The 56,683-nt window shown below is 70.9% G+C and carries 52 protein-coding genes, 1 tRNA gene, 6 pseudogenes and 1 riboswitch (2 of these 60 cut by a window edge); of the genes and pseudogenes, 15 read left to right on the plus strand and 44 right to left on the minus strand.

Going from position 1 to position 56,683, the window contains the following annotated elements; all coding sequences use genetic code 11:
- The 3 genes from ACQEU6_RS12025 to ACQEU6_RS12035 form a co-directional block, all read right to left on the minus strand.
- Positions 1–918, minus strand: the 5' portion of a protein-coding gene (locus ACQEU6_RS12025; RefSeq protein WP_499331478.1) for an acyl-CoA dehydrogenase family protein. Its footprint begins 261 nt before the window's first position; only the first 918 of its 1,179 coding nucleotides appear in the window; it begins with the start codon at positions 916–918; its stop codon lies beyond the left edge, outside the window.
- Between the two features lie 10 nt (positions 919–928).
- Positions 929–1,729 carry an enoyl-CoA hydratase/isomerase family protein gene (locus ACQEU6_RS12030; protein ID WP_499331480.1) on the minus strand — a complete coding sequence of 267 codons (801 nt, stop codon included), beginning with the start codon at positions 1,727–1,729 and terminating at the stop codon, positions 929–931.
- 67 nt (positions 1,730–1,796) lie between these two features.
- On the minus strand, positions 1,797–2,492 hold the full coding sequence (locus ACQEU6_RS12035) for a GntR family transcriptional regulator (RefSeq protein ID WP_499331482.1): 696 nt from the start codon (positions 2,490–2,492) through the stop codon (positions 1,797–1,799).
- 84 nt (positions 2,493–2,576) lie between these two features.
- Here ACQEU6_RS12035 and ACQEU6_RS12040 point away from each other — a divergent pair, with 84 nt between their 5' ends.
- Positions 2,577–3,728: an acyl-CoA dehydrogenase family protein gene (locus tag ACQEU6_RS12040; protein WP_499331483.1), complete on the plus strand. Its 1,152-nt coding sequence runs from the start codon at positions 2,577–2,579 to the stop codon at positions 3,726–3,728.
- A gap of 30 nt (positions 3,729–3,758) precedes the next feature.
- On the opposite strand, the gene glpK (ACQEU6_RS12045) is transcribed toward ACQEU6_RS12040, so the two are convergent.
- Both glpK (ACQEU6_RS12045) and ACQEU6_RS12050 read right to left on the minus strand, forming a co-directional pair.
- The gene (glpK, locus tag ACQEU6_RS12045; protein WP_499331484.1) at positions 3,759–5,285 is read right to left on the minus strand and encodes a glycerol kinase GlpK; all 1,527 of its coding nucleotides are present in this window, start codon (positions 5,283–5,285) and stop codon (positions 3,759–3,761) included.
- A 66-nt stretch (positions 5,286–5,351) separates the two neighbouring features.
- A complete protein-coding gene (locus ACQEU6_RS12050; protein ID WP_499331486.1) occupies positions 5,352–6,119 on the minus strand; it encodes an IclR family transcriptional regulator in 768 nt (255 codons plus the stop codon).
- A gap of 246 nt (positions 6,120–6,365) precedes the next feature.
- Here ACQEU6_RS12050 and ACQEU6_RS12055 point away from each other — a divergent pair, with 246 nt between their 5' ends.
- From ACQEU6_RS12055 to ACQEU6_RS12065, 3 genes are all read left to right on the plus strand, one after another.
- A complete protein-coding gene (locus ACQEU6_RS12055) occupies positions 6,366–7,193 on the plus strand; it encodes an MIP/aquaporin family protein (protein ID WP_499331487.1) in 828 nt (275 codons plus the stop codon).
- Positions 7,194–7,235: 42 nt separating this feature from the next.
- Positions 7,236–8,756, plus strand: a complete 1,521-nt coding sequence (glpK, locus tag ACQEU6_RS12060) for a glycerol kinase GlpK (protein WP_499331489.1) — start codon at positions 7,236–7,238, stop codon at positions 8,754–8,756.
- A 117-nt stretch (positions 8,757–8,873) separates the two neighbouring features.
- A complete protein-coding gene (locus tag ACQEU6_RS12065) occupies positions 8,874–10,541 on the plus strand; it encodes a glycerol-3-phosphate dehydrogenase/oxidase (protein WP_499331491.1) in 1,668 nt (555 codons plus the stop codon).
- Positions 10,542–10,554: 13 nt separating this feature from the next.
- On the opposite strand, the gene ACQEU6_RS12070 is transcribed toward ACQEU6_RS12065, so the two are convergent.
- The 12 genes from ACQEU6_RS12070 to ACQEU6_RS12125 all read right to left on the minus strand — a co-directional run bounded on the left by ACQEU6_RS12070 (position 10,555) and on the right by ACQEU6_RS12125 (position 26,209).
- Complete coding sequence (locus ACQEU6_RS12070; protein WP_499331492.1) at positions 10,555–11,361, minus strand: HTD2 family dehydratase; 807 nt, start codon at positions 11,359–11,361, stop codon at positions 10,555–10,557.
- 19 nt (positions 11,362–11,380) lie between these two features.
- Positions 11,381–12,358, minus strand: a complete 978-nt coding sequence (locus tag ACQEU6_RS12075; RefSeq protein ID WP_499331494.1) for an SDR family NAD(P)-dependent oxidoreductase — start codon at positions 12,356–12,358, stop codon at positions 11,381–11,383.
- 43 nt (positions 12,359–12,401) lie between these two features.
- Positions 12,402–13,559: an NADH:flavin oxidoreductase gene (locus tag ACQEU6_RS12080; protein WP_499331496.1), complete on the minus strand. Its 1,158-nt coding sequence runs from the start codon at positions 13,557–13,559 to the stop codon at positions 12,402–12,404.
- A 24-nt stretch (positions 13,560–13,583) separates the two neighbouring features.
- Positions 13,584–14,741 (minus strand): acetyl-CoA C-acetyltransferase, encoded by a 1,158-nt coding sequence (locus ACQEU6_RS12085; RefSeq protein WP_499331498.1) that lies wholly within the window; start codon positions 14,739–14,741, stop codon positions 13,584–13,586.
- Positions 14,742–14,766: 25 nt separating this feature from the next.
- Entirely contained in the window at positions 14,767–15,384 is a 618-nt protein-coding gene (locus ACQEU6_RS12090; RefSeq protein WP_499331500.1) for a TetR-type transcription factor C-terminal domain-containing protein, read from the minus strand.
- Between the two features lie 44 nt (positions 15,385–15,428).
- Positions 15,429–16,208 carry an SDR family oxidoreductase gene (locus tag ACQEU6_RS12095; protein ID WP_499331502.1) on the minus strand — a complete coding sequence of 260 codons (780 nt, stop codon included), beginning with the start codon at positions 16,206–16,208 and terminating at the stop codon, positions 15,429–15,431.
- Positions 16,205–17,443: an acyl-CoA dehydrogenase family protein gene (locus ACQEU6_RS12100; protein ID WP_499331504.1), complete on the minus strand. Its 1,239-nt coding sequence runs from the start codon at positions 17,441–17,443 to the stop codon at positions 16,205–16,207. Before ACQEU6_RS12100 ends, ACQEU6_RS12095 begins: the two co-directional genes overlap by 4 nt.
- Before the next feature lie 24 nt (positions 17,444–17,467).
- Positions 17,468–18,742 carry a glycosyltransferase gene (locus ACQEU6_RS12105; RefSeq protein ID WP_499331505.1) on the minus strand — a complete coding sequence of 425 codons (1,275 nt, stop codon included), beginning with the start codon at positions 18,740–18,742 and terminating at the stop codon, positions 17,468–17,470.
- Entirely contained in the window at positions 18,726–21,620 is a 2,895-nt protein-coding gene (locus ACQEU6_RS12110; protein ID WP_499331507.1) for a bifunctional glycosyltransferase/CDP-glycerol:glycerophosphate glycerophosphotransferase, read from the minus strand. The genes ACQEU6_RS12105 and ACQEU6_RS12110 overlap by 17 nt, the downstream gene beginning before the upstream one ends.
- A 202-nt stretch (positions 21,621–21,822) precedes the next feature.
- Positions 21,823–22,620, minus strand: coding sequence for a CHAP domain-containing protein (locus ACQEU6_RS12115; protein ID WP_499331508.1), 798 nt, complete (start codon positions 22,618–22,620; stop codon positions 21,823–21,825).
- Positions 22,621–22,632: 12 nt separating this feature from the next.
- Positions 22,633–22,787, minus strand: a riboswitch (cyclic di-AMP (ydaO/yuaA leader).
- A 470-nt stretch (positions 22,788–23,257) separates the two neighbouring features.
- Entirely contained in the window at positions 23,258–25,141 is a 1,884-nt protein-coding gene (locus ACQEU6_RS12120; protein WP_499340155.1) for a PP2C family protein-serine/threonine phosphatase, read from the minus strand.
- A 192-nt stretch (positions 25,142–25,333) separates the two neighbouring features.
- On the minus strand, positions 25,334–26,209 hold the full coding sequence (locus ACQEU6_RS12125; protein WP_499331510.1) for a hypothetical protein: 876 nt from the start codon (positions 26,207–26,209) through the stop codon (positions 25,334–25,336).
- A gap of 93 nt (positions 26,210–26,302) precedes the next feature.
- Here ACQEU6_RS12125 and ACQEU6_RS12130 point away from each other — a divergent pair.
- Positions 26,303–26,376, plus strand: a tRNA-Pro gene (locus ACQEU6_RS12130).
- 390 nt (positions 26,377–26,766) lie between these two features.
- On the opposite strand, the gene ACQEU6_RS12135 is transcribed toward ACQEU6_RS12130, so the two are convergent.
- A complete protein-coding gene (locus ACQEU6_RS12135) occupies positions 26,767–26,985 on the minus strand; it encodes a helix-turn-helix transcriptional regulator (protein WP_499331512.1) in 219 nt (72 codons plus the stop codon).
- A 245-nt stretch (positions 26,986–27,230) separates the two neighbouring features.
- On the opposite strand from ACQEU6_RS12135, the gene ACQEU6_RS12140 reads away from it, so the two are divergent.
- Positions 27,231–27,935: a phosphotransferase gene (locus tag ACQEU6_RS12140; RefSeq protein WP_499331513.1), complete on the plus strand. Its 705-nt coding sequence runs from the start codon at positions 27,231–27,233 to the stop codon at positions 27,933–27,935.
- Between the two features lie 52 nt (positions 27,936–27,987).
- Here the strand turns inward: ACQEU6_RS12140 and ACQEU6_RS12145 are convergent, their stop codons facing one another.
- Positions 27,988–28,962, minus strand: a complete 975-nt coding sequence (locus ACQEU6_RS12145; protein WP_499331514.1) for a C40 family peptidase — start codon at positions 28,960–28,962, stop codon at positions 27,988–27,990.
- Between the two features lie 33 nt (positions 28,963–28,995).
- Positions 28,996–29,301 carry a helix-turn-helix domain-containing protein gene (locus tag ACQEU6_RS12150; RefSeq protein WP_499331516.1) on the minus strand — a complete coding sequence of 102 codons (306 nt, stop codon included), beginning with the start codon at positions 29,299–29,301 and terminating at the stop codon, positions 28,996–28,998.
- 240 nt (positions 29,302–29,541) lie between these two features.
- Here ACQEU6_RS12150 and ACQEU6_RS12155 point away from each other — a divergent pair, with 240 nt between their 5' ends.
- Positions 29,542–29,976 carry a hypothetical protein gene (locus ACQEU6_RS12155; protein WP_499331517.1) on the plus strand — a complete coding sequence of 145 codons (435 nt, stop codon included), beginning with the start codon at positions 29,542–29,544 and terminating at the stop codon, positions 29,974–29,976.
- On the plus strand, positions 29,973–30,230 hold the full coding sequence (locus ACQEU6_RS12160; RefSeq protein WP_499331519.1) for a hypothetical protein: 258 nt from the start codon (positions 29,973–29,975) through the stop codon (positions 30,228–30,230). Before ACQEU6_RS12155 ends, ACQEU6_RS12160 begins: the two co-directional genes overlap by 4 nt.
- A 23-nt stretch (positions 30,231–30,253) precedes the next feature.
- On the opposite strand, the pseudogene ACQEU6_RS12165 reads toward ACQEU6_RS12160, so the two are convergent.
- From ACQEU6_RS12165 to ACQEU6_RS12225, 13 genes and pseudogenes are all read right to left on the minus strand, one after another.
- Positions 30,254–31,154, minus strand: a pseudogene (locus tag ACQEU6_RS12165) (IS982 family transposase).
- 81 nt (positions 31,155–31,235) lie between these two features.
- Positions 31,236–32,174: pseudogene (locus ACQEU6_RS12170) on the minus strand (IS5 family transposase).
- Positions 32,153–32,413, minus strand: a complete 261-nt coding sequence (locus ACQEU6_RS12175) for a winged helix-turn-helix domain-containing protein (RefSeq protein WP_499331520.1) — start codon at positions 32,411–32,413, stop codon at positions 32,153–32,155. The pseudogene ACQEU6_RS12170 and the gene ACQEU6_RS12175 overlap by 22 nt, the downstream one beginning before the upstream one ends.
- 100 nt (positions 32,414–32,513) lie before the next feature.
- Positions 32,514–32,804: pseudogene (locus tag ACQEU6_RS12180) on the minus strand (response regulator); the annotation flags it as partial.
- Between the two features lie 9 nt (positions 32,805–32,813).
- Positions 32,814–33,311, minus strand: a complete 498-nt coding sequence (locus ACQEU6_RS12185) for a hypothetical protein (protein ID WP_499331522.1) — start codon at positions 33,309–33,311, stop codon at positions 32,814–32,816.
- Between the two features lie 629 nt (positions 33,312–33,940).
- Positions 33,941–34,081, minus strand: coding sequence for a hypothetical protein (locus ACQEU6_RS12190; protein WP_499331523.1), 141 nt, complete (start codon positions 34,079–34,081; stop codon positions 33,941–33,943).
- Positions 34,082–34,222: 141 nt separating this feature from the next.
- On the minus strand, positions 34,223–34,681 hold the full coding sequence (locus tag ACQEU6_RS12195; RefSeq protein WP_499331524.1) for a hypothetical protein: 459 nt from the start codon (positions 34,679–34,681) through the stop codon (positions 34,223–34,225).
- A gap of 243 nt (positions 34,682–34,924) precedes the next feature.
- Positions 34,925–35,065 (minus strand): hypothetical protein, encoded by a 141-nt coding sequence (locus ACQEU6_RS12200; protein ID WP_499331526.1) that lies wholly within the window; start codon positions 35,063–35,065, stop codon positions 34,925–34,927.
- Positions 35,066–35,129: 64 nt separating this feature from the next.
- Positions 35,130–35,387: pseudogene (locus tag ACQEU6_RS12205) on the minus strand (ABC transporter permease); the annotation flags it as partial.
- On the minus strand, positions 35,369–35,602 hold the full coding sequence (locus ACQEU6_RS12210; RefSeq protein ID WP_499331527.1) for a hypothetical protein: 234 nt from the start codon (positions 35,600–35,602) through the stop codon (positions 35,369–35,371). The gene ACQEU6_RS12210 and the pseudogene ACQEU6_RS12205, both read right to left, overlap by 19 nt.
- The gene (locus tag ACQEU6_RS12215; RefSeq protein WP_499331528.1) at positions 35,599–35,763 is read right to left on the minus strand and encodes a hypothetical protein; all 165 of its coding nucleotides are present in this window, start codon (positions 35,761–35,763) and stop codon (positions 35,599–35,601) included. Before ACQEU6_RS12215 ends, ACQEU6_RS12210 begins: the two co-directional genes overlap by 4 nt.
- A 269-nt stretch (positions 35,764–36,032) precedes the next feature.
- Positions 36,033–36,974 (minus strand): DMT family transporter, encoded by a 942-nt coding sequence (locus ACQEU6_RS12220; protein ID WP_499331530.1) that lies wholly within the window; start codon positions 36,972–36,974, stop codon positions 36,033–36,035.
- A gap of 1,070 nt (positions 36,975–38,044) precedes the next feature.
- Positions 38,045–38,209, minus strand: a pseudogene (locus tag ACQEU6_RS12225) (IS5/IS1182 family transposase); the annotation flags it as partial.
- A gap of 50 nt (positions 38,210–38,259) precedes the next feature.
- Here ACQEU6_RS12225 and ACQEU6_RS12230 point away from each other — a divergent pair.
- Complete coding sequence (locus ACQEU6_RS12230) at positions 38,260–38,637, plus strand: nuclear transport factor 2 family protein (RefSeq protein WP_499331531.1); 378 nt, start codon at positions 38,260–38,262, stop codon at positions 38,635–38,637.
- Positions 38,638–38,709: 72 nt separating this feature from the next.
- On the opposite strand, the pseudogene ACQEU6_RS12235 reads toward ACQEU6_RS12230, so the two are convergent.
- The 4 genes and pseudogenes from ACQEU6_RS12235 to ACQEU6_RS12250 all read right to left on the minus strand — a co-directional run.
- Positions 38,710–39,360, minus strand: a pseudogene (locus tag ACQEU6_RS12235) (transposase); the annotation flags it as partial.
- 108 nt (positions 39,361–39,468) lie between these two features.
- Positions 39,469–40,272 (minus strand): IS21-like element helper ATPase IstB, encoded by an 804-nt coding sequence (gene istB, locus ACQEU6_RS12240; protein WP_499331533.1) that lies wholly within the window; start codon positions 40,270–40,272, stop codon positions 39,469–39,471.
- Positions 40,272–41,498, minus strand: coding sequence for an IS21 family transposase (istA, locus tag ACQEU6_RS12245; protein WP_499331536.1), 1,227 nt, complete (start codon positions 41,496–41,498; stop codon positions 40,272–40,274). Before istA ends, istB begins: the two co-directional genes overlap by 1 nt.
- 372 nt (positions 41,499–41,870) lie before the next feature.
- Positions 41,871–42,629 carry a metalloregulator ArsR/SmtB family transcription factor gene (locus ACQEU6_RS12250; RefSeq protein WP_499331538.1) on the minus strand — a complete coding sequence of 253 codons (759 nt, stop codon included), beginning with the start codon at positions 42,627–42,629 and terminating at the stop codon, positions 41,871–41,873.
- Positions 42,630–42,716: 87 nt separating this feature from the next.
- Between ACQEU6_RS12250 and ACQEU6_RS12255 the strand changes: the two genes are divergently transcribed.
- On the plus strand, positions 42,717–43,205 hold the full coding sequence (locus ACQEU6_RS12255; protein ID WP_499331540.1) for a DUF1579 family protein: 489 nt from the start codon (positions 42,717–42,719) through the stop codon (positions 43,203–43,205).
- Positions 43,206–43,532: 327 nt separating this feature from the next.
- On the opposite strand, the gene ACQEU6_RS12260 is transcribed toward ACQEU6_RS12255, so the two are convergent.
- Both ACQEU6_RS12260 and ACQEU6_RS12265 read right to left on the minus strand, forming a co-directional pair.
- Positions 43,533–43,856, minus strand: coding sequence for an ATP-binding protein (locus tag ACQEU6_RS12260; protein ID WP_499340157.1), 324 nt, complete (start codon positions 43,854–43,856; stop codon positions 43,533–43,535).
- A 122-nt stretch (positions 43,857–43,978) separates the two neighbouring features.
- Positions 43,979–45,289, minus strand: a complete 1,311-nt coding sequence (locus ACQEU6_RS12265) for an MFS transporter (protein WP_499331542.1) — start codon at positions 45,287–45,289, stop codon at positions 43,979–43,981.
- An 824-nt stretch (positions 45,290–46,113) separates the two neighbouring features.
- Here ACQEU6_RS12265 and ACQEU6_RS12270 point away from each other — a divergent pair.
- The gene (locus ACQEU6_RS12270; protein WP_499331545.1) at positions 46,114–46,479 is read left to right on the plus strand and encodes a hypothetical protein; all 366 of its coding nucleotides are present in this window, start codon (positions 46,114–46,116) and stop codon (positions 46,477–46,479) included.
- 877 nt (positions 46,480–47,356) lie between these two features.
- Here ACQEU6_RS12270 and ACQEU6_RS12275 read toward each other — a convergent pair.
- The gene (locus tag ACQEU6_RS12275) at positions 47,357–47,803 is read right to left on the minus strand and encodes a hypothetical protein (protein ID WP_499331547.1); all 447 of its coding nucleotides are present in this window, start codon (positions 47,801–47,803) and stop codon (positions 47,357–47,359) included.
- On the minus strand, positions 47,797–48,156 hold the full coding sequence (locus tag ACQEU6_RS12280; protein WP_499331549.1) for a hypothetical protein: 360 nt from the start codon (positions 48,154–48,156) through the stop codon (positions 47,797–47,799). Before ACQEU6_RS12280 ends, ACQEU6_RS12275 begins: the two co-directional genes overlap by 7 nt.
- A gap of 307 nt (positions 48,157–48,463) precedes the next feature.
- Between ACQEU6_RS12280 and ACQEU6_RS12285 the strand changes: the two genes are divergently transcribed.
- Complete coding sequence (locus ACQEU6_RS12285; RefSeq protein WP_499340159.1) at positions 48,464–48,979, plus strand: DUF308 domain-containing protein; 516 nt, start codon at positions 48,464–48,466, stop codon at positions 48,977–48,979.
- Here the strand turns inward: ACQEU6_RS12285 and ACQEU6_RS12290 are convergent.
- A complete protein-coding gene (locus ACQEU6_RS12290) occupies positions 48,876–49,370 on the minus strand; it encodes a DUF1269 domain-containing protein (protein ID WP_499331550.1) in 495 nt (164 codons plus the stop codon). The two genes, ACQEU6_RS12285 and ACQEU6_RS12290, sit on opposite strands and share 104 nt — an antisense overlap.
- A gap of 148 nt (positions 49,371–49,518) precedes the next feature.
- Positions 49,519–49,881, minus strand: a complete 363-nt coding sequence (locus ACQEU6_RS12295; RefSeq protein ID WP_499331551.1) for a hypothetical protein — start codon at positions 49,879–49,881, stop codon at positions 49,519–49,521.
- A gap of 362 nt (positions 49,882–50,243) precedes the next feature.
- On the opposite strand from ACQEU6_RS12295, the gene ACQEU6_RS12300 reads away from it, so the two are divergent.
- The 3 genes from ACQEU6_RS12300 (at position 50,244) to ACQEU6_RS12310 (ending at position 52,967) form a co-directional block, all read left to right on the plus strand.
- Positions 50,244–50,582 carry a hypothetical protein gene (locus tag ACQEU6_RS12300; RefSeq protein WP_499331552.1) on the plus strand — a complete coding sequence of 113 codons (339 nt, stop codon included), beginning with the start codon at positions 50,244–50,246 and terminating at the stop codon, positions 50,580–50,582.
- Between the two features lie 178 nt (positions 50,583–50,760).
- On the plus strand, positions 50,761–50,919 hold the full coding sequence (locus ACQEU6_RS12305; RefSeq protein WP_499331554.1) for a hypothetical protein: 159 nt from the start codon (positions 50,761–50,763) through the stop codon (positions 50,917–50,919).
- A gap of 500 nt (positions 50,920–51,419) precedes the next feature.
- A complete protein-coding gene (locus tag ACQEU6_RS12310) occupies positions 51,420–52,967 on the plus strand; it encodes a M4 family metallopeptidase (protein ID WP_499331556.1) in 1,548 nt (515 codons plus the stop codon).
- A 378-nt stretch (positions 52,968–53,345) separates the two neighbouring features.
- Here ACQEU6_RS12310 and ACQEU6_RS12315 read toward each other — a convergent pair whose 3' ends face one another.
- Positions 53,346–56,683: the 3' portion of an NACHT and WD repeat domain-containing protein gene (locus tag ACQEU6_RS12315; protein ID WP_499331557.1), read on the minus strand. 1,021 nt of this gene lie beyond the right edge of the window; only the last 3,338 of its 4,359 coding nucleotides appear in the window; the start codon falls outside the window, past its right edge — the gene reads right to left on this strand; it ends in the stop codon at positions 53,346–53,348.

Here is a 56,683-nt window from a genome sequence, read left to right on the forward strand (position 1 = left end):
CGCCGCCTCGACCTTGGTCGCCATCTCGGCCAGGCGGAACAGGACGGCCTGGTGCTCGGCGATCGGCTTTCCGAACGTCTCGCGCTGCCGCGCGTAGGCCAGGGCCAGCTCGTAGGCGCGGCGGGCCACGCCGCAGCCGCGCGCCGCCACGTTCACACGGCCGACCTCGACCCCGTCCATCATCTGGTAGAAGCCGCGTCCGGGCGCCCCGCCCAGGACCTGCGCGGACGGGATCCGGTAGGAGTCGAAGAGCAGCTCGGTGGTGTCGACGCCCTTGTACCCCATCTTGTCGATCTTGCCGGGCACGGTGAGGCCGGGCGCGACCTCGCCGAACCCCGGGTCCTTGCCGACCAGGAGCGTCGTCATGCCGCGGTGGCCCGCGGCGGGGTCGGTCCTGACCAGCGTCGCGACCAGGTTGGCCGAGCCGCCGTTGGTCAGCCACATCTTCTGGCCGTCGACGACGTAGTCGTCCCCGTCCGGGACGGCCCGGGTCGTGATGGCCGAGACGTCCGACCCGCAGCCCGGCTCCGACATCGAGAACGCGCCGCGGATCTCGCCGGTCGCCATCCTCGGCAGGTAGCGCGCCTTCTGCTCGGCGGTGCCGTGCTGGGCGATCATCCAGGCGACGATGAAGTGGGTGTTGACGATCCCCGACACGCTCATCCAGCCGCGCGACAGCTCCTCCACCACCAGCGCGTAGGTCAGCAGCGACGCCCCCAGCCCGCCGTGCTCCTCGGCGATCGTGAGGCCGAAGAGCCCGAGCTCCCTCATCCCGTCCACGATCGCCTGCGGGTAGGCGTCGGCGTGCTCCAGCTCGGTCGCGACCGGGAGGATCTCCCTCTCGACGAACGCCCGGACGGTAGCGATGATCTCTCGTTGCTCGTCCGTCAGCCCGTGGGTCTGCTGCAGCCTGCTCACGTCGTCCTCCCTAGCGGCCCTCGAAGCGCGGCGGCCGGCGCTCGGCGAACGCGGCCCGGCCCTCGGCGAAGTCGGCACTGCCGAACAGGGCGGTCTGCTCCTCCAATTCGGCCTCCAGCAGGCGGTCCAGACTCTGGCCGGTCCGGGCGAGGAGCCGCTTGGCGGCGGCGACCGCCAGCGGGGCGAGTGCGGCGGCCTCCTCGGCGCGTTCCAGGGCGGCGTCCAAGGCCGTGCCGGACGGGACGACGGAGTCGGCGAGCCCGATCTCGTAGGCGCGGGGTGCGGGCACGGTCTGGCCGAACACCAGCATCTGCTTGGCGCGGCCCACGCCGACGCGCTGCGGGAGCGTCCAGAGCAGCCCGCCGTCGGCGACGAGGCCGACCTTGCCGAACCCGGCGACGAAACGGGCGTCCTCCGCGGCGACCACGTGGTCGCACACGGCGGCGAGGGACACGCCGAGCCCGGCGGCGGCGCCCTCGACCGCCGCGACGAACGGCGTCCCGCAGGTCGCGATGAGCCTGACGGTCGCGTGCAGGGGGTCGAGCCGGGCCCGGACGGCGTCCGGGCCGGCGCCCTCCATCGAGCGGACGTCGCCGCCCGCCGAGAACGTCCCCGCCGCGCCGGTCAGCACGACGGCCCGGACGCCCGGGTCGTCCGCGGCGCGCCGCACCTCCTCCGCGAGCCGCTCGCGCGTCGGGATGTCGATCGCGTTGCGGGCCTCGGGCCGGTTCAGCGTCAGCACCCGCGTGGCGCCGTGGTCGGCGGCGGTGACCACGGGGCCGCGCGCCGGTGCGGAGTCCCGGTCGTCCATCAACCCTCCTGAAAATTTTTTATACGATAGGTGAGCCCTGAAGCAGGGGGAAGAGAGCCCGGGGCCGTCAGCCGGGTTGCTCGTTCCAGAAGCCCTGCGCCTCCAGGTGCACCACGAGCAGGGCCCCCGCGTGCCGGATGTGGGCGCGCATCGCCTGCCGCGCGGCGTCGCCGTCCCCGGCCCGCAGCGCGGCGAGGACGAGATGGTGGTCGTCGACCGACGCCTGCGTCCAGCCGTCGATGCTGGAGTAGAAGCGGCGCGGAGCGTAGCGCACCACGAGCTGCAGCAGCCAGGACGTCTTGGGCGACCCCGCGCACAGGTTGATGATCCGGTGGAACTGGTGGTTGGCGCGCTCGATGGCGGCGGAGTCGCGTGTCCTGGACGCCTCCTCCAGGAGCGCCTGCGTCTGGTCGAGCGACTCCAGCTCCGCCCCGGTGATCCTCCCGGCGGCGCGGGAGGCCAGCTCGCCGGCGAAGTACGCCTGCGCCTCGAACAGGTCCTGGACGTCCTGCCGGGTCAGCGGCGCCGGCATGAACCCGCGCCGCGGCTCCAGCGTGACGAAGCCCTCGCCGCGCAGCGACAGCAGGGCCTCCCGCACGGGGGTGACGCTGATCCCGAGATCCTCGGCGACGCGCTCCAGCCGGAGGAACTCCCCATGCCTGACCTGGCCCGACATGATGAGTTCGCGGACGTAGGCGGCCACCTCGTCGCTCAACTGGCGGCGCCTGCCGAGGGCCCGGTCACCGGAAAGTGCCACTCTCATCGTCTCCCGTGCGCCTGGTGGGGGTTCACAGCCGGTATTTTCCTATCAAATATATGAAACACGAAGCGGGAGGAGAGCGGAGCCGTGTTCACGCTCAGCGACGAGGAGCGCGCCATCGTCGAGGTCGTCGCGGACTTCGTCGACAGGGAGGTCCTCCCGGTCGCCCGCGACCTGGAGCACGCGGGCACCTATCCCGCCCACCTCATCGACCGGATGAAGCGACTCGGCGTCTTCGGGCTCGCCGTGCCCGAACCGTACGGCGACGCCCGCGTCTCCAAGGCCTGCTACGCGCTCGTCACCGAGGAGCTGGCGCGCGGCTGGATGACGCTCGCGGGCGCGTTCGGCGGGCACACGGTCGTGTCCCACCTGCTCGCCGTCTACGGCACCGAGGAGCAGAAGGCCCGGTACCTGCCCCGGATGGCGACCGGCGAGCTGCGCGCCACGATGGCGCTCACCGAGCCGTCCGGCGGCTCGGACCTGCAGGCCATGGGCACCACCGCGCGCAGGGACGGCGACCGGTACCGCGTCGACGGCGCCAAGATGTGGATCACCAACGCGCGCACGTCCGGGCTCATCGCGCTGCTGTGCAAGACCGACCCCGCCGCGTCGCCCCGGCACCGGGGGATCAGCATCCTGCTGGCCGAGAAGGGCCCCGGCCTGACCGTCTCCGGCGACCTGCCGAAGCTCGGCTACAAGGGCGTCGAGAGCTGCGAGCTGTCCTTCGAGGGCTACGAGGCGCCGCTCGACTCCGTGCTCGGCGGCGAGGAGGGGCGCGGCTTCGCCCAGATGATGCGCGGCCTCGAGGTCGGCCGCATCCAGGTCGCGGCGCGCGCCCTCGGCGTCGGGCGCGCCGCCCTGGAGGACTCCCTGCGCTACGCCCAGCAGCGCGAGGCCTTCGGCAAGCCGATCTGGCGGCACCAGTCCATCGGCAACTACCTCGCCGACATGGCCACCCAGCTGCGCGCGGCGCGGCTGCTCACCCTCGACGCCGCCGAGCGCCTGGACGCGGGAGAGCGCTGCGACATGGAGGCCGGCATGGCCAAGCTGTACGCCTCCGAGGCGGCGATGCAGATCGCGCTCAACGCGGTCCGCATCCACGGCGCGGCCGGCTACTCCACCGAGTTCGACGTCGAGCGCTACTTCCGGGACGCCCCGCTGATGATCGTCGGCGAGGGGACCAACGAGATCCAGCGCAACGTGATCGTCCGGCAGCTCGTCGAGCGGCACCGGATCTAGGGCGGCGCCGGATCTAGAGCGGGACCGGGTCTACGGCGCCGCCGCCGGGTCCTCGCCCGCGCGGATCCAGTCGAACGTGCGCTCCACGGCGCGCTTCCAGTTGTCGTACTCGGCGGCCCTCCGCGCGGGCTCCATCGCCGGGACCCAGCGGGCGGCGCGGTGCCAGTTGCGGCGCAGCCCCTCCAGCCCGGTCCAGTAGCCGACCGCGAGGCCGGCGGCGTAGGCGGCGCCGAGCGACACCGTCTCCACCACCATCGGGCGGGCCACCGGCACGTTCAGCACGTCGGCGACCATCTGCATGACCAGGTTGTCGGACGTCATGCCGCCGTCGGCCTTCAGCTCCCTCAGCGAGAGGCCGGAGTCGGCGTTCATCGCGTCCACGACCTCGCGGGTCTGCCAGGCCGTCGCCTCCAGCACGGCCCGCGCCAGGTGCCCCTTGGTGATGTAGGAGGTCAGCCCGACGATGATGCCCCGGGCCTCGCTGCGCCAGTGCGGGGCGAACAGCCCGGAGAACGCCGGGACGATGTAGCAGCCGCCGTTGTCGTCGACGGTCCGGGCCACGGTCTCGATCTCCGGCGCCGTGGTGATCAGCCCGAGGCCGTCCCGGAGCCACTGGACCAGCGCCCCGGTGATCGCTATGGAGCCCTCCAGCGCGTACACGGCGGGCTCGTCACCGATCTTGTAGCCGACGGTGGTGAGCAGCCCGTTGTCCGACCTCACCGGCGTGGTGCCGGTGTTCATCAGCAGGAACGCGCCCGTCCCGTAGGTGCACTTGGTCTCGCCCGGGGAGAAGCACGCCTGCCCGAACAGCGCGGCCTGCTGGTCGCCGAGGGCGGCGCCGACGCGCACGCCGGGGAACACGCGGCGGGCCGTCCCGTAGGTCTCGGTGGACGACCGGATCTCCGGCAGCATCGCCGTCGGCACCCCGAAGAAGTCGAGCAGGCCGTCGTCCCAGCTGAGCGTGCGCAGGTCCATCAGCAGCGTGCGGCTGGCGTTGGTCACGTCGGTGACGTGCACGCCGCCGTCGACGCCGCCGCTGAGGTTCCAGATCAGCCAGCTCTCCATCGTGCCGAACAGGACCTCGCCCCGCTCGGCGCGCTCCCGCAGGCCGGGCGTGTGGTCCAGCATCCAGCGGACGCGCGGGGCCGAGAAGTAGGTGGCCAGCGGCAGCCCGCTGCGCTCGGTGACCACCGCGGCGCCGGGAGCGCGGGCCAGCTCGTCCACGAGCGGGCCGGTCCGCATGTCCTGCCAGACGATGGCCCGGCCGATCGGGACGCCGGTCAGCCGGTCCCACAGGACGGTCGTCTCCCGCTGGTTCGCGATCCCGACCGCCGCGACCTGGCCGGGCGTCGCGCCCGCCTGGGCGAGCGCCTCCGGGGCGATGCGCTCCAGGTTGCGCCAGATCTCCATCGGGTCGTGCTCGACCCAGCCGGGCCTCGGGAAGTACTGCCGGTGCTCGCGCTGCGCCACCGACACCAGCCGGCCGCCGTGGTCGAACAGGATGCACCGGGTGGACGTGGTGCCCTGGTCGATCGACATCACGTACCGTTCGGTCACGGCCGGACTCCTCCCCCCGGACGCGCCCGCCCGCACCGCCCCGGCGCCGGCGCGGGCGGCGGGGCGTCACCAGCGCGAGCCGCCGAGGTCCCGGGAGACGGCGCGGGCGGCGTCGCGCACGTAGGCCACCAGCCTCGGGTCGGGGACGCGGCGCGAGTCGCAGATCCGCTCGACCGCGCCGGAGATGCCGATGGCCCCGACCACGAGCCCCCCGTGCCCGCGGATCGGGGCGGCGATCCCGGCCTCGCCGATGGACAGCTCCTCGGTCTCGGCGGCCCAGCCGCTCTCCCGGACGCGGGTGGCGGCCCGTGCGAGCTCCCTGGGGTCGGTGATGGTGCGCCGGCAGTAGGACTCCAGGACGGTGTCGCGGATGGACGCGGCCGCGTTGGCGTCGTGCGCGAGCAGCGCCTTGCCGAGCGCGGTCGCGTGCAGGGGCAGCAGCGACCCGACGTCCATGGCCTGGAGCGTGTCGTCCGGGCGGAACACGTGGTGGACGACCAGGACCTTCCCGTCCAGCAGCGTCCCGATCCGGACGGCCTCGCCGCTGCGCGAGGCGAGCGCGTCGGCCCAGTTGATGGCGCGGGAGCGCAGCTCGTTGACGTCCAGGTAGCTGGTGCCGAGGTGCAGCAGCGCGGCGCCGAGCTGGTACTTGCCGGTGCCGCGGTCCTGCTCGACGAAGCCGACGCGCTCCAGGGTGCGCAGGATGCCGTGCGCGGTGCCCCGGGCGAGGCCCAGCGAACTGGCGACCTCGCCGACCCCGAGGCGGCCGGAACCGGCCGCCAGTAGCCGCAGGATCGCGGCCGCCCGCTCGATCGACTGCACAGGTCCGGGCATGGAGCCGATGGTAGGTCGCCCGGCAGGGTGCCGACAATGTCGGCAGCCGCCGTAATCGACGTCCGATGCGCCCCGAGCTGCCCGGATTCTGCGATCTGGTGCACAGGGTGGAGGGTAACCGCCGCCGGGCTACGACGAAAGTGTTCGACATTGTCGGCAGGCTCCCGTTGTCAGAACGTTCGTCCCGGCTTACGTTCCAGCCAGCCTCACGGGGCTCGCGTCCACCCCACCTGCCGAGGAGCGACCATGGCGGAACGCACCCGAATCCCCGCGCTGGCCGGTGAACTCGCCGCCGAGTTCGCCGGCACACTGATCCTCATCCTGTTCGGCGTCGGCGTCGTCGCGCAGGTCGCCGGAGCCGAGATCGGCGACCACGACAGCATCGCCTGGGCCTGGGGCCTCGGCGTCACGCTCGGCGTGTACGTCGCGGCCAGGATCAGCGGCGCCCACCTCAACCCCGCCGTCACCGTCGCGCTGGCCGCGTTCAGGGAGTTCGCCTGGCGCAAGACGGCGCCCTACATCGCCGCGCAGACCGCGGGGGCGTTCGTCGCCGCACTGATCGTCCGCTGGAACTACAGCGAGGTGCTGGCCAAGGTCGATCCCGGCCACACCATCAAGACCCAGGGCGTGTTCTCCACCCTGCCGGGCAACGGCACGCTCCCGGTCGGCACCTGGGGCGCGTTCCGCGACCAGGTGATCGGCACCGCCATCCTGCTCTTCGTGATCAAAGCGCTCACCGACGTGCGCAACTCCCCGCCGCTCGCCAACCTCGCCCCGTTCATGATCGGTCTGCTGGTCGTCGGGATCGGCATGGCATGGGGCACCGACGCCGGCTACGCGATCAACCCGGCCCGCGACTTCGGGCCGCGGCTCGCCTCGTTCCTGACCGGATACGGCAGCGCGTGGCGCGACCAGAACGGCGATCTCTACTTCTGGGTGCCGATCATCGGCCCGCTCGTCGGCGGCGTGCTCGGCGTCGGTCTCTACAAGGCGCTGATCGGACGGTTCCTGCCGCCCGCCGAGGACGACCCGCAGGCGCTCACCGAGCCCGAGCCCGAGTACGAGAAGGCGTGAAGCGCCCCGTCCCGCCCGCCACGACCCCAGGAGAACCCGCGCATGGCTGACTTCGTCGGGGCCCTCGACCAGGGCACGACCAGCACCCGATTCATGATCTTCGACCACGGCGGCAACGAGATCGCCCGCCACCAGCTCGAACACGAGCAGATCCTGCCCCGGGCCGGCTGGGTCGAGCACGATCCCACCGAGATCTGGGAGCGGACGCGCTCGGTCATCCAGTCCGCCCTGAACAAGGCGAACCTGTCCCACGGCGACCTGGCCGCGTTCGGGATCACCAACCAGCGCGAGACGACCGTGGTGTGGAACCGGCGCACCGGGCGCCCCTACTACAACGCGATCGTCTGGCAGGACACCCGCACCGACCGCATCGCCGCGGCCCTGGAGCGGGACGGAAAGGGCGACCTCATCCGGCGCAAGGCCGGCCTCCCCCCGGCCACCTACTTCTCCGGCGGCAAGATCCAGTGGATCCTGGAGAACGTCGACGGCGTCCGCGAGGCCGCCGAGAACGGCGAGGCGATCTTCGGCACGACCGACGCGTGGGTGCTGTGGAACCTCACCGGCGGGACGGACGGCGGCGTGCACGTCACCGACCCGACCAACGCCAGCCGCACCATGCTCATGGACCTGGAGACCCTCGCCTGGGACGACGAACTGCTCGCCCTGTTCGGGATCCCGCGCTCCATGCTGCCGGAGATCAAACCGTCCTCCGCGCCCGACGCCTACGGGGTCACCCGCGCGGACGGCCCCCTCGGCGGCGAGGTTCCGCTGACGGCCGCGCTCGGCGACCAGCAGGCCGCGACGGTGGGCCAGGTGTGCTTCTCGCCCGGCGAGGCCAAGAACACCTACGGCACCGGCAACTTCCTCCTGCTCAACACGGGTGAGGAACTCGTCCGCTCGAAGAGCGGGCTGCTGACGACCGTCTGCTACCAGTTCGGATCCGAGAAGCCGGTGTACGCGCTGGAGGGTTCGATCGCGGTGACGGGGTCGGCGGTGCAATGGCTGCGCGACCAGCTCGGCGTCATCTCCGGCGCGGCGCAGAGCGAGGCCCTGGCCCGCCAGGTCGACGACAACGGCGGCGTCTACTTCGTCCCGGCCTTCTCCGGCCTGTTCGCCCCCTACTGGCGATCCGACGCCCGCGGCGCCATCGTCGGCCTGTCCCGCTACAACACCAACGCCCACCTGGCCCGCGCCACCCTGGAATCCATCTGCTACCAGTCCCGCGACGTCGTCGAAGCCATGCGCGAGGACTCCGGCGTCTCCCTGGACGTCCTCAAGGTCGACGGCGGCGTCACCGCCAACGAACTGTGCATGCAACTGCAGGCCGACATCCTCGGCGTCCCGGTCTCCCGGCCCGTCGTCGCCGAGACCACCGCCCTGGGCGCCGCCTACGCCGCCGGCCTCGCCGTCGGATTCTGGAACACCACCGACGAACTCCGCCAGAACTGGAACGAAGACAAACGCTGGCAGCCCACCTGGAACAACGACCAACGCCAACACGGCTACGCAGGCTGGAAGAAGGCCGTCGACCGGACGCTCGACTGGGTCGATCTCGGGGACTGAGCGGCGCCCTCCCTTCGCCGGGTCGCGGCGGGCCGTTCGCCCGGAGGTCCTCCGGGCGACGGGTCGCCGCAACCCGGCCGCACGACACTGGTTCTGACCTCTCTTCGGGAGCATGCGGTGACATCTGTAGCCCTCGGCCCGCGCTACCGCGAGGACACCCTGCGCGACCTGGCGGAGACCGAGTTCGACGTCGTGGTCGTCGGCGGCGGCATCGTCGGCGCCGGCGCGGCGCTCGACGCGATCTCGCGGGGGCTGTCGGTCGCCCTCGTGGAGGCGCGGGACTGGGCGGCCGGCACGTCCAGCCGGTCCAGCAAGCTGATCCACGGCGGGCTGCGCTACCTCGAACAGCGCGACTTCGGGCTGGTCAGGGAGGCGCTGCGCGAGCGCGGGCTGCTCCTGGAGCGGCTCGCGCCGCACCTGGTGCGCCCCGTCCGGTTCCTCTACCCGCTGCGCGGCCGGGTCTGGGAGCGGGCGTACGTCAGCGCCGGCGTGACCCTGTACGACACGATGGGCGGCGCGCGGTCGCTGCCCCGGCACCGCCAGCTCACGCGGCGGGCCGCGCTGCGGGAGGCCCCCGCCCTGCGGTCGGACGCGCTGGTCGGCGCCGTCCAGTACTACGACGCGCAGGTCGACGACGCCCGCTACACGATGATGGTCGCCCGCACCGCCGCGCAGTACGGAGCGAGGGTGGCGACCCGCGCCGAGGTGACGGGGTTCCTGCGCGAGGGCGAGCGGGTGACCGGCGTCCGCGTCCTGGACCTGGAGGGCGACCGGGAGATCGCCGTGCGGGCCCGGAGCGTGGTGTGCGCGACCGGCGTGTGGACGGACGGCGCGCAGGCGATGACCGGGTCCCGGGCCGCGTTCGGCGTCCGGGCGTCCAAGGGGGTCCACCTGGTCGTGCCGCGCGACCGGATCCCGATGGCGGGCACCGGTCTGATCACCCGGACCTCCAGGAGCGTCCTGTTCATCATCCCGTGGGGCCGGCACTGGCTCGTCGGCACCACCGACACCCCGCACGCCGACGGCCCCGACGAGCCGGTCGCCGACCACACCGACATCGGCTACCTCCTCGACCAGGCGAACGCCGTCCTGCGCACGCCGCTCACCCACGACGACATCGAGGGCGTCTACGCGGGGCTGCGGCCGCTGCTGTCCGCCGAGGTGGACGACACGACGCGGCTGTCGCGCGAGCACGCCGTCGCCGAGCCGGTGCCCGGCCTCGTCGTCGTGACCGGCGGGAAGTTCACCACCTACCGCGTGATGGCGCGGGACGCGGTCGACATGGCCGCCGAGGGCCTGGACGACTCCGTCCCCGCGTCGGTCACGGGCCGTCTTCCGATCATCGGCGCCACCGGGTACGAGGTGCTCTGGAACGAGCGCCGCCGGCTCGCCGCCGAGTCCGGCCTGCACGTCGCGCGGATCGAGCACCTCCTGCACCGGTACGGGTCGTGCGCCCGGGAGGTGCTGGCCATGGTCGCGGACGACCCGGCGCTCGGCGCCCCCGTCCCCGGGGCCGCGGACTACCTGTGCGCCGAGGCCGTCTACGCGGTGACGCACGAGGGCGCGCTGCACCTGGAGGACGTCCTGTCGCGGCGGCTGCGCGTCTCGATCGAGGAGTGGGACGGCGGCGTGGCCGCGGCGTCCCGCGTCGCCGAACTCGTCGCGCCCCGGCTGGGCTGGGACGCCGAGCAGGTCAGCGGCGAGGTGAAGCGCTACGTGCTGCGGGTCGCGGCCGAGCGCCGCGGCGGCCCGGCCGTCGAGGAGGCGCCCGTCACCGCCGCCTGAAGGCGATCAGCGCCTACGCGAAGGCGGCGGTCATCGCCGTGGCGTCGCCCGGGACGTGGATCGAGAGGGTGCCGTCCGGGGACCCGGCCGCCACGAACGGCTGCCGCGCGTACACGGGCCTGCGTGCGCGGAACGACAGTTCGCGCACCTTCAGGCCCGCCCGGCGCGGAAGCTCCAGGAGGAGGATCGCGAGCAGCGGGCCGTGCACGACCAGCCCGGCGTGCCCCTCCACCTCGGTCGCGTACGCCTCGTCGTAGTGGATGCGATGGGCGTTGTAGGTGAGAGCGCTGAACCGGAACAGCATGACCGGATCGGCGACGGTCCTCAGCGTCCACGGCGCGTTCACGTCCGGCGCCTCGTACGCCACACGCTCCGGACGGGACGCCGTGCCGCCGCTGCGGTAGACGAGGTCCTGCTCCTCGACCGCGATCTCGGCGCCGTCCCGCACGAAGGTGTGCCGGACGGTCACGAACAGCATCTCCCCGCTGCGCCCCTGCTTCACCGTGGTGGAGGCGAGCTCCGTCCGGCGCGTGACGGCGTCACCGGCGCGCAGGGGCTCGTGGATACGGAACCGGCCGCCGGCGAACATCCGGCGCCGCTCGGGGAGCGGCGGGAGGAAGCGCCCCTCGCGCGGATGCCCGTCCGGCCCCAGCTCGCGCCGCGCCGGCCGTTCCAGGAAGTGCAGCCAGTGCCAGAGGGGCGGCAGCTCCTCCCCCGGCGGCTGGACGTCGAGCATCGCGGCCAGCGCCGCCGACGGCCCGGCGCCGACGGCCTCGGTCGTCTCCTGCGGTTCCGGGGCCCACCCCGCGATGTCGATCACGGCCCCATCGTCGCAGGCGCTACGCGAACGCGTTCACCCCGGTCAGCTCCGCCGACAGCTCCCACAGCCGCGCGGCCTGCCCCGGGTCGGTCGCGTAGGAGCACACCCCGCTGGAGGGCGCGTCGATACGGCCGCGCCGCTCGGGCTCGCCGCCCGGGACCTGCTCGGCGATGTCGCAGTCCTCGCAGTACAGGCCGCCCATGCCGGCCAGCCGCGGGGACGTGGCCGCCCACACGGCCGTCGCCGCGCCCTGCTCCGGCGTCTTGAACCCCTGGGCGACGTCGTTCCCGTCCTCGTCGATCCAGCCGTTCGCCACCTTCTCCTCCAGGGGGATGTGGCGCTGGAGGGGCGTCAGGATGGCTCCCGGATGGAGCGAGAAGGCCCGCACCGCGTCCTTGGCGAGCGCGTCCAGGTGGACGGCGAACAGCACGTTGGCCGTCTTCGCCTGCCCGTACGCCTCCCACTTGTCGTAGCCGCGCTCGAACTGCGGGTCGTCCCATCGGATGGAGGAGAAGTGGTGCCCGCGCGAGGAGACCGCGACGACCCGGGCCCCCGGCCTGATCGCCGGCCACAGGCGGTTCACCAGCGCGAAGTGGCCGAGGTGGTTGGTGGCGAACTGCGCCTCCCAGCCGGGCCCGACCCGCGTCTCCGGGCAGGCCATGACCCCCGCGTTGTTGATCATGAAGTCGATGCCGCGCCCGGACGCGAGGTAGCGCTCCGCGAACCCGCGCACGCTGTCCAGGTCGGCCAGGTCCAGCTCGTCGACCTCGACTCCGTCGATGCCGCCGACGGCCTCCTTCGCCGCCTCCGGCCGCCGCGCCGGCACCACCACCCGCGCCCCCGCTCCCGCCAGCGCCCGCGTCGTCTCCAGACCGAGCCCCGAGTAGCCGCCGGTGACGACGGCGAGCCTGCCCGAGAGGTCGATGCCCGCGAGGACGTCCCCGGCCGTGCTCTCGAAGCCGAATCCCGATCCGATCGTGTGCTGTGGAGTGGTCATGCCCCGAACGCTATGGGCTGGAGCGCGCTCCAGGTCAATCCGGCTACGGGATGAGCGGGCAGTGGGTGCCCCGGTAGACCGTCGGGACGCAGCGGTTGCAGTGCACGCACAGGGACGGCGTGGACGGGTCGGCGGCGATCCGGTTCACGAGGTCGGGTTCGCGGAGGAGGGCGCGGGCCATGGCGACGAACTCGAAGCCCTCCGCCATCGCGGTGTCCATGCTCGCGCGGTCGGTGATGCCGCCCAGCAGGATCAGGGGCAGGTCGAGCTCGGCGCGGAACCTGCGGGCGTGCTCCAGCAGATAGGCGTCCTGGTAGGGGTAGGTGCGCAGGAACCGCTTGCCGAACATGCGCAGGCCGATCCGCATGGGCAGCTTGTAGCTGGCCGCGAACTCGGGGATGGGCATCTCACCGCGGAACAGGTACATCGGGTTGAGCAGCGAGCTGCCGGCGGTCAGCTCCAGCGCGTCGACGGTGCCCTCCTCCTGGAGGCCGCGGGCGACGTGGAGGCTGTCGTCGATCTCCAGGCCGCCGCGCACGCCGTCGCGCATGTTGAGCTTGGCGGTGATCGCGATGCGGTCGCCGACCTCGTCCCGGACGGCGCGGGCGATGCCGAGCGCGACCTTGGCCCGGTTCTCGATCGGCCCGCCGTAGCCGTCCTCGCGGCGGTTGAGGCGGGGACTGAGGAACGAGCTGGCCAGGTAGTTGTGGCCGAGGTGGATCTCGACGGCGTCGAAGCCGGACTCGACCGCCAGCCGCGCGGCCTCGGCGTGGGCGCGGACGACGCGCTCGATGTCCTCCGCCTTGGCGACCTTGGTGAAGGCCATGCCGAGCGGGTTGAAGAACCGCCCGGCCGAGACGGCGGGGACCCCGTTGGAGCTGGCGTCGGCGACCGGGCCGGCGTGCCCGAGCTGCGCGGACGCCGCGGCGCCCTCCGCGTGCACGGCGTCGGTGAGGCGCCGCAGCCCGGGGACGGCCTCCGGCCGCATCCAGATCTGCCGCCGCTCGGTCCGCCCCTCGGGCGCGACCGCGCAGTAGGCGACGGTGGTCATCCCCACTCCCCCGGCGGCGGGACGCCGGTGGTACTCGATCAGGTCGTCGGTCACCAGCGCGTCGGGCGTCATCCCCTCGGACGTCGCCGCCTTGATCACGCGGTTCCGCAGCGTCAGCGGCCCGAGCCGCGCCGTTTCGAAGACCTCCACGGTCCTCCTCCAGACAGCCCTGGGCTAGCTCAGCCGCTCGATGATGGTGACATTGGCCTGGCCGCCGCCCTCGCACATGGTCTGGAGGCCGTAGCGGCCGCCGGTGCGGTCGAGCTCGTGCAGGAGGGTGGTCATCAGGCGGGCGCCGGTGGCGCCGAGAGGGTGGCCGAGGGCGATGGCGCCGCCGTTGGGGTTGGTCGTCGCCGGGTCGGCGCCGGTCTCCTTGAGCCAGGCGAGGACGACGGAGGCGAACGCCTCGTTGATCTCGACGGCGTCGATGTCGCCGATCGTCATCCCGGTCTTCTTCAGCGCGTGCGCGGTGGCGGGGATGGGTGCCGACAGCATCCGGATCGGGTCCTCTCCGCGCGCGGAGAGGTGGTGGACGCGGGCGCGCGGGGTGAGGCCGTGGTCCTTGACGGCCTGCTCGGAGGCGATGAGCAGCGCGGCGGCGCCGTCGGAGATCTGCGACGAGACGGCCGCGGTGAGGCGGCCGCCCTCCACGAGGGTCTTCAGGCCCGCCATCTTCTCCAGGGTGGTGTCGCGGCGCGGGCCCTCGTCGGCGGCGACGCCCTCGCAGGGGACGGTCTCGCGCTCGAAGCGCCCCTCGTCGATGGCGCGGATGGCGCGCTGGTGCGACGCGTAGGCGAACGCCTCCATCTCCTCGCGGGAGATGTCCCAGTCGCGGGCGATCATCTCGGCGCCGTTGAACTGCGACACCTCGACGCCGCCGTAGCGGCGGTTCCAGCCCGCCGAGCCCGCGAAGGGGCCCTCGGTGAAGCCGAGCGGGGCCGCGGCGGTCATCGCCGAGCCGATCGGGATCTGCGACATGTTCTGCACGCCGCCCGCGACGACCAGGTCCGACGTCCCGGACAGGACGGCCTGCGCCGCGAAGTGCACGGCCTGCTGGGAGGAGCCGCACTGCCGGTCCACCGTGACGCCGGGGACCTCCTCGGGGAGCCCGGCGGCGAGCCAGCAGGTGCGGGCGATGTCGCCGGCCTGCGGGCCGAGGGTGTCGACGCAGCCGAAGACGACGTCCTCGACGGCGGCGGGGTCGATCCCCGTCCGGTCCATGAGGGCGGTCAGCACGTGCGCGCCGAGGTCGGCGGGGTGGACTCCGGCGAGCCCGCCGCCCCGGCGCCCGACCGGGGCGCGGACCGCGTCGACGATGTAGGCCTCGGCCATGGGGGTGTCTCCTTCGTACGGGGGCCTAGCTCGCCCTGATCCCTTCGAGGAACATGGCGAGGTACTGCTTGGCGATGTCGTCGGCGGACAGTCGCCCGCCGTGCTGGTACCAGTTGGCCGCGACCCAGACGGTGTCGCGGATGAAGCGGTAGATGAGGGTGCGGTCGAGGTCGGCGCGGAAGGCGCCCTCCTTGACGCCGCGGTCCAGCAGCGACAGCCACATCTCCTCGAACCGCCGCTGGGAGTCCAGGAGGTAGTGGAACCGCTCGCTGGTCGCGAGGTGCTTGGACTCGTTCTGGTAGAGGACGACGGCGGGCCGGTGCTTGTCGATCGAGCGGAACGACTCGGCGACGACGGCCTCCAGGGTTTCGCGCGCGCTGAGGCCGGCGTCCAGGACGCGGTCGTAGGCGGCCCACATGTCGTCCAGGAAGGTCGACAGGATCTCGTCGGCCATCGACTCCTTGGAGTCGAAGTGGTAGTAGAGGCTGCCGCCGAGGATCCCGGCGGCGTCGGCCACCTTCCGGACGGTGGTGGCGGAGTAGCCCTGGGAGGCGAACACCTCGGCGGCCGTGGCGAGCAGCTCGGCCCGCCGTCCCGCGCGGGCGGCGGCGGTGCCCTCGGCGTCGCGCCGTCGTGGACTCATGCGCAGTTCCTCATGTACCGGTGTTCCTCATGTACCTGGTGTCCCTATGCGTGCTGGGAGGAGACGGAGACGACCTCGCCCGTCATGTACGACGAGTAGTCGCTGGCCAGGAAGACGATAACGTTGGCCACCTCCCACGGCTCGGCGTAGCGGCCGAACGCCTCCCGGCGCGTCAGCTCCTCCAGCAGTTCCTCGGACGTCACCTTGACCAGGTGCGGGTGCATGGCCAGGGACGGGGAGACGGCGTTGACCCGGACGCCGAAGTCGGCGGCCTCCAGCGCGGAGCAGCGGGTCAGGGCCATGACCCCGGCCTTGGCCGCGGCGTAGTGCGCCTGGCCCTTCTGCGCCCGCCAGCCGATCACCGAGGCGTTGTTGACCACGGCGCCGGAGCCCTGCTCCCGCATGAGGCGCAGGGCGGCGCGGGTGCAGCGCATCGTGCCGGTGAGGGTGATGTCGAGGACGCGCCCCCACTGCTCGTCGGTCATGTCGACGAGGTCGGCCGTCCCGCCGAGCCCGGCGTTGTTGACCGCGACGTCGATCCGCCCGAACCGCTCCGCGGCGCGGGCGTAGAGGGCCTGGACCTGCTCCTCGGAGGTGACGTCGCAGGGCAGCGCGTCGACGCGGTCGGCGCCGAACTCCTTCTCCAGCTCCGCCGCGGTCGCGGCGAGCCGCCGCTCGTGCGCGTCGGAGAGCAGGACGCGGGCGCCCTCCTCCAGGCAGCGGCGGGCGGTGGCGCCGCCGATGCCGGCTCCGGCCGCCGCGGTGATCACGACGGCGCGGCCGGCGAGCAGGCCGTGCCCGGGGACGTAGGGGGGCGGGGTCATCCGCGTGCCTTCCTGTCGGCGGCCGGTTCACGGGGCAGGCCGAGCACGCGCTCGGCGATGATGTTGCGCTGGATCTCGTTCGACCCGGCGTAGATGGTGTCGGAGCGCGAGAACAGGAACAGCCGCTGCCAGTCGTTCAGGTCGTAGGGCCGGTCCTGCCCGTCCCCGCCGTCCGGGCCCGTTCCCGGCGCCCCGTCGGCGACGAGCCCGGCGGCGCCGAGGACGTCCATGGCCAGCTCGCCGAGTTCGCGGTGCCAGGTGCCCCAGACGAGCTTGGAGATCGACGACTCGGGGCCGGGCGCGCCCGCCGCGACGCCCGCCATGGTGCGCACCGCGTTCAGCCGCATGATCTCCAGGCCCATGTAGGACCGGGTCAGCCGGTCGCGCAGCAGGGGGTCGTCGATGGCGCCGGTGCGCCGGGCGAGGTCGGCGACGCCCTCGAACTCGCGCCGGAACCCCACCTGCTGGCCGAGCGTCGCGACGCCGCGCTCGAACCCGAGCGTCGCCATGGCGATCTTCCAGCCCTCGCCGGGCTCCCCGACGATGTCGCCCGCGCCCGCGCGGGCGCCGTCGAAGAACACCTCGTTGAACTCGGAGGTGCCGGTGAGCTGGACGATCGGCCGGATGTCCACGCCGTCCTGCCGCATCGGGACGAGCAGGTACGACAGGCCCTTGTGGCGGGACGAACCCGGCTCGGTGCGGCACACGACGAAGCACCAGTCGGCTTCGAGGGCCAGCGACGTCCACACCTTCTGCCCGTCGATCCGCCAGTGGTCGCCGGCGAGTTCGGCGCGGGTCTGCACGTTGGCCAGGTCGGAGCCCGCGTTCGGCTCGGAGTACCCCTGGCACCACAGCTCCCGCGCCGCCACGATCGGCGGCAGGAAGCGGGCGCGCTGCTCGTCGGTGCCGAACGCGATGATCGTGGGTCCGAGCAGGTTCTCGCCGATGTGGTTGACCCGGGCCGGCCCGTCGGCGAGCGCGTACTCCTCGTGGAAGATCACCTGCTGCTCGACGGTGGCGCCGCGGCCGCCGTGCTCGCGGGGCCAGCCGACGCAGGTCCAGCCGGCGGCGGCCATGTGCCGCTCCCAGGCCAGCCGCTCCTCGAACGCCTCGTGCTCGCGGCCGGGGCCGCCGAGCCCGCGGGCATGCGCGAACTCGCCCGACAGGTTGCTCTGGAGCCAGTCGCGGACCTCGGCGCGGAAGGCCCGGTCCGCGGGGGACTCGTTCTGCTTCACGCACCGAACTCTACCAAACAGTTGTTAGAAAGAATCACCCCCCAGGGCGGGTTCGGCCTCCCGGGCCGCGCCCCGCCCCGGGACGGGGTGCGCGGCCCGGGCCGGTGCGGGAGCCGGCGCGGGCCTCGGCGCGGCGGCCGCGAACTCGCGGTGGAGCAGGTCGAAGAGCCGGTCCCAGCGGGCGAGGACGGTGTCCGGGCGGAACCGCGCCACCGACGCGCGGGCCTCGGTCCCGAGTGCGCGGCGCAGTTCCGGATCCTCGATGAGCCGGCCGAGCGCGGCGGCGAACGCGGTGACGTCGCCCGGTGCGGCCAGCAGGCCGTCCCGCCCGTCCTCGATCAGGGCGCGGACGCCCGGCGCGCAGTCGAACGCCACCGTGGGCAGCCCGTACGCCATGGCCTCCAGCACCGACATCGGGAAGCCCTCGGCCCGCGAGGGCAGCGCCAACACCGACGCCTCGACGAGCGCCTCCTCGACGTCGGACACCACGCCCCGGAACTCGACCGACGCGGACAGCCCGGCGGCGGCCGCCCGTTCCCGCAGCTCCGGCTCGTCGGGGCCGCTGCCGTAGACGTGCAGCCGCCACCCCGGATGGCGTCCGGCGACGCGCTCCCACGCCTCCAGCAGCAGGTCCACGCCCTTCTCGTAGGCCAGGCGGCCGACGCAGGCGACGACGGGCAGGTCGAGCGTGGGACGCACGCCGGGCGTGACGTGCCGCGCGTTCGGGATGTGGTCCACGTTGGTCATGCCGTCCCTGGCCCAGGCGTCGGCGTCCTCGGCGGTGAGCACCAGCATCCGGTCGGCGCGGGCGTAGTGCTCCTTGACCCGCCGGTACCGCGACGACCCGCGGGTCGCCTGGTGGGACTCGTGGCTCATGGCCACGACGCGGAGCCCGGAGGTGTCGGCGAGCCGCACCCACTCCATCGCCCACACCTGCGCCACGATGACGACCGCCCCCGGCGTCGCGGCGGCGAACAGCTCCGACAGGCGCGCCGCGCCGCGCCGCTGGGCGGCCGTCCGCCGCAGGTCGCGGGCCCGCGCCGCCGGGTCGAGCCGCAGCACCGCGTTCCGCGGGCGCCACGCGAGGACGGGCGACCGCCACTCGCCGTGCAGCACCTCGACGGCGTAGGAGCCGTCGCGGCCGTGGTGGTACGGCTCCAGCCCCCGCGTGATGCCGACGAGGGTGACGCGGTCGCCGCGCCCGGCCAGCAGCCGCGCCATGTGGTGCGCCCATCTCTGGAGGCCGCCCATGTCGTCGGCGTTGTTGCACACGATGAAGACGTCACGCGGCGCGGCCATGGCGCTTCCCCCTCCTGCTCGGCGCGGCCGGGAAGTAGCGGTCCGCCACCGTCCTCGCCGCGGCGCCCCGGTCGTGCTCGCCGAAACGCGCGGCGAACGCCCGGCGGCGCCCGGCGTGCTCGGCTTCGGCCGCGTCCAGGCCGGCGAGCGCGGCGACGAGCTCGTCCTCGCCGCGGGTGATCGGTCCGGGGGCGTGCCGCTCCAGGTCGAAGTAGCCGGCCGGGAGGTCCCGGCCGTCCGGGAGGTGCAGCACGATCGGCCGGTCGAGCAGGGCGAAGTCGAACATGATCGAGGAGTGGTCGGTGACGAGCGCGTCCGCCAGCAGCAGGAGCGGCGTCACGTCCGGCACCGCGCCGACGTCCCGCATGACCGCGCGGGCGCCCGGCGGCACGTTCGCCCGGCACAGGTAGTGGGCGCGCACGAGCAGGACGTACTCCTCCCCCAGTTCCTGCGCGAAGACCGCCGGGTCCACGGGCGGGTCCAGGAGCCGGACGGGCCGCCCCCTCGGCCCGGTGACGTACGTGGGCGCGTACAGGACGGCGCGGCGCCCGTCGTCCAGACCGAGCGAGTCGCGCAGGGCCGCGACCTCGGCGGCCAGCTCCGGATCGCCGTCCACCCCGTTGACCAGCGGGTCGTTGCGGGGGTAGCCCGCCGGGAGCAGCTCGGAGCGGACGCCGAGGCCGCTGCAGAGCGTCTCGGTGTCGTGCCCGGAGCGCACCAGGAAGCAGTCGAAGCGCTCCACCATCCGCCGCAGCCGCGCCTGGTGGGCGGCGGGCCCCGACTTCAGCCTCGGCTGGTCCATTCCCATCAGCTTGAACGCCGACCCGTGCCAGGTCTGGATGTAGGTCGTCTCGGGGCGCTTGCGCAACCGGTCCGGGAAGCCCTGGTTGTCGATCCAGAACTGGGCCCGCGCGAGCGCCAGGTAGTACGCCCACGACCCGCGCTTGACGAGCCGGGCGTCGTCCGGGAACCCCTTGGGCGACGACGCGTACGACCACACCGCCGTCACCGGACGGCCGGACCTGCGCAGCTCCCGGTAGATGTACTTCGGGTTGTCGGAGAAGTGGCGGCCGAGCTGGCTCTCGAAGACCGCGAGGCCGGTGCGGACGGGCAGCCGGCTCAGCACCCGGTTGAACACGAAGATCTTGGTGTTCCGGCCGGTCAGCGTCCGGCGCAGCGCCCTGTCCAGCCCCCGCGCCCGATGCCGGGCCAGCCGCGCCGGCCGGGACCGGGCGGCGCGGCGCGCGACGGCGCGGGCGAGCCGCGCCCACGGGCTCCCCGTCTCCAGGACGAACGCCAGGTGCCCGCCCTCGGTGACGTACGAGCGGAGCCGGTCCCCCGCGAACCGCGTCAGCCGCGGCCGGACGGGCAGCGCGACCCCGCCGAGCGACGGCGACCCGCGCCCCTCTCCGAGCCGGGTGACCACCTCCTCGCCGTCCACCCGGATGCGCAGCCGGACGTCCCAGAGGGGGTCGACGAATCCGAAAGGGCGGATCCTCCGGGCCGGATCGAACTCGGCCCGCCAGGTGAGCCGGTCGCCCTCGTGCCGGACGGACGCGCGGACCCGCCCCTTCCTGGAGCGGCGGCGGCGCCGGTCGCGGAACTCCAGGATCCCGGTCAGTTCGGCCGCCCGCGGGATCCGCTCCAGCGGGTTCAGCACGTACCCGGCCATGAGCACGCGCCCGCCGCGCGCCTCCAGCCGCGTGACGGTGTTCGCCGGGCGCAGCTCCCGGAGGGGCCGCACGTGGAACCCGAAGGCCGTGACGTCCAGGACGCGGCGGCCGAGCGTGCCGCGCGGGCGCCCGGCGCCCCAGTACACCCGCCCGTCCCGCTCCACCAGGCGGGCGCGCAGCTCGGGCCGCTTCACCGGGTCGTACTCGGCGGCGGCGAGCGCGCCCGCGTGGTCGCCCTCGCGGATCAGGTGCGCGGCGATCGCGGGCAGCGGGTTGGCCTCCTCGAAGACCCTCGGGTCCAGCTCGGCCAGGTAACCGGCGGCCAGGTCGAGGAAGCGCGCCTGGTGGGCGGGCTCGCGGTCGCGCAGGTCGCGCAGGTAGAGCACCAGGTCGTGGTTGACGAACTTGACGTCCTTGGCCCGCCGCAGGTCGTAGGCGCCGCGCAGCGCGAAGAGCATGTCGATGCGGCGGTGGATCTCCAGCCGGTCGGCGAAGTTCGCCAGCTCCGCGCGCCGGTTGGAGATCGACGGCGCCCGCGTCCGCTCCCTGACCAGCCAGTTGTACACGCGGTGCGGGATCAGCGCGGTCCGTCCCGCCTCCAGGTAGGCCTCGGCGGTGAAGAGCAGGTCCTCGTAGTGCAGCCGCTCGACGAACCGCAGCCCGTGCTCCTCCAGGAAGCCGCGCCGGTAGGCCTTGTTGGTCGAGAGGGTGTCGTAGAGGAGATCGGGGTTCTCACCCAGCGAGTCGTAGACGACGCTGTTCCGGTAGAGCCAGGGGTACCAGGGGCGGATCCGCCCCTTCGCGCCCTCGGGCACGTCGAGGAAGATCCGGTCGCAGAGCCCCGAGACCAGGTCGGCGCCGGTGTCCTCGGCGGCGGCGAGCAGGTTGAGGCAGGCGTGCCGGTCCAGCAGGTCGTCGCTGTCGAGGAACATCACGTACCGGCCGGTGGACGCCTCGATCCCGATGTTGCGGGGGCGGCCGCAGCCGCCGGAGTTGGCCGGCAGGTGGACGGCCCGGACCCGGCCCGGGTGGGCCGCGGCGAGCCGGTCGGCGGCCTCGCCGGTGCCGTCGGTGCTCGCGTCGTCGACGATCAGCGTCTCGACGCCGCCCAGCGACTGCGCCAGCGTCGAGGCCACCGCCCGCGGAAGCCTCCGCGCGTCGTTGTAGGCGATCACCACCACGCTGACATCCGGGCGCACCGCCATCGGCATCCCCCTCCGCAGACCGGACGTCCTGGTTTCCTTTCCAGGAACGCCGCACTGAGGTCCAAGAGGGATCAAAGGCTGTCAACGCTTAGCATTACCCACCGACAGCGGAGGCAATGGGCACAACACCCGGAACGCCAGAAGGCGCCCGGCGGGGGCCGGGCGCCTTCGCTGAGCGCGCACCTTCTCGGGCGGTGTCGGATCAGCTGGCGTATTCGGGGTAGCCGTAGCCGACGACCTGCGACTTCTCGCGGACCTTCTTCTGCACCGCGTTGTCGGTGTTGCCCTCGATGGTGGTGATGCTGCCGTCGCCGTTGTCCTTGACGACGATGCCGACGTGGTCGATGTCGCCGATGCCGGCCTTCGAGCCGTCCTGCCAGTCGAAGAACACCACCGCGCCCGGCTTGGCCTTGTGGCCCCAGCGGCCGGTCTGCTTGAACCAGCTGGCGTGCTGGACGGTGTAGGCGTCCCAGCCCATGTTCTTGACGCCGGTCTGGGCGCCGAGCCAGGAGACGAACATGTTGCACCACTGGGCGCCGTTGTACTCCTTGACCGAGAAGCCGCCGTCACGCTTGGCGGTGGCCTTCGCCTGCGGAGTCGAGACGTACCACTTGTGGTACTTGGTCTGGCCGCCCTTGCCCTCGTGGATGCCGACCTGCTTCTGCGCGAGCTTGATCACTTCGGCGGGCTTGACGGCGTGCGGCGGGACCTTGAAGCCCTCGCGCCGCGCCTCGGCCGCGACCTTGTCGGCCTTCACGGTCTTGACCTGGGAGGACTTGGCCTGGGAGGACTTGGCCTGGGAGGAGTGGTGCGCGGCGGTGCCCTGCTCGGCGACCGCCGCCGTCTGGGCGGAGGTCTCGGCGACCGCGCGGCCGCCGGCGAGGGGGTTGACCACCGAGAGCCCGACCGCGCCCGCCAGGACCGCGCCTACGGCGACGCCGACGGCCTTGTCCTCGGGCGTGAGGCGGTTGAGCGAAAGTCGATCGAAAAGACCGGACATGCAGGGAATCTCCTTGTCTTCCATGGCGCCTACCGGGTTAGCTGACGGATTCGGGCATGGAAGCAGCCCTACGGCGCGACTCTCGGGCGCGCCGATTCACCCCAGAAACGTGGGTCCCCGGCTCCGTTCCGGTCGTCCCGACCGGCCGGACTCGGCCTCGCATCGCGCTCGGCGGTGCAGGTATGCGGATGTTCTCACTGACAGATCTTGATGAGGGGGCGCGCGTCGATTGGCGCGCATCGCGTGCGGATTCCGCTCCGCGATCCTCGGCCGCGCATGGTGCGGCCGGCGGCAACGCATGGAACGCGTTGCGTGATTCGGGATCGAAGGTACCAACCTTCTCAAGAAAAGCAAACCAGGCATAAAGTAAAGTCTTGCCTGCTCAAAGCCCTTCCAAGAGACTCCCAACACCGAGGCCGCCCCGCGTCTTCCCGATCTTTGCCGAGATGGCCCTCAGCCCCTTGCCCGCCGTACTTACCGGCCCTTCGAGAAAAGGTAAAGAAGATCGAAAAGGTGGCGCCCGGCGCCTCTCGCCGGGGCGCCCGGCGCTCCCCTGGCGCCGCTGGGTGAGTCGCAGGTCACACCCGGCGATCCTCGCTGGTCAGGCGTGCCGTTCGTCACCGCGAGGCCTGGGCGGTCACTCCACGTAAAGGGCGAAGAGCGTGGTGTCGTCCGCCGCCCGGTCGTGCTCCATCCGCGCCAGCACCTCGTCCAGGACCCGCTCGGGACGCGTGGAGGAGTCCCGCAGGATGCGGGTCAGGCGGACGATCCGCTCGTCCAGGTCCGCGTCCCTGCGCTCCACCAGCCCGTCGGTGTAGAGGAAGAGCATGTCTCCCGAGTCGAGCCCGGTGGTGATCGTCGTGTACTCCCAGCCGGGCATCGCGCCGAGCATCGGGTCGCGGACCACTTCCAGCGGGGTCGCCCGCCCGTCCCGGACCAGGATCGGCGGCGGATGGCCCGCGCACGTCCACTCCAGGACGTGCCGGGACGGGTCGTAGTGGGCGACGATGGCGGTGCCCGTCGCGGGCGGGTCCATGGCGCCGATCAGCTCGTTCAGCCAGCCGACCAGCCGGCCCGCCCGCTCCCCCGTGCAGGCGAGGCCCAGCAGGCCGTTCCGGGTCCGCGCCATCGCGGCCGCCGCCGGCAGCCCGTGCCCGGCCGCGTCCCCGATGGCGAACATCGCCCGCCCGTCCTGCAGGGCGCGGGTCGCGAACCAGTCGCCGCCGATCCGGGCCGTGCTCTCCGCCGCCATGCTGCGGATCGAGGTGGTCATGCCCGGCAGCTGCTCGACCTCGTCCTCGTCCGGCAGGATGGCCCGCCGCAGCGTCACCGCCACCCGGCGCTCCTGCGCCGTCCTCGCCTGCTGGCGCAGCATCTGCCGCCGGGTCTCGGCCAGCGCCCGCTCCACCCCGCGCCGCCGGGTGATGTCCTGCGAGACGATGTTGATCGAGACGGGCAGTCCGGACTCCCCGAGCACCGGCTCGGCGAACACCCACAGGTGGCGCGGCGTCCCGTCCTGGCCGATCACGCGGTGCTCCGCCTCGACCGGTTCGCGGCGCGAGAACATCGTCTGGACGGCCTCCTCCACCAGCGGGAGGTCGTCGTCGGCCACGACCTTCGGCAGGTCGTGCGGCATCGGCGGCACCTCGTCCGGAGAGAGGCCGTAGTTGGCCAGCATCTGCGGCGTCCAGTCCGCCTCGCCCGTCGCGAGGTCCCACTCCCCGAACCCGATCAGGGCGAGCCGCTCCACCCGCTCAAGCCGCCGCGCGATGCGGTCCTCGGCCAGGTGGTACCGCCAGGTCACGCAGATGCCGGTCGGCACGCGGACGCACCGCACGCTCATCCGCGACGACCGGGACAGGCCGCGCTGGGCCGTCGAGTACTGGATCGAGGAACGTTCCAAATGTGCACCGGACTCCAGCACCCCGACATACTCGTCGAACAGGCCGCTGAGCACCGCCCCGGGATCCGTCCGCAGCAGCCGCAGCCCGGTCAGCTCCTCCCGGCCCCGCCCGAACATGTCCCTGGCGACGCCGTTGAGCTCCGCGAAGAGGAAGTCGGCCACGTTGCCGTCCGGCCCCCGCACCGGGACCAGATGCGCCGCCGAGTCGAGCGCCCCCTCCAGCACGGCCGTCGCCGCGGGGTCGTCGGGCACCCTCGCGAGGACCTGCGCGTCCCCCGCGGTGTCCTCGGCCGTCACCCGGCGCAGCACGTCCTCGGCGTCCGACAGGACCGCCTGGCGCTCCGCGGGGACCTCCTCGGTGCGCGGCGCCCGGCGCCCCGCCACCACGGCCCCCACCGGCCCGCCGCCCCCGTCCTTGACCAGCAGCGACGCCGCCTCGGCCATCTCGATGTCCAGGTCGCGCGCGAGCCAGATCAGGTGCTGCAGCGCCTCGCCCGGCGGGACGCCGAGACGCCGGGCCAGCACGACCCGCGCCTCCGCCAGCACCGCACGGTCGTGCGCCGCGCCCCGCAGGTCCTCCAGGTCCGCACCGTGCACCCCGGGCTGGATGCCCTCCACTTCCGCCAACCCCGTCCCCCGTTCGGCGTCACCTGCCCCTGGGAGAAAAAAGCTACATACGTCAGCGAGGGACTATTCGCCCATCTCCGAGTAAAGAGGCCAGATCTTTGCCCGGGTTTTTCGTTCACGCCCGAACTCGAAGGCTTCCGGTGACCGTCTCAAAACGGACCCCTTCCCTGCCTGTGGCCCACGTCACACCCGGGCCACCTGCCGCGTCAGCGAAGTGATCCGCGCCGCCGCCGTCCGGAACGACGTCCCCGCCGGATGCAGCGTCAGCACCACGACGACCCTGTCCCCCACGACCCCCGTCGTGTGCAGCACCGGCCGCCCCAGCCCGAGGTCGGGCCGCCACGCCGCCGGCCGCACATGGCACGGCTCCGCGGGCGTCTCCCCGAACCCCGACCACCCCTGCTTGACCGCCCACGGCCGCTTCAACGCCCGCGGAATCCCGAACGTCTGGTCGAACCCGTCCGTCCCGCACGGCGTCGAGGCGCGCAACTGCCGCAGCACGAACTCCCGCTGCCCCCGCGGCGCCTTCTCCAGCAGATACCGGTACATCCGCACGACGTCCCGAGCACTGAGCGCCGTGTACCCCCAGAACCCGGGCTTCTCCGCGGGCGGCGGCGCGGTGTCCTCCAACCCGATCTTCCGCACCATCCGCTCGATGATCTGCTTGCGCCCGCCCCGCCGCCAGAACTCCGTCGCCGCCCCGTCGTCGCTCGACCGCAGCATCGGCACCAGCAACCGCCGGTCCGCAGCCGACACCTCGTGCCGATCCATGTAGTCCAGCGCGATGAGGATCTTCACCACCGACGCCGACCGGAACGTCCGCCGCGTCGCCCGCGCGGCCACCACCCGCCCCGAGCCCCGGTCGAACACCTCGTACGAGGCCCGCACACCCGCCGGCACCCGCACGACCGGCGCCCTGGACGGCGCCTCCGAAACCCGCGGCGCGGACTCCTCCGGCCCAGGACTCCCGCTCACCGACCGAGCCCCTCCACCGCCGCCGCACCCGCACACCAGCCCCAGGCCCACGACCCCGGCCAGCACCGCCCGCAAACGCACCATCAGGCCTGCCTACCAGAGATCCGCGCCCCCGTATCTCGGTACGCACGACCCCGCAGACTGCGCTACAGTAATCACGCCCGCTCAAACGGGCACCGGGACGTAGCGCAGTTTGGCAGCGCACTTGACTGGGGGTCAAGGGGTCGTGGGTTCAAATCCCGCCGTCCCGACAAGAAGTACCAGCTCAGAGGCCGTTTCTCCCCCACGGAGAACCGGCCTCTTGATCGTTAGTTAGCCGTTCGTTAGCGAACTCGGCCGTCTCCCCCGGCACCCGGACGGTTCACACAGGACCAGAAGACCCGAGCACCGTCGGCGCGCCTTCTCCCCCGTGTTCAACCGAGCCACGCCGAGCTATGAGGGCTCCAGTCCGCCGCAGGCGCCGGTATCAGGCGCGTCGCCCAACTCCAGCGACCGCTCGGCCGAGGGGCCGGATCCGCAGACCCGGCCCCGGACGGCCAGTGCTCACGTCTTCCCAGCGGGCCGGACTCTCATCGCCGGGCCGTCTTCCTCAGAGCTGGTCTGCTCTGCACCCCCAGCGCTCGACCGCCTTAGCTGCCTCCTCAAGGCGATTGGCAGGAGCAGTGCTCCGATGAGTCGGAGCTGAGCAGGGCTTGTAGGGCTGCTGTGGGGACGCGGTAGCAGGTACCGATGCGGATGATCTTGCAGGGGAACTGGTTCTGTTTGGCGAGTTGGTAGGCATAGGTGCGGGAGAGGCCGAGGGCTCGGGCGGCGGTCTTGATGTCGACCACGGTGGGGAGTTCGGCGAGTTCGGCGTTCATCAGCGGTTGCATACGTCGACCTCCAGGTCCGGGAATTCTTGGTCCTTGTGAGTGAACTGGTCTTGCGAAGCCTCAGCCGATGTCAAATGCGCCGTCGCCGCAGGGAAGGCCGCACCCTGTGCGTGACGCCAACGAGTGGAGCGTCGTAGCGATAAGGAACGTTCTGTTGCGAGGAAGCAGTAACGGAGACTGGTGCGGTGTCTGAGGTTTCGCTGCCGGGCGGGTACGTGAGTGGGAGCGTTCGTGTGGGTGACACGGTGCGCCGACGGCCTCCTGCTCGTGCGGAGTTTGTGCACCGGCTGCTGGGTCTGTTGGAGCGAGCCGGGTGGGAAGGCGCCCCGCGGTTTCTGGGGATCGATGCACAAGGGCGAGAGGCGCTGAGTTTCCTCCATGGCCATGTGGCGTGGGAGCCGATTCAGTCACCCCGAGTCGACAGCGACCAGAGCTTGATACGGGTCGCCGAACTGGTCCGGGAGTTTCACGACCTGACGGCCGCGACGGAGCTTGCCGGTGAGGGTGAGGTGGTGTGCCACAACGACCTGTCGCCGAAGAACACGGTGTACCGGAATTCGGGTGCGGGGATGCGGCCGGTGGCCTTCATCGATTGGGACCTGGCCGCCCCTGGGCGGCGGGTCCATGATGTCGCGCACGTGTGCTGGCAGTACCTGGGGCTTGGTCCCGGCGTCGCCGATGTCGCAGCGGCGGCTCGGCGAGCGCGGTTGATCTGCGATGCCTATGGACTGGCCGATCGCAGCGAGCTGGTCGATGTGATCTTGTGGTGGCAGGACCGCTGCTGGCGCGGCATCGCAGCCGCCGCTCAAGCCGGCGACCTGACGATGATCCGTCTTCGCCAGGGTGGCGCCATCGACGTTGTGCAAGCCGCACATCACTGGGTCCAGCAGCATCGCGCAGAGTTAGCCGCAGGCGTGTTGTCGCAAGGGCAGTCCTGAGGGTGTGGACGGCAACCAAGCTGGCGTGACTGGTGCATGCGCAGGCCTCCGGTCAGGCTTCTGTCGTGTGGGATGCGGGGCGGGTGGCGCCGATGTATTGGCGTTCGCGGTAGGGGTTGCCGGTGAATTGGGAGATGCGGACGACATCGCCGGTGTGGGGGGCGTGGATCATGCGACCGCGGCCGTGATAGATCCCGACGTGGTGGATGGTGGCGGGATTGCGGGGGTTGGTCGCGAAGAAGAGCAGGTCTCCGGGCTGGAGCTGAGACCTGGGGATGTGGATTCCGGCGTTGTACTGGTCGGCGGCGACTCGGGGTAGGCGGATGCCTGCTTGGGCCCAGGCGTATTGGGTGAGGCCGGAGCAGTCGAAGCCTTTGGTGCTGGCTCCTTGGGCGGTGCCGTAGGTGGGGCCGGAGGGACCGCCGCCGCCCCAGGAGTAGGGGGTGCCGAGCCAGCGCAGGACCGCGCGGACGGCGGTGGCGCCGCGTCCGGTGGCGGTAGGTGCGGCGTAGCGGGCGGCTTGGGCGAGGACTTTGCGGACGTACCAGTCGGCGTGGTTGTACTGCCAGATGGCCTGGTAGAGGTGCTTGCCGCCTTTCCCGGCGCCGCCTGCGCACAGGTAGTTGGCGGCGCCGTGGATGGCGTCGGCGGGTTTGTAGCGGTCTTTGCGGCCGTCGTGGTCACCGTCGACGCCGTAGGCGGCCCAGGTGGCGGCGAGGAACTGCATGGGGCCGTCGGCTCCGGCGGTGTTCTGGCCGGAGTGGACGCCGGGTGCGGTGGAGCGGCCGTGGTCGGATTCGATTTTGCCGATGGCGGCCAGGACGTTCCAGGGCAGGCCGGGGCAGGTGGTGGCGGCGTCGAGATACCAGCGCAGGTAGGCCGGCGGTATGTCGCGTTGGGCTTCGGCGGTGGGCGCGCCTGCCAACTCTGAGCCGGTTCCTGCGGCGGAGTTGTGACCGGCGAGCAGGATGACCAGAGCCAGCGGGAGGGCGAGGGCGGCGGCGCATGCGGTGGCAGCGGCTCTCACCGCGCCGGCCGCCGCGCCGGTCGCCGGGGCGGGCTACTCCTGGCTGGCTTGCTCTTGGGTGGTCTGGTTGTGGGCGCCGGTGCGGGCGCGGCGTTGGGCGCGGTATCCGGCGCCCTTCTTGGGTTCGGGTGGCTCATGTGCGGTCTCCCCCGGGTGGTGGGGCTGCCGCAGCACCTCGCGGACCGCTTGCCAGGAGTAGCGGAAGTCCTTGCCGGTCTTGAGGGCGGGGATCTGCCCTGCGTTGGCCATCCGGCGGACGGTCTGGGGCGAGAGGCCGAGTTTGGTCGCGAGTTCGGCTGTGGTGAGGACGTCGGGGTCGCGGCCGGGTGTCTCGGTCATCGCGGGGGCTCCTGGTTCGGCGGTCACGGTTGTCGCATCCAGTGTGGTGGACGGGCGCTGCGGAAGCACGTTCTTGAGCTTGGATGGTTCTCGAAGAAACTGTTTGGCGTTGCTTGCGCTCCATAATCCTGACACGTACTGTGAGCGACCAACAACCCAGCGCATTGATTCGGGGGTACGCGGGTGAGTCTTCGACAAACCGGACCGAGCTCGGCCGAGCAGGCGAGAGAGGTCCTTGACGTGGTTGTGGCCGGGGCGCACGGCGGCGCCGGGACCTCCACGCTGGCCGCGCTGCTGCCCGCGGCGTGGGACATGGGCTCGATCGGTCAACTGCTGGATCTCGACCGGGCACCACTGCAGGCCAAGGGCCGTCCGGTTGTGCTGGCCGCGCGCAACACCGCGGTCGCGGCAACGCACGCCACCGCCGCGATCGGTGCGCTGCACGAGTGGGGCGAGCGTGTAGCCGTGCTGGCGATCGTCAGCGATGGCGGCCCGGAGTCGCGGGACGCAACGGCCCGGTACGGGCTGCTGACCGCGCGGGTCGGTGGCGTGGTGCGCGTCCCGCATGTGCGGACTATGCGGCTCGTCGAGGACCCATCGAAGGTCGCCCTGCCGGGCAAGGCGCACCAGGCACTCGCCGAGATCCGGCGCTCGGTCGGCGAGGAGCACCGATGATTCTGATCTCCTCCCCGCTCACCGCGGTCCCGCTCGTAGGCGTGGATGTCAATGTGCCCGATCCGCCCCCGGCTCCCCCGCCAGGGCTCGATAGCAAAATGAGCACGCTGCTGTCGTGGGGCAAGTGGGGCGTGCTGATCTGCGGCGTCGCCGGCTTGTTCATCTGCGCGGGCCAGATGGCCATCGGCCGCAAGAACCGGTCCACGTTCGCGGCCGACGGAGCGACCGGCATCCCGTGGGTGCTAGATCGTTGATGGGAGTTTCGGGGAGCCTGTGATCAGTGGTCGTAGGCGATCAGTGATCGCTTGACCGGGGCGCCTGTCAGCCAGTTGTGCCAGATGGCGGCGTTGAGGGCGCAGATCCGCTGGCAGATGCGTGTCCACAGGCCCTCGGTGGTGCGGGCGGCGTGGCGTTCCAGCCCGAGTTGGTTCTTCAGTGTCCAGATGACGGCCTCGATGCGCTGGCGCAGCCAGCCCGGGAACACCTTCACGGCGGGTTCGGGTTCGTCGTCGCGGACCGGGCGGATCAGGACATGGCCCAGGTCGGCGGCCGCTTTCTCCACCCCGGCCCCGGCGAATCCCTTGTCGCACACGATCGGGCATGGGCCGGGTGCGGGTGGCTGGACGTGCAGCAGGTGGATCGCCTGCAGCCGTTCGTCCAGTTCCTTGGGGTGGGCCAGGCTGAAGGAGCACACCGCGCCCTCTGCGGTGGTGATCAGCATCAGTTTGGCGCCCCAGTAGAAGGCGTGGTGGGACTTGTCCATGCCGTAGCCGGCGATCTCGCCCAGGCTTGAGCGGTGCACGGTGGTGCGCGAGGCGCCGCAGCGCACCGGGGTGCCGTCCATCACCCCGCAGCCGCTCCTGCCAGGACGGAACCCGCCGCACCAGCCACATCGCGGCAGCGAACAGAGCGGGCGCCGCATCGCGCAGGTGCCGGTTGTACTCCGACTGGCCGGGCAACCGCGGGAACAGATGCCCGACCCTGCCCGGCGCCGTCCGCAGCCACCGCCGCTCCGAATCGCACCCGAGCAGCACCTGGGCCACGGCGACGCACACCAGCTCGGCGTCGTTGAGCACCCGCTGCGGCCCTCGTCGCCGCGGCCGCTCCGCCGATGGCAGGACATGGTCGTCCAGATGGACATAGAGTGCGGTCAGAAGGGCGTCCAGGTTTGTCTTCACACACGGATCATGGGCGCCCTTCGTCATGTCCGCCGCCGGTTCAGCAAACCCCCATCAACGATCTAGGTCCTGTTTCTTGGATCAGGTGCGAAGCCAGATCGCGAGGGTGGCGACGGTGACGGTGCCGAGGTAGACGTAGCCGCGTTTGTCGTAGCGGGTCGCCACGGCCCGGAAGTTCTTGAGGCGATTGATCGCCCGCTCGACAACGTTGCGTTTCTTGTACCGCTGCTTGTCGAAACCGGTCGGGCGGCCACCGGCCGAACCGCGTCCGCGGCGATTGGCCCGCTGGTCCCTCGGCTCGGGAATGGTGTGCCGGATCTTGCGTCGCCGCAGGTAGCGGCGGTTCTTTCCAGAGCTGTAGGCCTTGTCGGCGCTGACGCTGCCGGGCCGGGTCCGGGGCCGGCCCGGCCCGACACGGGGCACCGAGATCTTCTCCATCACCGCCTCGAACTGCGGGCTGTCCCCCGTGCTGCCCCGGCGTCAGAACCAAGGAGAGCGGTCGGCACCGGCCGTCGGCCGACAGGTGGATCTTGGTGGTGAAGCCACCACGTGAACGGCCTAGGCACTCGGCCGCCTGACCACCTCCGCCAGGCGGACGCACAGGCTCCGCAGCACCGGATCGCCCCGCTTCGTCCCGCCCTGGGACCCCTTTTGAGCAGCAACCACCGGCGGTGCCGCCCGTGGTGCGCCGGCGGCGTGCTGGTGGGCCCGCGCCGTGGTGGAGTCCACCGACACCTCCCAGTCGATCGCGCCCTCGGCGTCCCGGGCCGCCTGGACCCGCGCCAGCAGCAACTCCCAGGTCCCATCGGCCGACCAGCGACGATGCCGCTTATAGACCGTCTCCCACGGCCCAAAACGCTCCGGCAGGTCCCGCCACGGCACACCCGTCCGGACCCGGAACAGCACACCGTTGATGACCACCCGGTGATCACTCCACCGGCCGCCACGCCCACCACCACGAGGCAGAAGCGGCTCCAGCCGCTCCCACTCACCATTCGTCAGATCCCCACGGCCACCCATGCCGAACAGCCTGAACCCAAACCCCTGATCACCTCAGGAGATCCAGGGAACAGGGCCTCTAGGTGATTCGGGCCCCAGACCTCGGCGAGGAGGCGCTGCCGCGAGATCAGCGTGCCGGGGTGGCGGACGAGGATCTCCAGCAGGCCCCATTCGGTGGGAGTGAGGTGGACGCGCCCGCCGCCCGGCCCGTAGACGATCTTCCCCGTCAGGTCGACGGCGTTGCGACCGACGTCCACCATGGGGCCGCGGTTCGGCGACCGGCGTCCGACGCGTGACCGCGCGGATCCGCGCGGTCAACTCGTCGACGCCGAACGGCTTGGTGACGTAGTCGTCGGCGCCGGCGTCCAAGGCCTCGACCTTGTCCTCACCGCCGGCTCGGCTGGACAGGACGATGATCGGCACCCGGGACCAGCCTCGCAGCCCGCGGATGACGTCGATGCCGTCCAGGTCGGGCAGCCCGAGGTCGAGGATCACCAGATCCGGGTGCCGTTCGGCGGCACCGGTGAGGGCACCGCTCCCGTCCGGGGCGACCAGGATCTCGTAGTGGCGGGCGCGCAGGTTGAGCCGCAAGGTCGTTCCTATCTGCGGTGAGTCGTCCACCACCAGCACTCGGCTGACCGCACCGCACACGCGGGGCGGTCAACGCGAGATGTGTGCGGTTCCGGCAGTCGCGCGCCTGCCGGAACCGCACGTCTCGGAGGGACGCGGAAGCGGATCCGCGGCCCGGTCGGCCCACCGTCGGAACTTCGGTGGACGTCGTACGGCGGTCAAGCCGTCTCCGGGCCCGAAAGGCACGCGGGCATGGGCGGCGCCGAACTGCACCAGGTCCGCGTGCCGGGCGCGGAGCGCGAAGACGGCGCCGAACACGGCGGCCAGGTCGGCGGCGTTGATCGCGGCGTTCCCGTCCACCCGGGCGAACATCGCGGCGGAACGGTCGACGAGGACCAGCGTGCGGCCCCGCGGTCCAGGGACGGCCTCGACCGCGGCGTCGATGGCGCTCTCCAGGGCCCGGCCCCGGCGGCGGGAGGGCACGGCCCGATCCACGGCGAGGATCTCCAGCGGGCGCACACCGGCGCGGGCCACCCGTTCTCCGTCGGCCAGCGTCGCGGCGATTTCTTCAGCGGTAAGGTCGTCCACTCCCGCCTCCCCGAAGTCGGGAAGGGCGCGCAGGAGGTCCCGTAACTCATGGGCGGCAGGACGGCTGCCCAAGCGCGCGCATCGAGGGTTTCGCCGAGCCATTCGGGGATCATGTCCGCGGTCATCGTCGCCTGGGCGAGGACGTCGGCCGCGTCGGCACGCCGCATGACGTCGCGCCGCTCGTCCCGCGACTGCCGGTACATGGCGCGGGCGTGCAGCCTGGGCAGCGACGCCGACGCGCCATGGGCTCCCCGCCGCGAGGCGCGAGGATGTGGCGGAAGAGTTCGCTCTGAATCCCCTGGCTCCGACCATTGATGCGCGATCTTGATGACGTCGGCGAAGCCGAACGGCGCGTCCGGCCGGCCGTGGGCGGCCACCGCGCTCTCGTCGTAGAGCACTCGGACGGCGTCGGCCACACCCCGCTTGATCGGCTTGGGGATCGGCGGACCGTACCGGCGGAACCAGTAGCCGAGCAGCTCCCCGGGATGCTCCGGCCAGCGCAGGACGCGGCTGATCACCCTGCGGTTGCCGCCCGAAGCGGCCAGGCCCGCCAGGAGTTGCGCGAACCCACTCGACGCCGGCGACGATCGCCGCCGACCCGAGTGGCTCCCGTGCCGCCAGCCGGCCGATCACGCGGCGTCCGCCAGCGCCAGTTCGGCGGCCAGATCGGCGAACCGCCGCCCGGCGGCGAGGGGGAATTCGTCGCCTTCGACCGCCCCACGAACCGCCAGGAGGAGTTCCCCCTTCGCGGCGCGGGAACGGTCCTGCACGACGGCATCCTGACGGGTCGTACTCGTCGAGAGTGACACTTCTTTCTCAGCATCTGCGGATGGAACGGAGCCGACGGGTGCGATATCCGGATGATCTGCTTTGGCCTTCGGACACGGACCGGACCGACCGCATGCAGGCAGTCACGGGGAGGGAGTCGAGGGCGGCACGGTCACCGGGCGAGGCTCCGCATCGGCTGCCCCAACGGCCGGGCCCGCCTCAGGAACTCCCACCGCGCACTCCTCGGGCGGCGGGGGCCACCCGGGCTCCGTCTCCGACGATGCGGCTGCGCGCAGCGCCACGCCCAGAGCACCCGCGAGCGCGCCCACACCGACCAGGACGGCGGCCCGTGCGGCGTCCGGCGGCCCGGAGACCACCAGGTCGCCGGAGCCGACAACGTCGAAACCGGTCACGAACGCCCAGGCCGCCAGCCCGAGCAAGGCCCCTGCGATGAGCGAGGCCGCCAGCGACCAGCCCACAACGCAGACTCCCGCGACGACGAACCCCACCGGCCAGGACACGTCTCTGAGCACGACCGCGACCACGAACGCGCACAACACGCCGCCCGCCAGCGGCCAGGCCACTGATTCCAGACGCTCCAACGCCGCCTCCGAGCACCTCACACCCCGAGTTCGCCGGGGCCTGCATGCAGTAGAGCGCTCGATCAGATCAATCCGGCCGGACTTAACGGGCTCTTAGCACCTCATGCGGAGGTTTTAACGCTTCTCTAACGTAGGCTCGATCACGCCGAATCCTCAGGCATCTCCCGAAGGGAATCAATGAATGGCGGACGGGGCCTGCCACAATGATCGAGGCAGGCCCCGCTCGGGTGGATGCGGCCCGTGTCAGGCGCTGACCGCCTTTTTGTAGAGGCGGGTCGCCAAGGGGACGAACACGATCAGCATGACCGCGATCCAGAGAAGCGAGACCGGGACGACGTGGGTGGGCAGTTCGAAGCTGTCGAGGAAGGCGTTGGAGATGAACATCAGCGGGAAGGGAGACCATGGCCGCGATGTTGTTGAAGATCTCCGGTGTGCGCAGGGCCGACGCGACGGTCGCGGTGAACCAGGAGAACGCGTAGACGAACGCCAGCAGCAGCCCGAACCCGAGAACGGCCTCGTGGGGCGAGGTGTGCACGCGCCAGCCGGCGATCAGCCCCATCACCGCCATGACGGCCAGGCTGGCGAGGTTCATCAGCAGGTCGCTGATGGTCTGGCCGATCAGTACCCCCGAGGGGGCCATGGGCAGCGAGCGAAACCGATCGAAGATCCCCTTCTGCAGGTCCAGGGTCAGCGTGTAACCGGTGATCTGCGCCCCATGATCACGGCTTGGACGAAGATGCCGGGGAGCAGGAACTCCTTGTAGGACATCCCCGGTACGTCGATGACGCTGCCGAAGACGTAGGCGAACATCAGCACGAACATGATCGCGAAGCCGAGCAGGTCGGGCGACCGCGTGATCTTCAGGGTGTTGCGTCGGGCGATCGTCCAGCCGTCGGCGAGGGGCATGGTGAGGGCGTTCATCGGGCGGCCTCCCGGGCCTGCGGGTCGCTGCCGGACGCCTGGCGCCCGGTCAGGGTGAGGTAGACGTCGTGGAGGGTGGGCCGGCGCATCCCGGCGTCGCGCACCCGGACCCCCTCGTCGGCCAGCCTGCCGAGTACCTGGCGCTCCCCCGACGACGCCAACAATGCGCTCCTACCCAGCGCAGACGTCGTGAGTCAGGGCTCGGGGGCGGTCCACCGCGACTCGGTGATCAGGTGAGCCGACGCCGTCGAGATCACAGCGGGTCGCGACAGGGACGGCATGGCGGGACAGATGACGGTGAACTGGTGTCGGCGGACCTCCGGGGGCCAGATTCCGGGCGTCGGCAGCAAGGCGTGACGGCTGACGAAACGGCGGGGAGGTGGCCTCCCCGCCGTCCGGTGCCGCCGGCGATGCGTTTAGGCGCTGCCGATCAGCGGTGGTCGGGATCCCCGCCGCTGTGGGGCCGCGTCGTCCTGAGAGAGACGGCGACCGAGGCGGCGACGATCATGGTGATGGCGACCCACCCGGCAGGGCCGGGTCGCTCGTGGCCGTTCAGCAGTCCGGCGCAGACGCCGATCTGTGCGATCAGTGCGGCGACCGGTGATTCGAGGGAGTACAGGACCCCCAGGTCCCGGGCGGAGGCCAGCCCGACGGCGATGTTCTGCAGCACCGTCGGAACCGTCCATGCCAGCACTCCGGCCAAGCTCAGAACGACCAGTCGCCCGAGCGTCCCGTGGTGGCCGTCGAGAGTCCCACCGAGGGCCAGGACTCCGGTCGCGCAGACGAGCGCCGCCCCCGCCAGCAGGCCGGCGGTTGCGGTGCCCCGGTGGGCGAGACCGCGTGCCTCCAGCCGTCCGATCGCCACCACGTAGTTCCAGCAGGCGATGGCGACGGCCGTTGCCGCGCAGAGGCCGATCGGGTCGGCCTCGCCGCGCCACGGGCGGTTCAGCAGCACCACACCGGCCAGCGCGACTCCGCGCCAGGCCAGGTGCCACCGGCCCCAGGCGGTGGATCGGGCCCGCCAGACGCCGTGCAGCCCGATCGCGAGGGGACCGAGCACCATCACCGCCGCCGCGGTGCCCAGCGACAACCGCTGGACCGCGAGAAGGTACATGGTGCCGATCACGCCGATGCTGATCGCCACGCGGGCGACCAGCCGCCACGTGGCACCGTCGAACCGCCGCAGGCGGAGTCCCCCGCCGCGCCGGTGCACCGACACCGCGAGGACGCCGGCACCGGCCGACACCATCACGGTCCCCGCCACCAGCGGGGAGTCGCCCACGGCACCCGCCGCGTAACCGATCTGCTGGCTGGACAACGCCGCCAGCAGGCATCCGGCGGCACCGAGCCGACGGAGTTCTGGTCGTGACATGACTGCCACTCCTGTCTTGTTTGTCGTTCCACAGGCCCGTACGGGCACTGCGGTGCCGGCTCCGTGAACCGGCAATAACTGATCGTTCGAGAAACGGGCGTTCAGCACGTCAACAACCCGTTAAAGCCATCGAGAACCCGTTAAGAAAACGTCAAAGCGCAAAGGGCACCAGACCTCATTAAGGGGATGTCCCCACCAATGATCCGGGCGGACTTGGCTGAGGGCCATGATGCGCAGGACAACCCGATCGGGGCATCGGTCAGTCCACGCCTCCTCGCCGGGGGGTATCGAGGCCCTACGGCGGCATCGCCCGAAACCACGAGCCGTCGACAGCTTCCTTCACGGCAACCCCCTGAGGCCCGGCCGCGCCCTCGTAACACACCGCCCGCGCTCCGCACAGGTCGGCGGGCCGATCGAGTACTTCTCGCCGAGCCCGCCCGCCGCGTAGGCCGTTATCCGCCTCACACGGGCCAGCCCTTGGTTCACTGACACAGCACGGCCTTGTGGCCAAGGTCCGGTTCTCCCTCGCGCAGCGGGGTTTGTTAGCCGTTCGTTAGTGAACCCAGCCGCCCCCACACGGCACTCGCCCAGTTCACACGGGACCAGAACGACCGGCGCCAGCCCGATTCAGCCCACCGAATGTTCACACGTCCCGGCCTCGCCCACCCTCGTGATCGTCCTTAGATCCAGAGCGCCGTCGACGACCGGGACCGGACGGTCCAGCCCGGGCCGCAGCGCCGTCAGCCACGACCGACGAGCCAACGCCCCGCCGCGATGGTCGGTTCGTCCGCCATCAGCCTCAGCAGCGCATCCAGCCGCGTCCAGGCCAGCCGACAGCCGCCCCTCCGCGAGCTTCGGAGATATCCCTCCCGAGACTCCCCCGTTGCCTCCAAGAACCCTTCGCAGGCAGCCGTCCTGGCCGGAAGCAGCCGGGGCGGCGGCCATCAGAAGGAGCGAATGCTCCTACCGGTCTTCCTCAGCATCGAGCATGGCTCGAAGAGCTGCGGTGGGAACTCGGTAGCAGGTGCCGATGCGAATGACCTCGCATGGGAAGTCGCCGTGTTCTTGGATCAGGTGCGAAGCCAGATCGCGAGGGTGGCGACGGTGACGGTGCCGAGGTAGACGTAGCCGCGTTTGTCGTAGCGGGTCGCCACGGCCCGGAAGTTCTTGAGGCGATTGATCGCCCGCTCGACACAGGACCTAGTGCTGTGACCGGGTTGGTCCACCGTGATCGGAAGGCGGCTCGCGGGACGAGCGCACGCGCAACGGCTGGTATTACTGGGGCATGCAGGAAGAGACGGCACGCTCCGCGATCGACACGTTCATCGCCGCGTTTAACGCCTCGGCCGACAGCTATGTGACTGCCCTGCTCTCCCAGGCCCTGACCTCAGACGTGGTCTTCTGGGGGCCGTTGGGTCGCAGCGAAGGGATCGCGGCGGTCGAGCGGTTCGTGCTGGACATCCGGCGCCACCCGGCAGGGACCGGCACGATGGCGCGCTGCTCAGCGGTGGACATGCCTGACGAGTGGGCCCGATACCAGTGGGTCTTCACCACGCCGGATGGAGGCCCCCGCCTGGCGGGAACGGATGTCGTCCATCTGCGGCGGAGCCTCATCGACCAGGTCATCGTCTTTGCGGGGGAGATCGAGCCGTCCGCCTCCTGAGTCGTCCTTCTGTCGCTGTCCTTCTCGTGAACTTGTCCCTTTCGGCGCCCCGGGGCTGCGGTTCGCGGTCGGTCAGGCCGCGGCGTTGAGAGGGCGTCCGCCCCAGCGGATGACCTTCTCGCTGCGGATGCGGGCGCGTTCCTTGCGTTGGGCGGCAAGTACGTCGGGGTGGCGGGCGTTGGCGTTGCGCCAGCGCAGGTAGCGGTGCAGTGCCTGGGTTTGCGCAGGGTGGCTGTGGTGGTTGGAGTTGGCCAGGGTGAACTGCCGCAGCGGGCGGAAGCGGGCCCCGATCGGGTTGGCCCAGGAAGCGTAGGTCGGAGTGAAGCACAACTCGACCTTGTTCGGCTTCGCCCAGCGGCGGGTGCCCGCGCCGGTGTGGGCGGAGAGGTTGGCCAGGATGATGCAGATCAGGGCGCCGTCGGGTCGGGCGGCGCGGACCGACTTCAGCGCGGCCAGGGTGTTGGCGGTGCCCTTGCAGCGGCGGTTGACGCCCCACAGGCGGTCGTCGCCCACGGAGTAGCAGCCGTGGAAGTAGGTGACGCCGTGGGTGCGGCGGTAGGTCGCCGGCAGCCGGTTTGGCTTGCCCTGCTTCGCTCAGCAGGAGCCTACGGTGGGCCGGATCCCCAACGGCACGAACTCGTCGAGGGCGAAGCCCCGGTCCGGGAAGCGTTCCAGAACCTGCTCGATCCGGTCGAGCTTGGCGTCGCGATCAGGGCCGGGTGACCTGCACGACGTACTGCGGGCCGTTGGTCGTGTCAACGACGCGCGAATTCTGACCCCCTGTCGACGTCTGAAAGTTGACCCCCTGGTGGTGTTGTTTGCTGCGGGTTGTTACTGATGGTCGTTGTTGGTCTGGGCGGCGGGGACGCGGCCCAGGTCGCGGTTTTTCAGGCGGTAGCTGTCTCCCTTCAGGCTGATGACCTCGGCGTGGTGGACGAGGCGGTCGATCATGGCCGCGGCTACGACGTCGTCGCCGAACACCTCGCCCCAGCGTCCGAACGGCTTGTTGGAGGTCACGATCAGCGAGGCGCGTTCGTAGCGGCTGGAGACCAGTTGGAAGAACAGGTTGGCTGCCTCGGGCTCGAACGGGATGTAGCCGACCTCATCGACCACCAGCACCGGGATGCGGGCGAGTTTGACCAGCTCCTCCTGCAGTTTCCCGGCGGCGTGGGCGTCGGCCAGGCGGGCGACCCACTCGGCCGCGGTGGCGAACGCGACGCGGTGCCCGGCCTGGCAGGCGCGGATTCCCAGCCCGATCGACAGGTGGGTCTTGCCGGTGCCGGGCGGGCCCAGGAACACCACGTTCTCGCGAGCAGCGACGAAGTCCAGAGTGCCCAGATGGGCGATGACCTCGCGCTTGAGAGACCGCTGATGGTCGTAGTCGAAGTCCTCCAGGCCCTTGCGGGCTGGGAACCGCGCTGCGCGGATGCGGGCCTCACCGCCGTGGGACTCGCGGGCGGTGACTTCGCGTTGCAGGCAGGCGGCCAGGAATTCCTCATGGCTCCAGGACTCGGCTCGGGCTCGTTCGGCCAGCCGCTCGACCGATGCGGCCAGGGACGGGGCCTTGAGCACCCGGGTCAGGTAGGCCAGTTCCGCGGCGAGGTTGCGGCCGCTGCCGGTCTTCGCAGAAGCCATCAGGCCACCACCCCGTCAACGCCCAGCAGCGCGTCATAGTCGGTGAGCGGGCGTTGCTCGACCTGGGTGGCGGCCGGGGCGGTCACGGCCTGGATCTTGGAGCGGCGCAGCGCCGCTGCGGCCCGGGCGTGGGCCGGGTCGGTGATGGTCTGATGAGCGGCCCAGCACCGGGCATGCCGGGCGACGAGTTGGCCGCCGCAGGTCACGGTGACCTGCTCGGGGTCGGCGACGACCTCGACCAGGCGCCCGATCACCGACGGGTGCACCGAGTAGTCGTTGGAGGCGATCCGGACGTAGTGGTCGCGGGCCAGCCGTGTCGAGGTCCGCCAGCCGACCGCCGGGGCGACCGGCGGCAGGTCCACCATCGCCGCCCGGTCGGTCTCGATCCGGTCGGCGGGACGGCATCCGATCCGCCGGTGATGGCGGGTGTTGGCCCGCGCCAGCCACTGGGTGATCTGGGCGTTGAAGTCGCCGGGGCCGGTGAAGGCACGGCCGGGCATGAAGGAGGTCTCCAGATACCCGTTCGCCCGTTCCACCAGCCCCTTGGCCTCGGGGTCGGCGGGCCGGCACTGACGGATCGCGATCCCCAGCATCCCGCGGAAGGCGTTGGCCTCGGCGGTCAACTGCGGACGGCCGCCCCTCCACTGCCCGATCGCGCCCTCGTTGTCCCACACCAGAGTCTTGGGAACCGCACCCAGCACGCTCAGCAGCGTCCACATCCCGGCGAACAGGTCCCCGGCCGCCCGCGATGGCAGCATCCGCGCCATCAGCCACCGCGAATACCCCGAGACCATCACCAGCACCGGCGGGCTGTCGACCTGCCCGGCCCCCAGACAGATCTTGGCCGGCGGGAACCACAGATCGCACTGGGCCAGCTCGCCGGGCTGATACGTCGTCCGCGACGCCGGATCCACCGGCTGGTAGTGCGGCCGCAGGACCCGGACCCGGTCCTTGAGCACCGTCAACGAACGGGTCCAGCCGATCCGCTCGGCGATAACCGTGGCCGGCATGTCGGGGAACCCCTCCAGCAACGCCCGGATCTGCGGCTCCACCGCATCCACGATCGACCCCCTGCCCGCCCGCCGGTACTTCGGCGGCTCATCGGCCGCCAGCGCCCGCTTGACGGTGTTCTTCGAGATGCCCATCCGCCGAGCGATCGCCTTGATCGGCACGCCCTCGGCCCGGTGCAACCGGCGGATCTCCGCCCAGTCCTCCACCTTGATCACCCTCCACAGTGACAGCGGAGGGGGTCAGATTTCGGCCGCCGCCTGGGGGTCAGTTTTCACGTGTCGTCGACAAGTCGGTCGTGTGGCTATGAAGGTGGATCCGAGAGCCATGTGTCGGTCGGTTTGAGAGCCACTTGCTGATCAACTGCCTTGGAGTGTTACTGAAAAAGAGAGCCATGCCCGTGGGCCTGGGGCATGGCTCTCGTGACCCTGTGTGAGCGTTGTCGGCGTACACCTCCCGCTGCGGAGGCGAGTACGCGTAAAGGTGCACAGTCCGATGGCGGTTAGCCGGTGGCGGTGATGTGGCTTTGACGACGGCCAGGGTCGTGAGGCGGCGCCAGGGGTGCGACGTACGCGCATGTTCGACCAGGTTCAGCGGAGTTCCTGGCGTTCTGCGGTTTCGCCCAGACGGTGGAGCAGGTACGCCCAGCCGTCGCTGGTCTCCTCTTCGAGTACGGCAGGCAGGCCGCTGTGGCGCAGGGTGAGCTCGGTGCCTTCACCGTCCGGGGTCAAAGTGACTTCGACTCGGGATGCCTCTGGTGCCATGGCGGGCGCTCCAGGTGTGGCCTCCCAGCCGAAGGTGAAAACGAGACGTTCGTACGGCACGAACTCCACGAACCGTCCGCGCATCACCGGGCGTGGGCCCTCGTGCATCGCAACCTGCAAGGTGCCGCCGGGGCGGGCGTCCAGTTCGGCCGTTCCCCACCATTGCGCCAGGCGTGCCGGGTCGGTGAAGAACCGCCAGACCGTCTCGGGACGCGCACGGATGTGCAACGTCTGCTCAATCGTCCTGCTCACAACGATCCCTTCACGTCCTGGTCGCCGATGCGCGCGTTCTTCCTCCTCGGCTTCGTACTGGAGGCGGCTGAGCGAGGTGGACCACATGGTCTCCAGGAACGTCACAGCCTCGGCCAACCCCTCCGGACGCAGCCGATAGAAGCGGCGATTGCCCGCGCGGCGGACGTCGACGAGGCGGGCTGCTGCCAGCGTCCGCAGATGCTGGGATACCGCAGGGCGACTGATCTCGGGAAAGCGCTCGGCGATCTCGCCTGCCGATACTTCGCGATCCCGCACCAGGACGAGGATGGCGCGACGGGTCGGGTCCGCCACAGCGCGAAGCGCGTCGTCCATGGGCCACCGCCTTCGTTTGCGCACTGCCAGGACAGTATGTAAGGGTTTAAGCAACATCTTAAACTCGATCGATGACGAGGATTCGCCATGTCAGGCGACGACAACACCCGTGCCCCGCGATCGGAGAACCAGCGCCTGAACGTGCTGGTCGGCCGTTGGCGTTCGCAGGGGCGTACAACGGCCACCGCGATCGACCCGGCGATCCGTATCGCCGGGTCGGACACCTACGAGTGGCTGGCGGGCGAGCACTTCCTCATCCACCGTGTGGACGTGCGCATGAATGAGGAACACGTCGGGGTCATCGAGATGATCGGACCCTACGATCCAACGAGCCGGAGCTATCCCATGCGCTCCTTCGACAACCAAGGCAACTTCGTCACCATGCGGGCAAGCGTCGACGACGAGGGTGTCTGGACGTTCGCCGGCGAGACGGAGCGGGCGACGCTGGTGATCGCCGAAGACGGCGACTCCATGACGGCCGAATGGGAGCGCACTGACGACGGCTCGAACTGGCGGCACTGGATGGACATGAGCTTCACGAGGGCTCCCAGCCCCAGCGCCATCCCTCGCCGCTGAATCCCTCGCAGATCAAAAGCCTCACCGTCGAGTTCGCCTCGCCGTTCCTGGCGGATGCACCACAACGCCATCATGCTCTGCGCGTCTATCCGTACGCGCCTTTGCACATGGAGGTGTACGCCGACAGGTGTGGTCTTCGCGTTCGGTGAGGACATGGGAGAGGATCTCGGCGCCGTGCCGGTCCAGTTCCATGTGGCCAGTTCGTCGATGCAGAGCAGGTCGAGGCGTCCGTAGCGGGCGACGGTCTTGGCGAGGACCTTCTCGTCGGCGGCCTCGACGAGTTCGTTCACGAGCTTGGTAGCGAGGGTGTAGCGGACCCGGTAGCCTTCATCGCGGCCTCGGTCCCGGGGGCGATGAGCAGGTGGGACTTGCCGGTGCCGGTATCGCCGACCAGGCAGGGGGCTGGCCATTTTTCACCCATTCGCAAGTCGCGAGCGTGTGGATGGTGGCGGGGTCGATGCCCGGGTTGGCGTCGAAGTTGCAGGCGCGCAGGGACTTGTCGCGGGGAAACTGGGCGGCCTTGATGCGGCGTTCAGAGCGACGGCGAGCGCGGTCGTCGCATTCGGTCCGTAGGAGTTCAGCGAGGAATCCCAGGTATGGGTGAGCTCGACGACGGCCATCATGAGGCTCGGGGCCTTCCAGAAAAGCGATGGGCTCATCTCTTCGCTGAAGACCGTCTCCGGCGGTCCAGCCGCATTGAGCGGTGACTCTTCAGGAGCCACACGCCGCGTGTTGGGATGCTCGCGGGCCTTTGTGCGGTGCGGACCGGTGCCTCAGGAGTCGGGTACTGCAGCCGGGGTGTCGTATCGCCGGAGCGCGCCGAACCAGCCGCAGGCGATGATGACGCCGATCAGCAGGCCGGCGCCCAGGAAGGCCGGGCGCGGGTCGTGGCCGGACGCCTTGGTCACCGCGCCGGCGACGGCGGCACCGACCGGGGTCGCTGCGACGAACAGCGCTCGTGCCGCCGTCGTGACCCGCCCGAGAAGCTCGCGGGGAATCCAGCGCTGCCGGGTGCTGCGGTTGATCACGCTGGCGACCGACACCGCCCACACCTGTACAGCGTTGGCGGCCAGCAAGGGTACCCATCCGGTGCTGGCTCCCATGACCAGCAGGGAGCCGGCCGCCAGCAGGATGCCCAGGCTGATCGAGGGCAGCGCACCCAGCCGCGCCGCGAAGAACGGAGCGGTGACCGCCCCGGCGATCCCGGCGGCCCCGCCCGCCGTGACCACGGCGGCGACCAGCGGCGTCGGAAGGCTCAGCTGCACGCGGGCGAAGTAGACGATCAGGGTGTCCACCGCCAGGCAGAGGTTGACCAGGGTCTGAACGATGGTGAGGGCCAGCAGCGGGCGAAAGCCGACGATGAACCGCAGGCCCTCCCAAAGATCCTCACCGAGCCTGCGGAGCATCAGGCGAACCGACCTAGGCGCCACCCGCGCCCGGCCACCCCTGCCGGGCGCCGGACGACCGGCCGACCGCGGATCCCGGGTGTCACCGCCGCGCGTCCGTCTTGCCCTCACCTCGATCAGCAGCGGCACCAGGGTGGCCAGCGACACCGCGAAAGTCGCCGCGTTGATCAGTAACGCGGTTTCGACACCGATCCAGGTGGCGAGCAGAGCAACGACGGCCGGGCCGACCATCTGCGATGTCCGGTCGGCGCTCTCCAACGCCGAGTTGGCCTTCAGCAACCCCTCGGCCGGGAACAGGTCCTTCACGGCGACGGTCAGCGCGGCGTCGAAGAACACCGTGGCGGCCCCGCCCACGAACGCCAGGGCCAGCACGACCCCCAGCGGGGCGGCCCCCAGCCACACAAGCCCGGGAAGGATCACGAAGACCCCAGCGCGGAGCACATCCGTGGCGACCAGCACCGCCCACGGATTGAGCCGGTCCACGATCGGCCCTGCGGGCAGTCCGACCAGCAGATAGCCGATCCCCCGCGGTGCGGCCGCCAGACCCGCCGCCAGCGGGTCACGGGTCAACTGCAGGACCAACAGCGGCACAGCGAGCACCGCGCAGCCGTCACCGAGCAAGGACATCGACTGCCCGCCCAGGAACAACCGACGAGCCCGCGACGAGGCTTCCGTCATGTCCTCCAGCCAGTCAGCGTTGAGCCGTATCAAGCCGAGCGCTGAGCACCCCGACCCGACGTGGCCGACTCTCGGCGGTACCGTCTTTCACGTTCGCCAGAGACGGTAATCAGCACCTGCGCGCCGGAGAAGCCATCCTGAGGATGAGAACGAGGCCGTGCTCGATCGACGGCAAGCGACGGTTACTGGCGGGAGGCCCGCGCGATCGTCGGCATGGACATGAGTTGGTTGAAGGCGCCGCCCTCACCTCAGTGTCGACCCGCTGAGAAGACCGCGCTGCACGACATGCTCGCCACCTGCAGAAGCGTCCTGGACCGAGCCCTGTGTGGTGTGGGCTCAGAGGCTCGGCGGTCGGCGAAGCGCCCCATCCCATGTTCCGCGAAGCTTTCGAACTCTCAAACACACTTGCCAAAAACTGCCTTTGGCCTCGGCACTACGTGCCGCTCGGTTCCCTGGTCTTCTGCCCCGGCGTTAGCTTGCCCGAGGGCTGCGGCTGGCTCGGGCCGAACTGCACCCAGCAGGGTTGGCGACGTAGTACTTCGGGCGTGTTTCGGCGGTACTCTTTTTGCGCAGGGTGTCGATGGTCACGGACTCGACGCCTCCGGAACTGATCAGGCCGTCCATCGCGGTACGCCCGAGCAGCAAGAACGTTCGCGCCTCCTCCACGGTCAACAGTACGCCGTTTCGGCGTTCAGCGCAGCCATTAGCGGTCCTTCCTTTTCTATCCATTATGCAGGTCCTTTATGACATGCTGCGCCTCGCGGCCACACACAGGCCCGAACGGGCACTTGCACAGTTCGCTTATTGCTCTGTAGAGTTTATCCATGATCAAACAAATTTCAATAGCCGTGACGGGCGCAACTCTGGTCACTGCGGCTTTTGCGACGCCCGTAATTGCCGATGAGGGCAGCGTTGCGACCCAGGCGATCGGCCGCCTGTACACGATGGGCGGCAAGTTCAAGAACCAATACAATATTCGCACGGACCCTAGTACAAAATATGCGAAAGTTGGCACGGTCCGCGGCAAAGGCAAAAGTCTTCCATGCATGTACAATTACTGCAGGGGAGCGAAGCGCGGGGGCACGTACCGCTGCTACGCCGGTGCCGCGAAAGAGAACACCTGGGTACCCCTCAAATATAAGGGCCGTAAGGTATGGGCAGCTCAGGAGTGCGGTGCCTTGGGCAGGTAACCCCGCACCAGTCAAATGAACCAACGAGCGTATCACTCGACACCCCAAACGTACGGGCATGAATATCCCTGCCGCGCCCGATGAGCCGCCGGAGATCCATCAAGGACTCCTCGACAGTCGGAGGACTGCACCTCCGAGGATTTGCCGACGCTCCTTGGAGTCAGCGGCGAATAGGTGAGAGTGAACATCAGCTGAGATCAACCCTTCGTGAGCGGCGGTGGACTTTCCGAACGGGGTGCGACGGAAGCCCTGCGACTGACGTGGAGTCTGTGCGAGACAGCCGGCCGGACCCGGCTACGCACCGTCGAGCACGCCCGCACCACCCACAGCAACCCCTGCAGGTCGGGCCGCGGCATTCGTGCTGGAGTCTGAGGCGCCGACCCGGCGCTGGCGCTGAGTGCGATAACCGGCGCCCTTCTTCGAAGGTTCGGTGGCGCGTGAGTCATCGGCGACGTCTCCGGGTTGCCCGGACGGCCAGGGAACCTTCGAGGCGACTCGTTCGAGGGGTCGCCATGAATGCTCGGCTCCGTTCCGCCGTTTGACTCCCCCGCCAGCGATCGCGTCGGCGAACGCGATGGCGGTGACCGGGACACGGTCGTCCCAGCAATGCCACTCCGAACGCTGCTAAACGAACGAGACCGTTGAGAACGCATCCGTGCTCACTGGCCGGTTCGAGCGCTCGTGCGGGTTCAGAGGATGCATTGGCCGTGCTGGTGCGCGGCGGAAACAGGGCGCCGATGAGGCCGATGGCGATGAGCACGATCATCGCGGCCGCGTAGGCGTGCCGATCGGGGCGCCCGCGACGAGGATGGTGCCGGCGATCGCGGTGCCCAGCGACGAGCCCAGGTTCGAGACGCTGCGCGACAGGCCCGAGATCTCACCCTGTTGGTCCTGCCCGGAGCTCGACCGCACCACGTTGACCGAAGGGGTGAGCATCAGGCCGATGGCCCAACCCGATCAAATCGAGCCCGGGTGTGCAGGCCCACGGGTTCGAGGAGGCGTGCACCAGGGCGATCAGGATGACGATGCCGGGGATGGTGACGGTGAAGCCCGCCACGATGAGGGTCCGTTGCGCTCGTCGTCTGGCCAGGCGTTCGGCCGCGAGCGAGGACGCCAGGAGGCCCGCGGTGGCCGCAGTGTAGATCACGCCGGTCCGGACCGCGTCGTAGTGGCGCACGATCTGCAGTATGCGGCCACCGTGAACGAGGTTCCCATGAGCATGAGCCATTGGACGTTCTGGGGCCGCGCCCCGGAGGTCGAAGGGCCGGGCGGGATCGGGAGGCAGCGGATCGTTGATCGCCCGGATCAGCCCGGTGATCAGCACGTGCCGATGCCCTCCACGAGGGAGTTGCCGAGGCTGAGGACACCCAGGTCCGGCGCCGCCGCCGACAGCAGCGCGCCCGCGCCGTAGACGACGAGACCGGTCGTCACGACCGCTTGCGTCCGTATCGGTCGGTCAGATTGCCGCCGGATCATCAGCGCCGCCACCACCAGCAGGAAGACCGTGATGGCGACCCGCACGCCCTGGACCGTCGTGTCCAGGGCCCGGCTGATGTCGTTGATCATCACGTTCATGTTCGACCCGGCGAAGCCGCAGATGAACTGCGCGAGGGCGAGCGGGAACAGCACCCTCCGCGACCTCGCCCGCGAGTGCGGAGGGAGCCTCGTATCGGTCACCGGCGTCCCCTTCTCCTGGAACGTGCCCGTGCCAGGGTCCGGTGGTCTTCCCGGCCGAGCGTCACTCCCGGAGGTTGAACCTGCGCCGCCGTGACTCATCCGGGCCGGCTCGCGACGGGACGGGCCGCCGCGTGCGCCCACCTGGTGCGGGTGATGCCGTACAGGTGCGGCGAGGCGACGATTCACAGCCGACGCGGCAATGACCGGCACCACCGCACCGGAGGGACACCATGTCCGTGACCAGCCGAATCCCGCCGCCGACCTTCCTCGCCCGCCCGAAGAAGGCGACAGTTATCCGCTCTTGCGCATGGCGGACGGCCACTGGGCCCTGCTGCAGGCGGTCTTCGCCGAGGGGGACGGAGGCTCACACGTGCTCTTCGCCGTCCTTGGGGCACTGTCGCTGGTGGTGGGGCTGCTCGCGCTGCGCGACGTGCATCGGACCGTCGCGGTGCTGGCCCTCATCGTCGGCATCGCCTGGCTGGCGGGCGGCGTCATCGAGTTCGTCATCGTGCTGTCGGACCAGGCCCGTCCGGGACGCCGCCCGACGCTCGTGGTCTCGGTGCTGGCGGGGTGCTCGTCGCGCTCTGGATCCGGCACGCCGTCACGAAGGCGCCGGTCACCTGACGTCCCACATCCGACTCGCGCTCCGCCCGCGAGGACGCGTTCCGGCGCTTCCTCGCGGGCGGAGCGCGTTCAGGTCCGTACCGTTCCCGCGGCCCTCAATTCTGATGCGCGCCGTGCAGAGCCTCTTGGAGTTCGTGCTCGGTCTCCTCGGACAGCGGCGACTGCAGCACCGTGCCGCCGTACCTGCCGAGGGCGGTGACCGCCTTGTCCGGCGTGACCTTCTGGACGACCATGAACAGCGCGGACGTGCGCGGCTGGAGCATGTCGCGGACCTGTTTCTGAAAGTGCTTGTCGATGCCGGACTCCTCGATCCTTCCCATGAGCGGCCCCATGCCGGCGCCGATCGCCATCCCGAGGAACGGGACGAAGAAGATCAGGCCGAAGAGCAGGCCCCAGAACATGCCCCGGGTCGCGCCGCCGGCGACCGCGTGGTGGTTGGTGCTGACGTGGAACTTGCCGTCGCCGTCACGGGAGATCATCGCGACCGCGTCGGCCTGGATGACGAACTCGTCGCCGAGCCTGCGGACCTGGCGCTCGGCTTCGTAGGCCGTCGCCTCGTCCGGGTATCCGATTGCGATCAGTTCGGCCACCGCCGTACCGCCTCTCTGGTCGTCTTCCGACCGGGTGTCTGACGGCTTCAGCCAACCGGGGCCGGGAACGAACACCATCCCCCCAGAAGGATGAAGTGGCCTTGTGCCCTCGGCACGGAGCGCCTCATGCAGAGCGGCGCAAGGTCCGTCAATGCGACAGCAGCACCTTGAGGGCGACGATGATCAGGCCGAGGAGGAGATTGACCGCGGCCGTGAGCAAGGTGAGGGACACCGGGGTGTTCGATCTGGCGCCCGCGACGGCCGACCAGCCCACCTGACCGCACAGCGCCACCACCAATGCCGCCCAGGAGGCGGCCGAATCGGAGAGATCGAGCAGCCGGCACAGCCCGACCGCCACCGCCGGCGGGAACATCGCCTGAACCAGGGGCCACTCGCGCCGTCCGACCGACCGGATCTCCGCCCGGCTCAGCCGGACGGCGTGCCTTCGGTCTCCGACCAGGCGGGCGTACACGTGCGCCAGCCAGAACACGAACCCGGTGGCGAGCAGCAACACGATGAGCGTGGCGGGAGACGCCGGTTCCTCACGCGGGCTCGCCCCCACCACGACCGAAGCGGCCAGCAAGGATCCGTACACCGCGCCGGCGTAGTCCGCCCGCTCCTCCGGCTCCGGCTCGGCAACCGTTCGCCCCTCGCTCACCCGGTCCCCCGATCTCGCCCCGGATCCCCCGCCCGAACAGCATCAGCATGGCCGTGGCAGGAAGGGCGAAACCCGGCCTCCTCGGTGAGGCCCCACGCGGAATCACCCGCGACGGACCCCGAGCCGATGACGATGCACCGACGCTGCGTCCTTTCCGGCTGGGGCTCCTGCTTCCTGATCACCTGACCTCGTACGCCTGAAGGGAGACCGGCCGGATGACAGCCCAGCAGTGGCCGCAGCACGTCATCACATTCGCCGACTGGTGCAGCGCCGAGCACATCGTGCTGGAGCATCTGCTGCCCGCGCTCGACACCTCGCAGAGCGCGGAGCCGCACGAATGGTCGTTCGTGCGCACGTACCCGACCTGGCGGCTACGCCATCACCCGACCACCGACCACGGCCTGCGAAGACTGGACCGGGCGCTGGACGTGATGCTCTCCAACAATGGCATCGGCCGCCGAGACGACAGGTCGCCGTCCTCGCCCAACCACACACCGGCGACCCCATTCATCGAGTTGAAGACCATCAGCCAGAGCGACACCGCCGAGCCGTAGGAACGCGCAGTGGTCGCCTGCCTCACCGCTCTATGCACTACCCGCACGACCAGTCGGCCGACGCGGCGGTCACCACCAATCGACCACTACCTCGGCCTTCCTCCCGGCCCCGCAGTCGTCCGGTGGCGGAGGCAAGACGCGCGAGTAGGACCAAAGGGCCAAGGTCCGCCGCGGCCGCGTGATCGACCGGCCACCCCGCCGGTCCCCGACCAGCTCCTGCGCAGTCGGGCCGCCGCTCCCGCCCGCCTACCGCGACATTCTGGCTGTCCTGGCCGACCACCCGGGCTACCTGCGCACCGAAGACCTCGCCCTCAACCTGACCGCCACCCCGCGGTGAGCTTCACGGCCTGCGCAAGTTCGGCCAGCCCGACGCCACCGCGGTCCTTCTCCGTTCGGCGAAGGGTGCGAGGGCCGGCAGAGGCCGGGTGCAGTTCCTTTGGATCGCCGTCGATCGGCGGCCCATGGGCGTTCTGATCGATGATCTTGTTTCGGCGCGGAGTGCCCGCGGCGTCGGGTGATGGACGAGGCCGCTGCGCGGATACCCGGGGCCGACCTCCGTTCACCGGGATCCGGTGCCGCCCGTAACTCCGGTGGGCCGGGCCGGATGCCGTTCACCAGGGAATTTGCCTCGCATACAGTGCCTCAGTTCTTGGTTTGTGAAAATTCGTACTGCTTTGAATATATTGACACGTTCAAGTCCGACAAGGTGCACTTCGGGCAGCTCATCCCGAATGAGCGAAACGTCCCCTATCCCCCCGGCGGCAAGGGCGTCGCAGGCCGCTCCCACGTGAGGCTTCGAACGCCCTGTGCCGTCGGGCCCGTGGAAGGAGCACCCCTGTGAGACACCAGACCGCGATCGGGGCGGCGGCGCTGGCGGCCGGCCTCGCCGTGGCGATGTCCGTCCCCGCCACAGGAGCGACCGCCCGCACCACCCCGGCCAAGCCGAACCCCCGCACGCTCGCGGCGGTCTCGGCCGACACCTTCGTGGCCGCCAAGCCGGCGGAGTTCATGAAGGCCCCGAAGGACAAGATCTTCCGCACGAACGTCACCTCGGGCCTGCGCGGCCTCCAGTACGTGGAGTACCAGCGCACGTACGACGGCCTGCCCGTCTACGGCGGCGACATCGTCGTCACGACGAACGCCGACGGCGGTGTGCTGAGCACCTCGGTCAACCAGGCCGCGACGCTCGACGTCGGCGTCAAGGCGACGATCAAGGCGCCGCAGGCCGCCGCGGTGTCGCGCGCCAAGGTCGCGAAGGTCGACACGGTCTCCGCCCCCCGCCTCACCGTGCTGGCGGAGGGCAGGGGACGCCTGGTCTACGAAACGGTCGTCACCGGTCACCAGAAGAAGGGCGAGACGAAACTGCACGTGTTCGTCGACGCCAAGACCGGCAAGGTCGTCGGGACGTTCGATGACGTCCGCGACGCCGCCGATGACAGAAGCTTCTACCACGGCACGGTGGACCTGAGCACCGCGGCGACGTCAATGACCGACCCCTCGCGTCCCGGCCACCAGTGCGGCGGCCAGGGCGGCTCGGCCTACACCGGCACCGACAGCGCCTGGGGCAACGGCAGCGGGACGAACCTGGAGACCGGCTGCGTGGACGTTTTGTATGCGGTCCAGAAGGAATGGGACATGCTCAAGGCATGGCTCGGCCGCAACGGGACGAACGGCAGCGGCCGCGGCTTCCCCTCGCGCGTGGGTCTGAACGACGTCAACGCCTACTGGAACGGCAGCTACACCAACTTCGGCCACAACCAGTCGAACACCAAGCTGGCCACGTCCGTCGACGTCGTCGGCCACGAGAACGGCCACGCGATCTTCCAGACCACGCCCGGCGGCTCCAGCGGCGGCAGCGGCAACGAGAAGGGGGGCATGAACGAGTCGGCCGGCGACATCTTCGGCACGCTCACCGAGCACTACATGAACGAGCCCTCCACCTACGACCCGCCCGACTACCTGGTCGGCGAGGAGGTCGACCTGGTCGGCCAGGGCCCGATCCGCAACATGTACAACCCGTCCGCGCTGGGCGACCCGAACTGCTACTCGTCCTCGATCCCCAGCACCGAGGTGCACGCGGCGGCCGGCCCGCAGAACCACTGGTTCTACCTGCTGGCCGAGGGCTCGAACCCGAGCAACGGCAACCCGGCCAGCCCGACCTGCAACAGCTCCACCGTCACCGGCATCGGCATCCAGAAGGCCGGCCAGATCTTCATGGGCGGCCTGAACCGCAAGGTGACGAGCTGGAGCCACGCCCGCGCCCGCGTCGAGACGGTCAACGCGGCCCTGCAGCTGTTCCCCGGCTCGGCCACCGAGTGCAACGCGGTGAAGGCGGCGTGGAGCGCCATCAACGTTCCCGCGCAGAGCGGCGAGCCGGCCTGCTGATCCGTCCGAAAGAGCACATGGGACGTCGCTGACGACCTCCCGGTACGCCCGGTGCGGAGGCCCCGCACCGGGCGTGCTCATCGTTCACGGGAGGTGCCATTTGTAGGCATATCTCTCCAGGACGGCACCGAGGGGACGTCGACCGGTCAGGTCCCATACCTGGGCGCGCCGGTCGGAGGCCTCCGTTCCTCTCACGGTAGTTGCGGAGGTCGAGCCGCAGCAGCCTGTGCCCCTCGACTGCGCGCTATCTGACCGTCAGGTCAGGCGCTTGCGCGGGCTCGGGTAGATCCGTGGACCCCTGAGCTCCACCGCGAGGGCTCCTCCCGGTGGCCGGGCCCGACACCGAGCCGACGTTCTGCGCGTTTCCATTGGCGTGAGTCAGGGCTGGGAGGACTTCGGGCAGGCATCAGGCATGGGCTCGTTGGGCACGAATCTCTTCCACGACCTGGGAGGAAGCGGACCGAATCTCGTACATATGCTGCGAACCGGGTCGACGTGCAGTGTGGGGTCCCAAAACCGCACCCTGTGGTCAGCGCCGGAACTGGCGAGCGTCCTCGCGTCCGGGCTGAACGCCAGCGCGTCGATCCGGCCAGTGTGGCCGGTGAGCGGCGCACCGAGCCGGTGGATGGTTCGTGGGTCCCAGAGCCGGATCGCGTTGTCGGGGTCGGCCCCGGCGCTGGCCAGGAGCCGCCCGTCCGGACTGAAGGCCAGCGCTAGCACGCTTCCATCGGACGCGCGGACCGGCGCGGCGACGGGGCGGCGGGTACGCAGGTCCCAGAACTGCAGGGTGCCGTCGATTGCGCCGATGACGAGTGACCTGCCGTCCGGGCTGAACACAGCCGTGTGAGCCTTACTGCGCGTCCCGGCGGTCAGTGTGGCGATGGGACGACCGGTGCGCGGGTCCCAGAGCCGAACGGTGCCGTTGCCCTCAGTGGTGACGAGCAGGCGCCCGTCCGGGCTGAGACCGCCCCATGTCGGAGGGTACTTGTGGTCACGTGGAGGCACCCCGAGCACGTACTTCGGCGGGTCTAGGCTCCACACCCTTGTCTGCCAACCGTTCGCGATGCCCAGGGACCGGCTGTCGGGGCTGAAGGTCAACTGGGTGACCGTGTCCTCCCAGCCGCCCCACGCACGGATCCGGCGGCCGGTCCTGCGGTCCCACAGGATCGTCTTGCCGTCGTAGTCGCCGCCGGCGACCTTGGCGCCGTCCGGGCTGACGGCGACCGCCGTGACCATGACCTTGTGGCCGTTCAGCGGTTTTCCGGCACGGTAGCCGGTCAGGCTGTCCCACAGGTTCACGGTGCCGTCGCCGGCCCCGGTGACGAGGGTCCTGCCGTCCGGGGCGAAGGCCAGCCCTCCGACGGTGGTGCGGTAGCCGGTGAGCGTCGTGTCCGACGAGCGCCGGGGAAGGGCGTCCAGAAACCGGACCATCGCGTCGACGCCGCCGGTCGCCAGTCGCCTGCCGTCCGGGCTGAACGCCACTGTCTGGACGAGACCCGGATAGTAGGACTCGGTGTACCGGTCACCGGTGTGCCCGGTCTGTGAAGTTCCGGCCATGCGGCCGGTGTCCGGGTCCCACAGGCGCACCGTCCCGTTGCCGTCGGCGGTGGCGAGGCGGCGGCCGTCCGGGCTGAACGCGACCCCGGTCACCTCGTCGATATGGCCTGTGAGGGGGCTTCCGGTCGCGCGGCCCTTCCCCGGGTCCCAGAGCCGGACGACGCCGTCATAGCCCGCGGTGGCCAGCCGGCGGCCGTCCGGGCTGAACGCGACCCCGGTGACCGCGGAACCGTGCTTGACTCGTCGAAGGAAGCGACCGGTGCCGGGATCCCACAGCCGTGCCGTGCCGTCGTTCCCGCCTGCCGCGACCATCCGGCCGTCCTGGCTGAGGGCCACCGAGCTCAGCCCCTCCGGGAAGCTGTAGGCGAGGAGGCCCTGGGGGCGGACGGCGGGATCTCGCAACGGTGCGCCGACCACACGGCCGGTCTTCGGATCCCAGAGCTCGACCATGCCATCCTGGCTCGCGGTGGCCACGCGTCGGCCGTCGGGGCTGAAGGACACTCCGGTGACCCATGCGCCGGCCCTGGCCGTCGACCGGCCGGTTGAGCGGCCGGTCTCCGGATCCCAGAACCGGACCGCGTTCCCCGCTCCCCCGGTGGCGACGGTCCGGCCGTCCGGGCTGAACGCGACCCCGTAGATCTGGCCGCCGACGCTCATCGGCCGGCCGGCGGGGCCGCCGGTCACCGGGTCCCACAGCCGCAGCGTCGTGTCGGTGCCCGCGCTGGCGAGCAGCCGGCCGTCCGGGCTGAACGCCAGCGCGTGCACCGGTCCGGTGTGGCCGACCAGGATCGTGCGCTGCTGGTCGAGGAGGGACGTGATGGCCCTGCCGGCCTCGGGCGTGGGGGACACGCGCCAGGCGGCGGCCGCGAGTTGCCGCGCCACGACGGGCTCGGCGGCGAGACTCTGGGCGGCGAGCTGGCGGGACAGGGCGATGGAGTGCTGGCGTTCGGCATCGCGGGCGTTCCGGCCGGCCACGCCGGCTCCCCCGATGGCCGCGGCGGCGAGGAGCACGAGGCCGACGGCGGTGCCGCGGCGGAGCCGGGCCGCCCACCGGGCTGCCCGGCCGCTGCTCGCGAGGAACTCCGCGGCGACGGCGGGCAGCGGCGGGTAGCGCTCCTGGTCCTCGGCCCAGCGGGACGCCGCCTGCCGGGCCGTCGCCAGCTGGAGTCCGCGGTACAAGTACGAGCCGTTGTCCTCATGGTCGCGCCAGAGTCCGGCGTCGTCGAGGAGCTGGCTGCGCAGGGCGTGCTCGGTGATGTCCGCGTGCAGCCAACGGCGCAGCTGCGGCCACTCGCGGAGCAGGGCCTCATGGGAGATCTGGACGTTCTCGCTGTCGACGACGATGAGCCGCCGGCGGGCGAAGACCTCCAGTATCCGGTCGATGCCGGCGCTGTCCGATCCGTCGTGCGCGCCGCGGAGGGCGGTTCGCGCAACGGTGCGGCGGATCAGGCGGCCGTCGTAGGAGACGGCGGTCAGGTCCTGGAACACGTGGCGGGCGAGCGTCCGCTGTTCGCTGGTGAGCTCGGCGAAGGCGGTCTCTGCGCTGGTGGCCACGGCCTGGGACACGCCGCCCGTGCGGTCGTGGCCGCGGCTGGTGAGCCGATCGCCCTCGCGGTTCTCCCAGATCGTGAGCATGGTCTGCGAGAGCAGCGGCAGGTCGCCCGGGTCCAGGCGCCCCGCAGGCGTGCTCAGTTCACCGAGGATGGTGTCGACCAGTCCGGGCTCGATGCTCAGACCGGCGGCGTCGGCGGGGCCGTTGATGGCGTGCCGCAGCCCGGCGGCCGACATCGGGCCGACGACGAAAGGACCGGCCTGGAGCGCGGCGGCCAGCCGGAAGTCCTCGGAGCACCGATCGATGAAGTCGCCTCGTACCGCGATCACGACCACGGCGGCGGGGACGCCGCCGGGGCCCGCCGGCGCGGTCGCGGCCGTGTGCAGGGCCGTGATGAACGCCGCCCGATCCGCCTCGGCCTGCTCGCGTCCGCCGTCCCCGGCGTCGAGGCGGAAGAGTTCTTCGAACTGGTCGATGATCAGGATGAGCTTGCGTCCGGCCGCCGCGGGACCAGGCAGGTCGCGGCGGAGCGCGTCGGCCTCGACGGCCTGGCCGATCAGCAGGTGGGCCTTGTCGGGGTGGTCGGTGAGGGTGCGCAGCACCGCGG

This window comes from Spirillospora sp. CA-108201 (assembly GCF_050936235.1).
Lineage (GTDB): Bacteria > Actinomycetota > Actinomycetes > Streptosporangiales > Streptosporangiaceae > Spirillospora.

Coding starts and splice junctions, on each gene's coding strand:
- ACQEU6_RS12110 (WP_499331507.1), bottom strand. CDS start 21,620: ATGGCGGTGCGCCCGGATGTCAGCGTGGTGGTGATCGCCTACAACGAC.
- ACQEU6_RS12210 (WP_499331527.1), bottom strand. CDS start 35,602: ATGAACGCCCTCACCATGCCCCTCGCCGACGGCTGGACGATCGCCCGA.
- ACQEU6_RS12115 (WP_499331508.1), bottom strand. CDS start 22,620: ATGTCCGGTCTTTTCGATCGACTTTCGCTCAACCGCCTCACGCCCGAG.
- ACQEU6_RS12285 (WP_499340159.1), top strand. CDS start 48,464: ATGGCGGACGGCCACTGGGCCCTGCTGCAGGCGGTCTTCGCCGAGGGG.
- ACQEU6_RS12160 (WP_499331519.1), top strand. CDS start 29,973: ATGATTCTGATCTCCTCCCCGCTCACCGCGGTCCCGCTCGTAGGCGTG.
- ACQEU6_RS12250 (WP_499331538.1), bottom strand. CDS start 42,629: ATGGACGACGCGCTTCGCGCTGTGGCGGACCCGACCCGTCGCGCCATC.
- ACQEU6_RS12030 (WP_499331480.1), bottom strand. CDS start 1,729: ATGGACGACCGGGACTCCGCACCGGCGCGCGGCCCCGTGGTCACCGCC.
- ACQEU6_RS12175 (WP_499331520.1), bottom strand. CDS start 32,413: ATGGTGGACGTCGGTCGCAACGCCGTCGACCTGACGGGGAAGATCGTC.
- ACQEU6_RS12075 (WP_499331494.1), bottom strand. CDS start 12,358: ATGACCACTCCACAGCACACGATCGGATCGGGATTCGGCTTCGAGAGC.
- istB (WP_499331533.1), bottom strand. CDS start 40,272: ATGGCTTCTGCGAAGACCGGCAGCGGCCGCAACCTCGCCGCGGAACTG.
- ACQEU6_RS12090 (WP_499331500.1), bottom strand. CDS start 15,384: ATGAGTCCACGACGGCGCGACGCCGAGGGCACCGCCGCCGCCCGCGCG.
- ACQEU6_RS12085 (WP_499331498.1), bottom strand. CDS start 14,741: ATGGCCGAGGCCTACATCGTCGACGCGGTCCGCGCCCCGGTCGGGCGC.
- ACQEU6_RS12050 (WP_499331486.1), bottom strand. CDS start 6,119: ATGCCCGGACCTGTGCAGTCGATCGAGCGGGCGGCCGCGATCCTGCGG.
- ACQEU6_RS12300 (WP_499331552.1), top strand. CDS start 50,244: ATGACAGCCCAGCAGTGGCCGCAGCACGTCATCACATTCGCCGACTGG.
- ACQEU6_RS12220 (WP_499331530.1), bottom strand. CDS start 36,974: ATGTCACGACCAGAACTCCGTCGGCTCGGTGCCGCCGGATGCCTGCTG.
- ACQEU6_RS12255 (WP_499331540.1), top strand. CDS start 42,717: ATGTCAGGCGACGACAACACCCGTGCCCCGCGATCGGAGAACCAGCGC.
- ACQEU6_RS12150 (WP_499331516.1), bottom strand. CDS start 29,301: ATGACCGAGACACCCGGCCGCGACCCCGACGTCCTCACCACAGCCGAA.
- ACQEU6_RS12200 (WP_499331526.1), bottom strand. CDS start 35,065: ATGTTCATCTCCAACGCCTTCCTCGACAGCTTCGAACTGCCCACCCAC.
- ACQEU6_RS12055 (WP_499331487.1), top strand. CDS start 6,366: ATGGCGGAACGCACCCGAATCCCCGCGCTGGCCGGTGAACTCGCCGCC.
- ACQEU6_RS12035 (WP_499331482.1), bottom strand. CDS start 2,492: ATGAGAGTGGCACTTTCCGGTGACCGGGCCCTCGGCAGGCGCCGCCAG.
- ACQEU6_RS12230 (WP_499331531.1), top strand. CDS start 38,260: ATGCAGGAAGAGACGGCACGCTCCGCGATCGACACGTTCATCGCCGCG.
- ACQEU6_RS12265 (WP_499331542.1), bottom strand. CDS start 45,289: ATGACGGAAGCCTCGTCGCGGGCTCGTCGGTTGTTCCTGGGCGGGCAG.
- ACQEU6_RS12095 (WP_499331502.1), bottom strand. CDS start 16,208: ATGACCCCGCCCCCCTACGTCCCCGGGCACGGCCTGCTCGCCGGCCGC.
- ACQEU6_RS12270 (WP_499331545.1), top strand. CDS start 46,114: ATGATCAAACAAATTTCAATAGCCGTGACGGGCGCAACTCTGGTCACT.
- ACQEU6_RS12125 (WP_499331510.1), bottom strand. CDS start 26,209: ATGGTGCGTTTGCGGGCGGTGCTGGCCGGGGTCGTGGGCCTGGGGCTG.
- ACQEU6_RS12105 (WP_499331505.1), bottom strand. CDS start 18,742: ATGGCCGCGCCGCGTGACGTCTTCATCGTGTGCAACAACGCCGACGAC.
- ACQEU6_RS12135 (WP_499331512.1), bottom strand. CDS start 26,985: ATGAACGCCGAACTCGCCGAACTCCCCACCGTGGTCGACATCAAGACC.
- glpK (WP_499331489.1), top strand. CDS start 7,236: ATGGCTGACTTCGTCGGGGCCCTCGACCAGGGCACGACCAGCACCCGA.